We start from the raw sequence: 57,671 nt of genomic DNA, 5'->3' as shown, positions 1-57,671 counted from the left end.
TCGACGATTTTTCAGACGACGACGGCGTCCTGCTCGCGACCTGCGACGCTCCCCTTGTGCCACGGCTATTGCCCGATTTGGCTTGCGTTCTCCAGCAAAGCCCCAGTTCTGCAGGTGTCATACCGACGACGAACGATACCGATCCGTGGCCACAGTACACGCATGGCTTGTACAGGCTCAATGCGTTACGCCAGCTCCCGGCACGAAGAGACGCTTCAATAAAATCTGCATTTGGAACGTTGGAACTTCAAACGCTGATCGACAAACATAACTATTGTTTCGACGTCGACACCCCTGAAAGTGCCACGCAATTACTAGACCGCCTTTCAATCAACGAAAAATAGCGGCGTAGCTCACTGTGACTTAGGACTATTTTCCCAGCATTTCGCACCTTTTGCTCGCTATCTCCACTACAGCGCGCGTAGAATTGTACCTGTAAACAATTGAATAGAGGAGGTGAATGAGGAATGGCAATTTTGAAGAATTTCTTCAAGCGTAACGATTCTGCCACCAGCGGTTATGTTTACGAAGCGAAAGCTCGTGAGCTCGAACTGATGTCGGAGTTCCTTAACATCTGATTAATCTGAGGATGACCCTCACTGAAGACGCGGACAAAGACGTCCGCTTTTTTGTTTTTATGAGGGCAAACCACCTAAAGGGTCAAGTGTCACAAGCGTCAAAAAGGGCGGTATCCAATCAGACTGCTCATTCTTGGTGATGTTTTGGCAACTAGTCGATATATATCGAGATGTTGTCGAATACGCACCAAAATTCGCAGGCATCGCCCGTCCACAGGCCGCGCCCGCCCGCAGCCCTCGCCCGCAAACCGCACAATAACGTGACTTCGGATATACTCTGGAACCAAATGACCCAGCTTTTGCACCACATTACTGTAGAATGGCACTGTTAGCGGTTGCCCGGTCGTCTTGGTAAAGCTAAAAGAAATTCACGATCGGCTGCCTTAGTTGGCGCTATTTTACTGCGCGCCACCAAACGAAAGCACAAGTGAATGACTAATACTTCCGGCATCGTAGATGCCTCAAATGCCTCTGCTCCAAAGATTTCGCAGGTAAAGGCTGATATTGAAGGCTCTGCTGAAGAACTCAATCTCGAGCAGCGCACTTTCGCCGATTTTGGCGTTTCTGAGCCAATCGTCAAAGCCCTAACCGAACGCGGAATCACCCACCCGTTCCCAATCCAAGCACTCACGCTACCGGTAGCTTTGAAACGCGCCGATATTATTGGGCAGGCAAAAACCGGCACTGGCAAAACCCTCGGTTTCGGATTACCGGTACTCGAAAATTCCATCGGTCCAGGTGAATCAGGCTGGGACGACATCGAACATCAAGGTGCCCCGCAAGGCCTGATCATCGTACCAACTCGCGAGCTAGCAAAACAGGTCGCCAACGATTTAAGCAACGCAGCTGCTTATCGCAGCGTCCGGATCGTGGAAGTCTACGGTGGCCGCGCCTACGAGCCACAGGTGGAAGCTCTGAAAAAGGGTGCTGAAATCGTGGTCGGTACACCGGGCCGCCTAATCGATCTGAAGAAGAACCGCACTCTCGATCTCTCTGCAGTGCGCACAGTCGTCCTTGACGAAGCCGATGAGATGCTTGATCTTGGCTTCTTGGAAGACGTCGAAACCCTGCTCAGCGCCACGCCAGCGAACAGGCACACCATGTTGTTCTCGGCCACAATGCCCGGCCCCGTAGTTGCGATGGCACGCAGGTACATGTCAAAGCCAACTCATATTCGTGCTCAAGAGCCCGACGATGATTCGAGCACTGTACAAAGCGTCACCCAGGTAATTTACCGCTGCCACGCAATGAATAAATCGGAAGTAGTTGCCCGTATTCTCCAAGCTCGTGGGCGCGGCCTGACCATTATTTTCACGCGCACCAAGCGCACAGCAGCGCAGCTTGCGGACGAACTTAAAGATCGCGGTTTTGCAACTGGCGCTATCCATGGAGACCTCGGCCAGGGAGCGCGCGAGCAAGCCATGCGCGCGTTCCGCAATGGAAAGATCGACGTCCTGGTTGCCACCGATGTTGCAGCTCGTGGCATCGACGTCGACAACGTTACCCACGTCATTAACTACCAGTGCCCTGAAGATGAGAAAACTTATTTGCACCGCATTGGACGCACAGGACGCGCCGGTCAGTCTGGAACTGCCGTCACTTTTGTGGATTGGGAAGACACTCCGCGTTGGTCAGTGATCAATCATGCCTTGAATCTCAATTTCCCTGAGCCGGTGGAAACTTATCACACCTCAGCACAACTCTTCACCGATCTCGATATTCCAGAAGGTGTCACTGGTCGTCTTCCAAAATCAGAGCGCACTCGTGCGGGACTCGATGCCGAAGAACTCGAAGATCTTGGAGAGACTGGCAAACGTCATTCGCGTTCGCAGGGGCGTACCAGTGAGCGCGCGGGTCGCTCGCGTAGCGGGAGCCAGCGTCGTCAGGATCGCACCAATGGAGGACGCCGGACGCAAAGTAGCGAACGTCGCGGCCAAGTTCGAGGCCAAGACGACGGCGCTACAGAACGTAGCGATCGTAAGGCCGAGCAGTCTCCATCAGCCAAACGCGCTCCGCGCCAGCGACGTCGTATCAAAAAGGATTCGAATACGCCCAATGCCTGATCTTATGATGCCTAAGGTAGAGCATTTAAAGGCATAAAACCTCATATAACGGGCATAAAGCCCGTATATAACGCATGCGCGCACATCTTCATATGTGCGCGCATTTGCGTATAAAGGTAATAAGGTATGTAGGCCTTAGACCGCTACATACACTCGCACAGGCTAGAGAGTCCGAACGATACTCGTCACACCTGCGATAATTAGCTGCGTCGCGATCGCAGCGAGTAACATACCGGAAAGGCGCGTCAAGAGCATTACGCCAGATTTGCCCATAACGCGCATAATCGGAGTGGCAAAGCGCATCGTCACGAAAGAAATCATCAGGACGGAAATAAGCCCCAAGCTCACCGCAAGAATGGAAGAGAACGACTTCCCGGCGTCGTCGACCAAAATCATGAACGCGACGATACTTCCAGGACCAGCTAAAAGTGGCGTTCCCAGTGGTACAACGGCCGCGTTGATCGTGCCCGACTCGCGTCCCGGATCTTCTTCTTCACCTGTGAGCAGCTGTAATGCTACCAGGAGCAGGAGCAGCCCACCCGAAATCTGCAGAGCCTCAGTAGTAATACCTAAAGCTCCGAACACCTGAAAGCCGAAAAAACCGAATATCAAAAGGATGCTGAGCGCAATCGAATTCGATACAAAAGCTGCTTTCCGGCGGTCTTTCTCCGAAATGCGCGAGGTCAGAGACATAAACACCGGCAAATTTCCGAATGGATCAATGATCACAAATAGTGTGGCAAAAGCTGATCCATACAAGGCAAAATCAAAGCTCACGGATGCAATACCTCCAAATACGTTCCCTCAATAGCTGTTTCGAATACTTCCTGGGCGGTGAGTCCCTCACCTAGCGTATTAGGTTTTCCCGTCCCGTGATAGTCGCTGGCGCCAAAACGTGCTAGACCTAATTCTTTTGCGAGCTTTTTTAAGACTGGTCGCTGCGATGGCGGGTTGTCGCGATGATCGATTTCGATACCGAATAGGCCTGCTTGCGCGAACTCTCGGATCGCATCGTCGCTCAGTGAATACCCTCGTTTTACTGCTTTGGGGTGGGCAAGAATAGCTCGTCCACCTGCGCTTTTGATCATATCGATGGCTTGTATAGTTGAGGGAGCAATCTGGGGCACGTAGTAGGGCGACGACGTGTGCAAGAGTCGCGCAAATGCCTCATCTCTGTTTTTTACTATCCCTTTACTTACTAGCGCATCAGCGATGTGTGGCCGGCCGATCGACTTACTTGTAGCTGCCGCCTGGAGCACATCGTCCCAGCTAATCAAAAAATCAGCGCTCAGCAGCTCAACGATTTTCTGAGCGCGGAGCTGGCGCGCATTCTTCATTGTATTTATATGCAACTGGACCGTGGCGTCGTCTGGATTGAAAAGTATGCCGAGCACGTGCACATCGTGCCCATCGTACAAGGAGGAAATCTCCATTCCACGAACCAGCGAAACACCAGATGTTTTTACGAAATTAGCTGCTTCGTTCCACCCATCAATAGTGTCGTGATCCGCAACACCTACCACATCGAGCTTGGCGTGAGCCGCCTTGAGCATTAGTTCGCTTGGGGCGTCAGTACCATCGGAGAATTTTGTATGAGTATGCAGATCTATTCGCATAAATATAGCTTAACCCCGCATACTCTTTTTGTAATAATGGCGTCAGGCTTTTTAATAACGGCATCATGCTTGTAATAACAGCGTCATGCTGTGTAATAACTGCATCGCTTTGTCGTGACGGCATTGCCTGTGCCTAACACGCATTTCACCGTCCGAGAGCAAGTGTGCATTTGCTGCTCATTGAGTGGAATAATAAAAATATGATGAGCGAAAATGTACATGAGACTGCAAACGAAACTTCCGATATGCGCGAAAAGCTCGATAAAGAGATTGAAGAGCGCGCTCATAACCGAACTCAGCGGCCAAGCGGCAGCGCTTTTCGCGAGTTTATCGGCGAGGATTGGGGCGAACGCCCTGCCGGTCCGCAACGCGCTGAGGTGGCCGATTACACTCCAGCTCGCCGCGCTGCTATAGGACGGCTTTTCCCCGGAGAACGTCTCGTTTTCCCTGCTGGAGACCTCAAAGTTCGTTCGAATGACACCGACTACCGTTTCCGCGCTCATTCCGCTTTTGCCCATCTCACTGGATTAGGTGGCGAGGATGAACCAGCAGCGGTGCTGGTCATGAATCCAATCGACCCTGCCGATAGTAGCGCTTCAGCACAGGCAACTCACGAAGCCACTCTGTACTTCCATCCACGGGCTTCGCGCTCTTCGGAGGAGTTCTATGCCGACTCACGCCATGGCGAATTTTGGGTAGGCGCGCGGCTCAGCGCGCAGGAGATGCAGACGATGACCGACATTGCCGTCAAACATATCGATTCTCTCCGCGATGATCTTGCCAAAGACCTTGGCTCTATCCAAATCCGCGTGATTCCTCATTCGGACGCTCAAGTTGAAAGTCTCGTCGAAGAACTGCGTGTTCAGAACGGGATCACCGAAAGCTCAACCTCTACCGACTTCGCTCTCGCTGAAGCTGCATCAGAGCTGCGGCTTATCAAAGACGAATGGGAAATCGAGGAGATGAAAAAAGCCGTTGCCGTAACCGCGCAAGGCTTTGAAGAAATTTTACGCAATCTTCCGCGCGCTGTGGGGCATTGGCGTGGTGAACGCGTGATCGAAGGCGCTTTTGGCGCTAAAGCCCGTGAAGAAGGTAATGGGCTGGGCTACGATACGATTGCCGCCTCAGGTAACCATGCCAACACTTTGCACTGGATTTCTAATGATGGCCCAGTACGCGAGGGTGATCTTGTGTTGGTCGACGCCGGAGCCGAAGTCGATTCGCTTTACACTGCCGATATCACTCGCACCTTGCCTGTGAATGGAAAATTCTCTGATGCTCAGCGCGAAGTGTATGAAGCCGTGCTTGAGGCCTGTGAATACGCTCTTGAAACCGCTTCCAAGCCGGGTGTGCGGTTCCGCGACGTGCACGCAGCAGCTATGGAAGTTATCGCGAAGCACCTTGATAGCTGGGGAATGTTGCCTGTGAGCGCCGAAGATTCTCTCAAACCTGAGGGGCAATATCATCGCCGTTGGATGCCGCACGGCACCTCGCATCACCTCGGCCTTGACGTCCACGACTGCGCACAAGCCAAACGTGAGCTCTACCAAGATGCTGTGCTCGAACCAGGCATGATCTTCACAATTGAACCTGGCTTGTACTTCCGAGCCGACGATCTCAAGGTTCCCGAGCGCTTCCGTGGTATTGGCGTGCGTATTGAAGACGACGTCGTGGTCACAAAGTCCGGTGCGGTGCGCATTTCTGAAGATATTCCGCGTACAGTTGAGGATGTAGAAGCGTGGATTGCCCGAGTGCAGGAAAATTAGATTTAACCACGCAAACAACAATATGAGGCTGTAAAGAAGCTCGATTTGCCGAGCGCTGTTACTAGGTGAGTTGTGCGCGCAGTGTGCAGCTCAAGTCGAAAAACTCTGTGATTTATGGAGGTGAACCATGAGCAAGCAGGCAGCGAATTCCCGAATTTTCGTTGGCAGGTTAGCAGGAACCGACGTTTTCGATCCGATTGGTGATCGAGTGGGCAAAGTAAAAGACGTGGTCGTGGTTTTTCGACTTAAACACGAGCCGCTTGCGGTGGGTTTAGTTGTTGAAGTTGCGGCAAAACGACGCGTTTTTGTGCCTTTGACGCGCGTCATGGCCATTGAAAATGGTCAAGTCATCACCACTGGTCTAGTCAATATTCGTCGTTTTTCGCAACGCCCTGTGGAGACGATGGTAGTTGGCGAAATTCTCGATCGCGAAGTTGTGTTCAAGGACGGCTCAGGGATCGCAGTCGTGGAGGACGTTGCTATCGAGATGACGCGCTCGCGCGAATGGCGGCTCACGCAGCTGTATGTGCGCATGAAGCGTGGATCGAAAGACGCTGGTAACACTCTCATTGTGCCGATTAATGAAGTGACGGGTCTTGCTTCAAAGATTGCCAATCAAGCTGCTAATGCTCTTATTGCGCAGCTTGATGATCTTAAAGCACCCGACGTAGCCGATGTGCTACGCGAGCTTCCAGAAGACCGTGTGCTCGCCGTCGCCAATCAGCTTTCGGACGACCGCCTCGCTGACGTGCTCGAAGAACTTGGTGACGAAGATCGTGTGGCTATCGTTTCTGGTTTGGACGTCGATCGCGCCGCTGAGGTTTTGGAAATCATGCAGCCCGACGACGCCGCCGATCTCGTTGCAGATTTGCCCACTATGCAGGCGGAGATGCTGTTGAGCCGCATGGAACCGGACGAGGCCGACGACGTGCGCCGCCTGATGTCGTATGGCGAACGTACCGCTGGTGGTCTGATGACGACCGAGCCAATCGTTTTGCCGCCAGATGCAACGGTTGCTACCGCCTTAGCGCATGCACGACGAGCCGATATTCCTCCAGCTCTTGCTACGATGGTCTTCGTATGCCGACCACCTCTAGAAACGCCAACGGGTCGTTTCTTAGGGGTTGTGCATTTACAGCGTGCACTGCGAGAACCGCCTTCAACAATGCTCGGTAGTATCGTGGATAACGACGTCGAGCCGCTCGAGCCAGCGGACGGTATTGGCACAGTGACCAGGCTTTTGGCAACATACAACCTCACAGCAATTCCCGTGCTTGATGAGGGGCAACTGATTGGTGCCGTTTCTGTGGACGACGTTCTCGACCATTTGCTTCCTGAGCATTGGCGTGAATACGACGAAACCTTGCTTGATCAAACGGTTAACGAAAGTTACGACTCCGATACCGAGGAACTTGAAGAGCGTGCTGCTGAGGCCGAGATTCGCGAAGCTCAGTTGCCACGCGAGGGCGAACCGTTGCCGAGTGAACCGTTGCCGGCAAGCACGGATGAGATGCGCGGAGAGGTGGGATGATCATGCCACACTCATTTGATCAGCCTTTGGATAAAGGTGCACGTCGTATTAAGAAATCGCGCTGGGATGGCGAAACTACTGGCCGGATTTCTGAACGTATTGCCAGATTTACAGGCACACCAACGTTCCTCATCTATCTCACGATTTTTGTGGTGGTATGGATTGGTTGGAACACTTATGCTCCTAAAGATTGGCAATTTGATTCGGCCGAGATAGGTTTTACGGCTCTGACGCTGATGCTGTCTTTACAGGCCTCATATGCTGCTCCACTCATTTTGTTGGCACAGAATCGGCAAGATGATCGTGACCGCGTTACAGCGCAGCGAGATCGGCAAGTTGCAGCGCAGAATCTAGCGGATACGGAGTATCTCACGCGCGAGATTGCGTCTTTGCGACTTGCAATTGGAGAGGTGGCAACTCGCGATTTTATCCGCTCAGAGTTGCGTGACGTGATGGAAGATCGCGAGTTTAGCAATATCGAAACTGAAATTGCACGACGCGATGCACGCATTGCAGAGCTGGAAGAACGAATCGCAAAATTAGAAGCTGAACATGAGACTAACTGAGCTCACACTATACATGCACCGCTCAGAATAATCATCCACTTTTACATTGCAAACTACTTGTGGGGGCGGGGATCGAAGATCCCCGCCCCCACAAGTTGAGACTGCTAAATGCACATATCAGTGCGAGCTGGCCTTCGCTACATGAGAAGATCCGCTCGCTGCTACGCAGCCCTTAGCTGAGTTTGTATGTACATACCGCATCTTGAGCTTGAGCATGACCAACTGATATCTTCACATCTTTGGTTTGTCCACGTTTTGTGAGCACAATTGGCGTGATGAGGTTATAGCCGGCAGCTTTTACACGAACTGCATCGACTTTAACAATTGGCTCCCCTGCCTGCACCGATTGACCGGACTCGGCGAGCACATTAAAGCCCTCACCTTTCAGTTCAACCGTTTCAAGCCCAATGTGAACTAACACTTCAACGCCTTGATCGGTGCGCATAGCGAAAGCGTGCCCGGTTTTGAAAACTTTCACGATCTCACCCGCAACAGGTGCCAGAACAATAAGTTCCGCACCGTCGTCGGGCTGAACCGCGAAACCTTCACCCAGCATTTTCTGTGAAAATACCGGATCAGGCACCTGCGATACGTCCACCACCGAACCAGCGAATGGAGCGTGAAGCTCAGCTTTCTTGCTCAAACCAAACATTAAATTTCCTGCTCTCCTTGTAAAGCAACTGATTCACCTTGAAGCTGGCGGGCAACTTCGTCGTACACAAACTGTACCTGCGGGCCAATAATAACCTGCACAGATTTCTGCGATGGACGAATCACACCTGCTACACCAGCAGCTTTAATATCGTTCTCCTTAACAAGAAGGTGATCTTTGACTGAAACGCGCAGACGAGTTGCACAGTAATCAACGAGATCAATATTTTCGCTGCCACCTAGACCAGCAATAACTTGGGAAGCAACGCTTGAGTAGGTGCGATCCTCAGCAAGGCTCACACCGGCGTCGGAATCATCGCCACGACCCGGCGTCTTAAGATCGAACTTGCCAATGGCGAAGTAGAAAACGCCGAGGTAGACGAGGAAGTAAACCACACCGAGCAAGAGCAGCATCCACCACTTGTTGGCCAAGGGGTTTTGCGAGGAGAGGAACATATCCACGAATCCGGCCGAGAAACCGAAGCCCGCCGTCCAATGGAAGAAAGCAGCCACTGCCAAGGAAATACCTGTCAAAATGGCATGGATCAAGTAGAGTGCTGGAGCAACAAAGAGGAAGGAGAATTCTACTGGTTCAGTAACACCCGTAAAGAATGCAGCAAGAGCAGCTGCGAGCATAAGCGAACCAACGACCTTGCGCTTGGCCTTATCTGCACGCAAGTAAATCGCGAGCGCAGCTCCTGGCATACCGAACATCATCACTGGGAAGAAGCCAGCTTGGTACTTGCCAATTTCGCCAACAACGGTACAGGTGTTACCAGCCCACACGCCTACGCCAGGGCAGGTTGCGGCAGACGTAGCGGCAGCAGCTGACTTGATGGTTTCGCCACCTTTAAGGAAGTTACCAATATCGTTGATGCCCACAACGTCGAACCAGAAAATCGAGTTCAAAGCGTGATGCAGACCAGTTGGGAGAAGCAGGCGGTTTACCAAACCGTAAATACCGGCACCAACAGCGCCGAGACCCTGGATCGACTGGCCGAACTGGAAGAGGACGTTGTAGACGAACGGCCACACGAGGTAGAGCACGCCTGCTAGAACGATCGACAGACCCATCGTCACGATCGGAACAAGACGGCGTCCAGCAAAGAATGCCAAGAAGTCTGGAAGCTTGGTCTGGTGGAAACGGTTGTAGCACCATGCAGCCAAAATACCAACCAGGATACCGATGAGCACGTTCTTCTCGTTGACAGCGTTCCAGCCTTGGGAAGCCCATTCAAGTGCTGCATCACCCTTGAGGGCTTTATAATCGGCAATACCGCGGTAGCTTGCAATAGCCTCTGGAGCAAGCAGCAACTTCACCGCTGTAAAGCCTAAGAAGCCAGAGAGAGCTGCAGCACCGTTATTGTCTCGTGCAAGACCAAAAGCGAGTGCAATTGCGAATACATAGCCGAGGTTATCAAGGACTGCGAGTCCCGATTTAATGAGAATAGCCGCCGTGACGCTGTTAGCACCCCAACCTGCTGGATCAATCCAGTAACCAATTCCCATAAGAATAGCTGCTACTGGCATCACTGCCACAGCACCCATGATTGCCCGTCCGAACCTTTGCAAGGCTCCTACGATAGTGTCTTTCACTGATTTTCCTTCTGTTTATGTGGATGGATAACGCCGCCACTTTGCCGCCAAGCATGCAAGGTAACCGATAAGAACGCGACCTCTCCAAGCGCAAGCAGTGGAACGGCGTCCACCTGAAGAAGCTGAGCAATAATTCGCTCAGCTACGTCGAATTCTCGCGGTAACTCCCGAGAAATAGCGCGCAGTGCATCATTCTTGCGGAACATACCGCTCTCGATCCGCCGCATCGTTGCGAGAATAGATGCACTCACCTCCTCAGGAACTGCATGTTCAACGCCAAGTGACTGACCGGCGTCGTTGATAATCGTTGCAAGCCGATTCGCCTGTTCTAGCGGCTGCTTCACCGTTACGCCAGTGCGTGCAGCATTGAGATGAAGAGCGATAAATGCTGCTTCGTCGTCTGGAAAGGCCATATCGGCATGCGCATTGATGTAGGTGAGCACAGCTTCGGCCGCTGCAAATTCCTCTGGGAAAACGGCACGAATTTCAGTCCGCAAATTATTGCGAATAACCTGCCCATCACGTAACCGCTGCATAGCAAAAATCAGGTGATCCGAGAGCAAGAGATACACCGAGGGATGTAATTCACCCAGAATATCTGCTGCTAACTCGATACCACCGGCAATTGCTTCAAGGGTCTGTTGAGGAAGATTTTGCGCTTGTTTGAGAAACTGAATGCGCTGCGGACTCACTTCTACATAGTGGCGGTGCGCTTCACCATGCTCAATAGAATCCCCCGGACGGCGACCAAAACCGATGCCCCTGCCCACAATGATGTGTTCAGAGTCATTATTACGCACGAGCACAGCGTTATTGTTGAACACTCGCACTATGTAATGGGCTTGGTCATCCACGGAAAGCTCCTCGTTGAGCGGGCACGAAAGCTAAGCCTTACGCGCCCTCCGGTAATGCCTGCTTGCCAGTAACACCCGCTGGGGTAAAGTCGAGATTAATCCTATGCTTTACTATAACTAAGCGCAACTATTCTCACGCAATGCTGTGCCAAATATTCTTTCCCACACTTCAACGCTAAAATGGAGAACATGACATTACCAAGCGTTGAGAATATTACTGCTGAGCTAGCTAAAGTTATTGATCCTGAAATTCGCCGCCCGATTACCGAACTCGGTATGGTGCGCTCTGTTGAGGTGCACGAAACTGGCAAAGTGACTGTTCATATTGACCTCACCACTGCCGGCTGCCCTTTGCGTGACACCATCACTGCAGACGTGAAGAAAGTTCTCGGTGAGCTCGATGGCGTGATCGGCACGAACGTCGTCATGGGCGTCATGGACGAAGAACAGAAAGCAAAACTGCGCGAGACTCTGCGCGGCGGGGCTCCTGAGCGAGTAATTCCTTTCGCTCAGCCTGGTAATCTAACTCGCGTCTACGCGATTTCCTCCGGTAAGGGCGGCGTTGGTAAATCGTCGATGACCGTTAACCTCGCCACGGCTATGGCCGCCTCGGGACTCAAAGTTGGAATCGTGGACGCAGATATTTACGGTTTCTCGATTCCGCAGATGATGGGCGTGGACACCCCTCCGCAGGTGATCGACAAAATGATCATTCCACCGGTTGCACACGGCGTGAAAGTGATCTCGATTGGGATGTTCTTGCAGGATAATTCGCCAGTGGTTTGGCGTGGCCCGATGCTACACCGTGCACTTGAGCAGTTCTTCGGCGATGTATTCTGGGGCGATCTCGACGCACTTTTGATCGATCTTCCACCAGGTACAGGCGATATTGCTATCTCGGTTGCCCAGCTCATTCCAGGTGCAGAAATCGTTGTTGTGACTACTCCACAGTCCGCTGCGGCAGAAGTAGCTGAGCGTGCAGGTGTGATGGCAAGCCAAACCGAGCAGCGCGTGGTGGGCGTGATCGAGAATATGTCCTACCTTGCAATGCCCGACGGAACTCGCATGGAGATTTTCGGCGCAGGTGGTGGCGACGCCGTCGCCCAGCAGCTCACAAATACGCTGGGTTACGATGTGCCCGTTATCGCTACGGTTCCGTTGGAGCAGCCTTTGCGCGAAGGTGGCGACGCCGGTGTGCCGCTTGCAATTCAAGAGGGCGAGTCCACTGCCCAGACTGCGATTCGGGAAGCTGCTGCTTCACTGGCAAAGCGCGCCCGCGGACTTTCTGGACGCTCCCTTGGAGTTTCTCCCGCGTAATCGCGGCGAGCGGTATGATTTGCTGAGGGTACAGACAATCTTGGAGAGAGCACTATGACGCACGATAAAGCCGCTTCTTGGGCATACAGCGAAGACATCGCCGTTGAACCAGAGCTGATGGCTCAGGCACGGTTAGAAGCTGCTGAATTAGGGATCACTTCCCTATCGCCAGCTACTGGGCAATTTCTTGCCACTCTAGCTTGTATGCCACAAGTGAGCGCAATTGCGGAGATCGGTACGGGCACCGGACTGTGCGGACTGTATATGCTCAGTGCGTCCAAGCAGGCGATATTAACCACTATTGACGTTGATTTGGAAGCGCAGAATCACGCACGCGACTTCTTTACGAAAGCAGGAGTTCGTACGTCGCGCTATCGGATTATTAATGGTCGAAGTGCCGATCTACTACCGCGTTTGGCTAAGGAATCTTATGATTTGGTACTGCTTGATGGAGATCCGCTCGAAGCAGAAGGCGATTTCTACGAAGCTGTACGCATGCTACGCACAGGCGGCATGGTAGTTATTGCTCATGCACTCAACCATGACCGAGTTGCTGATCCGGCTCGACGCGACGAAGCTACAGTAGCATTACGCAATCTGGGACATATTGCGATGGAATCCGAAGAGATTTCTTGTTCCTTGCTGCCACTCGGCGATGGCTTGCTCTTCGGAGTGAAGAAGTAGAGCATAACTGTAATTGTGGGTGTGGGGAGCAGTTCGTGTGATTGAACTTGCTCCCCACACCCGCAACCAGTAACTAACTGCTTAACTACTTTTTGATTGCTTCGAGAACGCTCACCATCTCAGAAACGTCGTCATCGGTGAGAGAGAGCACCAAACGGCCGCCACCCTCAAGCGGAATCTTTAACGTGACGCCGTGGTTGTCCCGCTCAGCTTCGAGAGGACCATCGCCGGTCCGTGGCTTCATTGCAGCCATATCCATCTCCTCTCCTAGTGTGAACGCACACCCTAGCGCACACCTTGACTACCATTCTAAGGGATTTTCAGAATCAATGCGCGAGTAGAACATTATTTCGTTTTGCTGAGCATAGAGTGCATTAGCAAACCTGGTTCTCGCAATATCGCAAACTCAGTGCTGCCCATTCTCGCGAATTTGCGAAGCTAACTTATGAATCCCCTGCTGTAAAGCCTCGACGGCTTCATCAGCCGTATCAACAACAGTGAAAAGTTGCGGATCTACTGCATTCACCATGCCCTCATGGACCATCGTCTGATCGATCCACGTTTTTAGACCGTTCCAATAGTCACGGCCTACCAGTACAACCGGGAAGCCCGAAATCTTGCGTGTTTGCACCAGCGTCAACGCCTCAAACAGCTCATCCATCGTGCCAAAGCCACCTGGCAACACAATGAACCCGAGGGCGTACTTGACGAACATCAACTTTCGCACAAAGAAATAACGGAAGTTGATCCCACGATTCACGTACTCGTTCATGCCCTGCTCAAACGGGAGCTCAATTCCCAATCCAACAGATACGCCGCCATTTTCAACAGCGCCCTTATTGGCTGCCTCCATGATTCCAGGCCCACCGCCGGTGATAACCGCATAATCCAGATCAACGAGCTTCGCAGCGATTTCTTCCGCCAGTTGATAGTGCGGCGTTCCCGGTTTCGTGCGCGCCGAACCAAAAATAGACACCGCTGGCCCAATATCTGCCAAGGCGCCAAAGCCTTCCACGAATTCTGCCTGTATCCTCATGATTCGCCACGGATCTGAGTGTATAAAACTTGTGTCTTGAATGGGAGCGAGTAATCGAGCATCCGTCGTCTGATCAGGAATCTGATCTCCACGCAGCACGATAGGTCCCTTGCGGTATTGCATGTCGTTGTGCTTCACACTCACACCGTATCGTTTCTTGATAGAAATTTCAGCAATATTCCACGCAATATAACTGTCAGTGAACAGGAGCTATACTACAGCTGCGAAGTTGAGTAGCATTAAGCTATGTCTATAGATAACTACAAAGAATTAGCGGCCGTTGCCGCAAAAACTATCGCCGAAAAATCCGGTGTAGACCACCACGATATTGCGCTCACCCTTGGATCAGGATGGGGTGGCGCTGCAAGCCTCATTGGTGAGGTTGTTGCCGAAATCGATGCAGCCGACGTCCCGGGATTCTCCGCACCCGCCGTCGTCGGTCACGGAGGAAAAATCACCTCAATCAAACTCCGTTCCGGCCACTACGCACTCATTTTAGGGGCGCGCACCCACTTCTACGAGGGCAAGGGCGTACGTGCGGTAGCTCATGGTGTACGAACTGCCGCCGCAACAGGAGCGCGCATCTGTATCCTCACCAACGGCTGCGGTTCAACAGTTCCAGAATGGGGTCCTGGCACAACGGTGCTGCTCTCGGATCACATCAATTTAACCGCCACCTCCCCTATCGAGGGCGCCAATTTCGTTGATCTCACCGATCTATACTCGAGCAAACTCCGCCAAATCGCACGCACAGTCGATCCTGATTTGCCAGAAGGCGTATACACCCAGTTCCCTGGGCCTCACTACGAAACCCCTGCTGAAGTGCGTATGGCACGAACGCTCGGTGGCGATCTGGTTGGAATGTCTACTGCGCTTGAAGCAATTGCCGCACGCGAAGCAGGTATGGAAGTACTGGGCATCTCGCTGGTCACCAACCACGCAGCTGGATTTGCCCCAGGTAATTTGAACCATCAAGAAGTTCTCGAGGCTGGTCGCGCTGCTGGCTCGCGCATTTCACGCTTGCTAGCAGATATTATTGGAAAGATTTCCGAAACGGAACTGTCATAAGGCACCGTTCGAAATTATATGAGTGCGAGTTCGGCTCATCGCCGCGCCCACATTTTCAAAGTTCAAAGGGGAAAAATGAACTATTCATCTGAAAAAGTTCACGAGTGGATCAAACATGATCCAGAAGAAGAAACACGTCACGAGCTTGAGGCGATTCTTGCCGCTGCTGAAGCTGGTGATCAAAGCGCTGCAGCTGATTTAGCGGATCGTTTCCAAGGCACACTCCAGTTTGGCACTGCCGGGCTGCGCGGAGCGATGGGTGGCGGCCCGTTCCGCATGAATCGCGCAGTAGTACGCCGAGCTGCCGCCGGTTTGACCGCATGGTTGCGGGCGCGAGTGGGCGACGACGCCGTCGTCGTTATCGGCTACGACGCACGCTATCACTCGGCTGATTTTGCACGCGATACCGCAGCTATCGTGACCGCCGCAGGTGCGCGAGCAATTTTAATGCCGCGCAATCTTCCCACTCCAGTGCTCGCCTTTGCCGTGCGCTACCTAGGAGCAGACGCCGGTGTGATGGTTACCGCCTCGCACAACCCACCACAGGATAACGGCTACAAGGTTTATCTTGGTGGGCGAGCCATCGATACCACTGGCAATGGAGCGCAAATTGTGCCACCAGTTGATGCCGAAATTGCTGCACAGATCGACGCCGCCCCGCACGCGGACGAAATTCCACTCGCGGAATCTGGGTGGGAAATTGTGCCGGAAAGCCTGATTGACGCATACGTTGATACGGTTGCACAGATCGCTAAACCAGGCTCGCGAGATATTAAGATCGTTTACACTGCGATGCATGGCGTTGGCACGGAAACCATGATGAAAGTCTTTGCTAAAGCAGGATTTACGCAAGTCGTAGGAGTGCCAGAGCAGATCGAACCAGATCCATCCTTCCCTACGGTGGCGTTCCCAAATCCGGAAGAGCCCGGTGCTCTCGACCTCGCCATTGCACTGGCGAAAAAGGAAAATGCCGATATCGTGATCGCCTCCGATCCTGACGCTGATCGCTGTTCGGCCGCGATTCCTATGGGCGACGGCGAGTGGCGACAGCTATCGGGCGATGAAATCGGCTCGCTACTGGGTGAATGCGTCGCAATCGGAGCAGAACGCGACGGCGTGCAGGGAAATCTCGCATCGTCGATCGTTTCCTCGCGGTTACTTGAGAAAATCGCTCATTCGCACGGCCTTGGCTATGAGGCCACGTTGACGGGCTTCAAGTGGATTTCTCGCGCTCCAGAAATCATCTTCGGCTATGAAGAAGCAATTGGTTTTTGCGTTAAGCCTGAAGCGGTTAAAGATAAAGACGGCATCTCGGCCGCTGTGCTTTTGGCCTGGCTAGCTGCTCATCTGCGCGAAAATGGCACTGATCTGCAAGGTGATCTTGACCGGATCGCCATTCGCGAAGGACTCTACCTATCTGGACCAGTGACTATCCGCGTTGAGGATCTCTCGATTATTCCTGCGACGATGGCTAAAGTGCGCCAGTTCCCACCAACTGAGCTGGTTGGATCACCAGTAACCTCTATTGTGGATCTTTCGCAGGGAACTGATTCCTTGCCACCAACAGATGCGGTTATGATTCACACGCAGGCTAATGATCGAGTGATTATTCGACCGTCCGGCACTGAACCAAAGGTCAAGTGTTACCTTGAGGTGATTGAGCCGGTCGCTGATGAGGCTGCGCTACCTGCCGCAAAGGAACGCGCTGCCGCACGCCTTGCTCAATTCAAGCTAGACATGGCTCAGGTGCTCAAACTCGACTAGTTTTGGCTCAAGCTAACTATAAGGGTGGGGGCTTCCAGATCAACCGATCTGGAAGCCCCCACCCGCTATAACCAGCAGCAATTCAAACCAGCGCTCATTTTTGAACTAACTCAAATCAAAGCCGATAGCCAGTTCATCAACTGCTCATTGCTAGCTAGCTTAGCTTTCGTTCAGTCTAGCGAAACGATTCACTCATTCGAGCGTATCAAGCACTGCCTGCGAAGCTGAGAGGCCAAGGCGGGTTGCACCTGCCGCAATAAGTTCTGCAGCGAACTTGCCGTCACGAATACCGCCCGAAGCTTTCACCTCAAGATCATCGCCCACAGTCTGCTTCATAAGCTCAACGGCGTGAACCGAAGCTCCACCTGCAGGATGGAAACCTGTTGAGGTCTTAACGAAATCTGCATCGAGTTCACGCGCAATCTCGCACACCTTGATGATTTCCTCATCAGTGAGAGCAGCAGACTCAATAATGACCTTGAGAACTGCAAAAGGAATAGCATCGCGAACCGATGCAATATCGAGTGCCACGCCATCCCAATCGTGTTCTTTCACAAGGCCAATGTTCACTACCATATCGACCTCATCTGCACCTGCTGCCACGGCCAATGCAGCTTCCGCAGCCTTGATTGACGGTGCAACAGCTCCCGATGGGAAACCAGCGACCACTGCGAGATGTACATCGCCAAGATCGATATCATCAGGAAGCGGGAGCATCGACGGCGAAATGCACACCGAATAGGTACCAATTCGCTTCGCGTCCTCAACCAGTGCCCGAACGTCGTCGAACGTCGCCTCTGGCTTCAGCAGGGTGTGATCAATCATCTGGGCGACTTCTTCACGTGTTGCCACAGTATTCTCCTTGTTTGTTTCGTGGGTGCCAATGAGTCAATCATTGGCACATAATTCCTGCTCATGCGTGAATGCCAGAAGCACCCACGCACCTTATTCTACTAGTATCTCTTGCCTTGATCAGCTGGATCTGCAAACTCCTCAAGTTCATTTCACCAGCTTCACTGAATCACGAACGAGTGATGCGATCCAGCACTACGGAGCCTCGCACCGGCGCCACTTTACCAATCACTACGCCGCCCTCAAGCGATTCAAGAGCTCGTTCAAAACGCGCTTCTTCATCGGTGAATAGAGTCATGAGCTTTTGCCCCTTCTTCACCTCATCGCCAGGCTTAGCAAAAAGCTCAATGCCCGCACCTGCCTGTACTGGCTCGCCTTGGAATGCACGGCCAGCACCGAGACGCCACGATGCTATACCGACGCTGAGCGCGTCGAGAGTCTCAAGCACACCGTCGTCTTCGGCAATCACATCGTGTGAATGCTTTGCGACTGGAAGTGGAGCGTCGACGTCGCCGCCTTGCGCTGTGATCATCTGTCGCCACACGTCCATTGCGCGGCCGTCCTTGAGTGCAGCCTCCACATCGGCATCTGGCTGACCTGCTGCGCTGAGCATTTCGCGAGCGAGTGCCAAGGTGAGTTCGACGACGTCGGCCGGTCCCCCACCTGCGAGAACCTCCACAGACTCTTCCACTTCAAGCGCATTTCCAACTTTGAGGCCAAGCGGGGTACTCATATCGGTCAAAAGCGCAACGGTATGTACGCCAGCGTCAGTACCCAAGTCCACCATGGTCTGTGCAAGCTCGCGAGCGTGGTCGAGTTCTTTCATGAAAGCACCCGAGCCAACTTTGACGTCGAGTACCAACGATCCAGTACCTTCGGCAATCTTCTTCGACATAATCGATGAGGAAATGAGCGGAATACAGTCCACGGTGGACGTCACATCGCGCAGTGCGTAAAGCTTTTTATCGGCTGGAGCCAGGCCAGAACCAGCTGCGCAAATCACCGCGCCGCACCCCTCAAGCCCAAGCTGATGCATAATCTCATCATTAGACAGATTCGCGCGCCAGCCTGGAATGGCCTCGAGTTTATCGAGGGTTCCACCAGTGTGCCCGAGTCCACGCCCTGAAAGCTGTGGCACAGCCACTCCAAATGCTGCCACAAGCGGAGCAAGTGGGAGTGTAATTTTGTCTCCCACACCGCCCGTTGAGTGTTTATCTGCAGTCACGCGGCCAAGGCCTGAGAAATCCATACGTTCGCCAGATTCAATCATAGCGTTCGTCCACTCAACGATTTCTTGGCGGTCCATGCCGTTCAAGAAAATCGCCATGGCCAGTGCAGCCATTTGCTCATCGCCCACTACTGCGCGCGTATATGCGTCGATCGTCCAAGCGATCTCATCTGAGCTCAGCTTCTGCCCATCGCGCTTGTGCCGAATGACGTCAACAACATCAAATTTTTCAGCCATTACATCCCCTTTACTACTTCTTGTTCTACTCTTTGTGTTCTTGGAGCGCATACGGCATATCTACTGACACCGCAGTCTCCACCTCATTAAGTTCGGCTGGTCCAAATCCATAGGGCAGTACTTCGTCCATGGTCATGACGCCGTGTGGCATCAGAACTTTGAGCGTTTTCCCGCCGTGCTCAAAGAGCAACTGGCGGCAACGGCCACACGGCACGATCACCTCACGGTTTCCATTCACTGCCACGAATGCGAGGAGGCGTCCTCCCCCGCCTTTCGTCAGTTCAGATACCATTCCACACTCTGCACACAGGCCGACGCCGTATGCCGCGTTCTCGACGTTGCATCCGCTTACGATCCGCCCGTCGTCTACGATGGCTGCTGCACCTACGGGATACCCTGAATAGGGCGCGTATGCATATTGCATAGCCTCACAAGCTACATCTTTGAGATTTTCCCAATCAATACTTTCCATATCAAAACTTTCTCGATAGAAAGAAGTTAGTGTCGTGGCGGCATATGCCGCCACGACACTAGGTCACTTCACGTATGGAACATTTTCAGCTGCAGGAGCTCGAGATTTACCAACGAATCCAGCAACCGCAATGATCGTTACAACGTACGGAATCATATTCACCATCTGCGACGGGATAGCGTTAGTCAGGTTTGGCACGAGCAGTGCGAAAGCCTTCGCAAAACCAAACATGACCGAAGCCGCTACCGCGCCAAGCGGATGCCACTTGCCCAGGATCATTGCCGCCAAAGCGATATATCCGTTACCAGCGGACATATTATCCGTAAATGCCAGCCCAGAACCGATGGTAAAGAATGCTCCACCAAGACCAGCCAGCGAAGAGCCAAATACGGTATTGCGGAAGCGCGTGCGGTTCACATTAATACCCACGGTATCGGCAGCACGTGGATGCTCTCCACAAGCCCGCAGACGCAATCCCCACCGCGAACGGAACAGGAAGATCGTCAGCAAAGTTACCGCAATGTACATGCAGTACACGAGCACCGACTGGTTGAACAGAGCAGGGCCAATCACTGGGATATCTGCAAGCAGCGGTATCCGAACTGGCGTGAGTGAATACTGGTTTGTGTTGAGCATCTTCGCATTGTGCGAAAGCAACGTGCCAGCAAAGAAAGTGGTCAACCCGAGCACCAGCACATTGAGCACGACGCCCACAATAATCTGATCAACGCCGTACTTCACCGAGAACAGCGCCAATAGACATCCTACGAATGCACCAGCGAGCGGAGCTGCCAACAAACCGACATACGCATTCTTAAAGAATGACGCTGCAACTACTCCCGCAAATGCACCGAAGAGCAGCTGACCTTCAATCGCAATATTAACCACGCCCACTCGTTCACAAACCACGCCAGACAACGCGCCGAAGATCAGCGGCGTCGAAATAGCGATAGTCGAAACGAGAGTCGAGGTTACGGTGACGGCGGATTCGGAACCTGCGCCAGCGAAAATCATGAATCCAAGGATCGTCATCAGAGCAATAGCAACCATTGCCGTAACATCGAGGATTCTTCCTGCTTTGGCGTATTTACCACGCGAAAGCACTGAAAGTACCGACCATACTGTGCCAAGTAAGGCGATCGCGAAAAATGCCCACAGCACTGCGGATGCATTAAACGAGAAATCGCCAATATTGAATGCTTGGCTCTTGTCGTTCAAACGAATTCTGGTTTGACCCTGTGCTTCCATCGCAAAGAACAGCAAGAGAAGTGAGGCAAAACCGAATGTGATTGGAATCTTCCAGTTGAGTTTTCCCAGCACATTTGCGTCTGGGGACGTTGTTTCTACTGCTACAGCACTCATGCCTGTGCCCCCTTACTTGATGCCTGTGCCTTTTGCGATAGCGTTGCCATATATTCTCGAACTGACTTTCCGTCCGGCTTTGGCAAGCGGAACATCCAGCGAATCAGTGCAGGAGCCGCAATGAACAAAACGATCATGGACTGCAAGATCAGGATCATGTCGATTGGCACACCCTGGGTCTGCATCACGTATCCACCAGCTTTGAATCCGCCGAACAGGAGACCTGCGAAGAAAATACCAAGTGGAGTATTGCGTCCAAGCAAGGCAACTGTGATCGCATCAAAACCAATCGATCCTGCAATGCCTTCGGTGACGTATCCCATCGTGCCAAGCGCTTCATTCGCACCGGCCAAACCACAGAAAGCACCTGAGATAACTAGCGTCAAAATCGTCACTTTTGCAGTGGACATACCGGCAGTCTGTGCAGCGTGCGGGTTAGCGCCGACTGCACGAAGCTCAAATCCGAAAGTCGATCGCTTGAGCAACCACCAGTAAACGAAAGTTGCCAAAAGCGCAATTACAAGGCCAATATGTAGCTTAAATGGCGGTGGGAGCAAAGGCATGTACAACGCCGTCTGCGCAGCGTGTGGCGTTTGTGGGTTATTCGATCCAGGCGCTTTCCATGACGGCAGCGAAAGCAGATAACCCAAGACGAGCGCGGACATCGAGTTGAGCATGATGGTCACGATAACTTCGTTTGCACCAGTCTTTGCTTTGAGCACACCGGCAATACCAGCGTATAAACCGCCAGCAATCATAGCTGCAGCGATAGCCACAAGCATATGAATACCGGCAGGTAGATGCAGGTTAATTCCAACCCAAATGGCTGCAATTGCACCAAAGACGATTTGTCCGGTACCACCGATGTTGAAAAGCCCGGCACGGAAACCAAGACCAAGTCCAAGACCAGCCAAAATCAACGGAATCGCATTGAATGCCGACTTCGTAATCGGCATGATCTGCCGTTGGAATGTTGATGCCTGAGGATCAAAAATCGCTCCGCGGAACATCGCATAATATGCGTGTCCAACGTTGGCACCACTGATCGCAATGAGGATCGCTCCCACGACGAATGCCAAAATCACAGCAAGAATTGCCACTACCCAACCAGAACGCAAAGCAGCATGAAGCACCGCTCGCAATTTCACAGAAAAGGATGGCTGAACTTCATTTTTAGTAGTCACGTCAGACATCAGTGAATATCCCCTAACATTTCTGGCTGCGAATGCGCCGCCTGTGCAAACGCCTCGTCTTCAGGAACACCAGCCATCATTAGACCGAGCACATCACGGGAAGTATCAGCTGGCACCACACCAATAATGCGCCCACGATACATCACCGCAATACGATCAGCTAATGCCACGACTTCGTCCAGTTCGGAGGAGACCAATAAAATTGGAGTACCCGAATCACGTTCTTCAATGATGCGCTTGTGAATGAATTCGATTGAACCCACGTCAACGCCACGCGTAGGTTGATTGACGACAAGCAAACGCAAGTCGCGAGAAAGTTCGCGTGCCACCACAACTTTCTGCTGATTTCCACCAGACAGAGTTGAAATTGCATCATGAATGGACGTCAAGCGAACGTCGTATTCCTCAACTTTTTCTTTCGCGTTTTGTACGACGGCGTTGCCCTTCATGAGCGGCCCTGATGCGAAAGGTGCATTGCGGTACTGATCCAAAATCAGATTATCCGCAATGGAGAACGACGCAATGATGCCGTCCTTAGAGCGATCTTCTGGAACGAATCCAATACCAGACTCAATATTGGCACGAACTTTCCGTCCGCTAATATCTGTGCCATCGAGCAGAATCGATCCCTCAGCAATCGGCTCAAGTCCGAGAATCGCTTCGGCGAGTTCGGTCTGTCCATTGCCTTGCACGCCGGCGATAGCGAGTACTTCACCGCGGTAAACTTGCAAATCTACATGCGATAACACTGGGTTTTCGGCGTCGTTCAACACTGAGACGTCGCGCAATTCCAAACCGATTTCGCCTGGTTGCGCCGGTTGTTTGTCCACACGCATCATGACTGGTCGTCCAACCATGAGGGTCGCAAGCTCGGCTTCTGTTGCCGTTGGGCTTGCTTCACCGACGACGGCGCCACGGCGAATCACCGTGATGTCATCAGATACTGCACGCACTTCCCGCAATTTGTGGGTAATAAACACAATTGAAGTGCCCGAAGCAGCGAGCTGCTTCATGATTGCCATAAGTTCATCAGTTTCTTGCGGTGTGAGCACTGCAGTCGGTTCGTCAAGAATGAGCACCTTTGCATCACGTGATAATGCCTTGACGATTTCAACTCGCTGCTGCGCACCAACAGGAAGATCCTCGATAAGCGCGTCTGGATCAAGATCGAAACCGAATTTTTGTGAAACTTCGCGCACGATTTCGCGCGCTTTCTTAATATCGAGCAGTCCTGCTTTTTTGGTTGGTTCATATCCCAAAGCAATAGACTCTGCCACGGTAAATACCGGAACCAGCATAAAGTGCTGGTGAACCATGCCAATGCCGGCGGCAACGGCGTCTCCTGGTCCATTAAATTTTACAGGTTTACCATCGAGAAGGATCTCTCCTTCGTCAGGATCGTAAAGCCCGTAAAGGACGTTCATAAGTGTAGATTTACCTGCGCCGTTTTCTCCAAGAAGAGCATGAATATGTCCCTCTTCAACGACGAGGTCAATGTGGTCATTTGCCACGAGGGGGCCGAATCGTTTTGTGATCCCCTTAAGCTCCAGCTTCACGCCAGACCCCTTTCGCGATTTATTTTATGCGTCAGCATTAAGAATAGTTGAGGTCCGGCCTCGAATGAAACCGGACCTCAACACTATAATTTACCAATCACTTGGTCTTTGGAGAGCTCTTGCTCTCAACCTTGAGGTCACCCGACTTGATCTTGTCAGACAGCTTCTTGACGTCGTCCTTCAGATCAGCAGGAACCTTCGAATCGAAATCGTGGAATGGTGCGAGCGATACGCCACCGTTCTCCAAGGTACCGATGTATGGTTCTGCGGTGAACTTGCCCTCTGAACCGATCTTCACGGTGTCGATCACAGACTTGTCGATCTGCTTCATAACTGAGGTCAGAACGATTGCCTTGTAATCTGGGGTTGACTCATACCAATCGGAATCAACACCGATGATGAGGGTCTTGCCATCAGCCTTTGCAGCAGCTGCTGCACCGAGACCAACTGGACCAGCAACAGGCATAACGATGTCCGCACCCTGGTCAATGAACTGCTGGGTCTGGGTCTTACCTAGGTTCTGATCTTCGAAGGAGTTGGTGAAAGAACCAGTCTGTGCAGCCTTGTCCCAACCGAGCAGCTTAACACTCTTGCCTTTTGCTTCGTTGTAAGCCATAACACCGTCAGCAAAACCGTCCATGAACACGGTTACCGATGGGATTGGCATACCACCGAATGTTGCAACGGTGCCGGTCTTGGTCATTCCTGCTGCTACGTAACCAGCGAGGTATGCTGCCTCAGCGGTGTTGAACACGAGCGGACGGCCGTTCTTGACGTTAACAATCTTGTTGTCTTTATCAGTGAACGCCGAATCGATGAGCGCAAAGTTAATATCTGGGTTGTTCTGTGCTGCTGCAAGCGTAGCTGGAGCAAGCATGAATCCAACGCCGATGATCAGGTTACAGCCGTCTGCAACTTGAGCGTCAACGTTTGGTCCAAAATCAGCGACGTCCTTCGACTCACCAGTACCGGTCTTAACCTTTAGATCTTTCTCTGCAGCCTTGAGGCCATTGAAAGCAGACTCGTTGAAGGACTTATCGTCCCAGCCACCTTGGTCAGAAACCAAGCAGGCCTTGTAGTTCGAGTCGCTACCAGCACTCTTGCTATCTCCGCCTGAGCATGCGCTCAATGCAAGTGCAGATGCCGCAACAATTGCAGCCAATGAAGTAAATTTCTTCACGTGAATCTCCTGAGTGTAAATTGTGTGTCCGGATCATTTTCGACTTCGAAAATAGGACCACGATTAAACTTAGTCTATTTCAAATAAAATTCCAGTCGAAATTGCATGTGACGATCACAATCCCCTTAATCGCCACCAAAAATACAATCTCGTTAGTTTCGTAATAGACCCCGTTCTCGCATTTTACAACTTGATGTAGGTGTCTGTCACATATTCTAACGAAGTTCTTCTGGTAGTTTCCCGACTACGTCTTTTACTCGCTGGGATTGTTCTTTCGTCGTAACGAATATGACGTCCGCTGTTTCAACTACGATCGCATCCGGAACACCCACGATGACCACTGGTTTTGAGTGCGTATAGACTATCGCTCCACTCGCCTCGTGCGTAATAATCGGTTGAGCCGCGCCTCCCGGAGCAATCTGTCCGACGGCGTCGCCATCCTTATCGTAAAGACCAGAAGGTTCGTTCGCAATCGCCTCAGCGTCGCAATGAGCGTTCGAATCGCATGTTCTATTCGTTTCGGCGAGAACCTCGCCAAGCGAACGGTAATCGCCCACATCAGACCACCCCATTCGGGCTGGTACTACCGCAACTCCCCCACGCTGTGCTAAGGGTTCAGCGATAGCGTGATCAATGGCGATCTTCTTGAGGTTTGCCCACAGATCGCCCATCACTGAGTCTCGCTGCGGAGTATCCCAAGAACGGGCAATATTCAGGATTGCCTCATACAATTGCGGTTCGAAGGCTTGCAAGGCTTCGAGCAACACATCAGTGCGGAATACGAACATTCCGGCGTTCCACATAAACTGCCCACTTGCCACAAACTCCCGCGCCCGATCTTGGTTCGGTTTTTCCATAAATTCCGAAACGTCGTATACCGCGAGCGGTGATCGATAATCACACTCTTGAGCCAGGTGGATGTAGCCAAAACCTGTTGCAGCATATTCAGGTTCGATGCCGATAGTGGCAATTTTACTTTCGCGAGCTGCAATAATTGCCGAACGTACAGCTGCTGTAAACACATCCTCGTGCTTTATCACGTGGTCGGCTGCGAAGGAACCTGCAACTACAGAGCCATGCCGCTCCTGTAAGACGGCGGCTGCCAAACCGATCGCTGCCATGGAGTCACGTCCGCATGGCTCAGCGATGAACTGTGTTGATGGTAAGTGCGTGAGCTGGGATTGTACAGCGTCCAGATGGGCTTCACCAGTCACCACTAATACGCGATCCTCAGCAAGCGGCTTGAGCCTTTGCACGGTTGATTGCAACATACTTTGCCCGCAGGACGTGAGATCAGCCAAGAATTTTGGCGATCGTGCCCGTGAAAGCGGCCAAAGGCGAGTGCCCGCCCCACCTGCTGGAATGATGGCGTAAAAATCTTGAATCGGCTCGTTCAGCTCGCAGGAAGGTGCTTGGTCGCAAGAGTGGGTCTCGCTGAGATTGGAATAAAGCGCATGCGCGCCGCCAATAGCTTCGGGCATTAAAAGTTCTTCGGCATGGGTATCTTGGCTCGCCACTACTTTTCCTCTTTCGCCTGTGTAGATTCACGTTCCGACTCTTTAGCCTCTTTTTCAGCAGCTTTCGCAATTTCTTTTGCTTTTCCAGCAGCTTTCACATTGAGTTTATCGATCAATCCACGCCGCAAATCAGGCAAAACGATTCCTGAGATCGGGTCATGCTCCCAATCAAGCGTGTACAAATCGGACTTCGTTACATAATTCGGAGTTTCATCAATATGTGGATAGTAGGCTTTCGTAATCGCCAACTGCTCAGGTGGATTCGCTATGAAAGCCGCAGCCTGTAGCGTAATACGCGCAATCAAATTGACCCACAAGAGGATCGTTGCAATCGCCGCGAACGGCGCAAGCAACGCGTTATTCGAAACCGACGACACCGCCGTCGTACCCACAACACGCAACACCGACGACGCAACGCCAGCTAGCGCCGACCCCAACAGCAGATCGCGGCGTGGGGCGCGCGCACCGGCCATATAGCGGAAAATGAACATGAACACGAGAGTGTCGATAATGAAGCCGATGAGGAACGTGCCACCATTGAGAATCACATCTCCCCAGCTATCTGGCAGGCCGATAAATTCAAAAATCTGCTCGGAGAAGAACGTAACTACCGCGCTCAAACCAACTGACGTGAGCACACCCAGCCCAATTACCAAGAATCCAGACAAGTCGAGTAACTTTGCCACTACAAAATTCGTTGGAATCCGCGCTAAACCGAACATGGCCTGAATGGCCGTGCGCAATCCTGCCATCAACGACAGTGCCGACCACAGCAGCACAAATATTGACACCAACGTGACGATATTCAGTGGATTTTCAACGATGAGCGACTGGGGATCAATCAGTCCTTTCGGCGCCGATTCAGACTTCAAAATCCCTGGCAACGAGGTGTTGACGGCCTCCACAATTTTATTAAAGAGTTCCTTATTCCCGCCCACAATTACTGAAAAAGCGGTAAAAGCAATGGTGAGAGCTCCAGCGATGGCAAAAAGCGCTGAATAGGCCAATCCGCCAGCGAGCAATGCGCCACGCACTGCCCCGTAGCGCTGCAGTGCCCGCATAATCCGCAGGCCATTAAGATAAGCCATCATCTTATTTATTTTCGACGCGAATGAGTCATCTTCCAGATGTTTTGCCTGCTCATTCTCCCACGTCGCGGTGGCATCGAGCGCTCCTTCAAGATCGCGATTCACTGCCTCGAAATCGTGCACATCAGCACCCTCCTGCGCTGAATGGTGCTTCTCTTTTCCTGCTAAAGTGCCCACGATCGCCCCTTAGTTTTCGCCGTACTCAATAACCAGCGGCGCATGATCAGACCAGCGCGAATCATGCCCCTGTGCTCGATCAACTCGCTGCCACTGCGCGCGGCTAGCAAGTTGTGGATTGGTCATTTGATAGTCAATGCGCCAGCCCACGTTATTATCAAAAGCTCGACCCCGCTGCGACCACCACGTGTAAGGGCCTTGTTCCTCGCCAACCAACGCGCGCTGCGTATCCACGAAGCCCAAATCTCCAAACCAGCGGTCAAGATAAGCAATTTCAGGGTCTAAAACACCCGCTGTTTTGTTGTGGTTCGGTTTCCAATTCTTAATATCACGTTCAGTGTGCACAATATTGAAATCGCCAGCTACCAGCACATGCGCTTGCGGGCGCGATTGTTGAAGCTGCTCCAGTCGAAGAGTAACGCGATCCAAATGGGCGTACTTCGCTTCCATCTTCTCAGGCTTGTCAGCCACCCCAGAATGAAGATATGCACTGATAAAAGTGGTATCGAACTGCGGAATATCGACCTCAATCCAACGCCCGGTGTCTACGGGAAGTTCCGTTGCGCCGTCGTCTAGACCCTCAGCAATCCCCAAACGTACCGCTGAAACCTCCACACCGCGTTTCACAGCAATGGCGACGCCGGCGCGTCCAGCGAGCAAGGAAGCTTGCTGATATATCTCATACGGCTCACCAATGAGTTCGGGTACCAGATCTTCTGGAGCACGCACCTCTTGCAGTAGCAAAACATCAGGTTGGACATCAGAAATCCACTGTTGCATACCTTTGCGGACTGCGGCTCGTAAACCGTTCACATTGCACGTTGCAATTAGCATAAAGACTCCAGACGTGTGAGAAAGAGATCATGCCAATTCTATCGAAAGCACATTAAAGTGCTGGGTGGTTTTCGCCCTCAGCGGGGAAAACCACCCAGCACAATTTGCCAAAAGTACACACATCGGATCAACATTGGCGCATTAATCCGCTGTGTGTGCTCTCAAATATTCACAGCAGTTCAGCTGCTTCTACCACGTTCACCAGTAGCATCGCACGAGTCATCGGACCAACTCCACCAGGATTAGGCGAGAGCCAACCAGCTACTTTCGCCACCTCCGGATCGACGTCCCCGAGGATCTTAGACTTCCCGGTTGACTCGTTGCGTTCGCGCGTCACTCCCACATCGAACACTGCCGCTCCAGGTCGGATCATATCTGGCTGAAGCAAATGAGCGACGCCGGTCGCAACCACCACAATATCGGCTCGTTTCGTGTGTTCGGCAAGCTCACGAGTCCCAATATGGCACCCATCAACTGTTGCATTAATCGAGTTATGCGATAGCAACACCGACAGCGGACGCCCAACGGTACTGCCCAACCCAACAGCGCACACATTCGCGCCATCCCAGTTCACACCGCCGCGGCGCCCAAGCTCCACGATTCCACGCGGTGTACACGGTATCGGACTCGTGAACGGTTTATCGTTGTTCAATAAGAGTTTTCCGAGGTTATACGGATGTAAGCCGTCGGCATCTTTCGCTGGATCGATAGCCGCAAGAACGTCGTCGGCATCAATACCGTGCGGCAAAGGAAGCTGCACAATATAACCTGTGCATTCCCTGGCCTCATTCAGATCACGAACAGCAGCAAGAATATCAGCTTTAGTAGCAGATTGCGGCAAATCAATACGGATAGAAGCTATCCCTACATCGGCACAATCCTGATGCTTTCCTCCCACGTAAATCTTTGAAGCAGGATCACTGCCAACCAGAATCGTGCCCAGACCAGGATACACACCCTTGTTTTTTAAGGCATCTACCCGAATTCGGAGCTCATCCTTGATTTGCGAAGCTACAGCTTTTCCATCAAGTCTGATTGCGTTCATGCGATATGCGTCTGATCTAGGCCAGGATACAGTGGGAACTTCTCTGTGAGCTTCGCTGTGCGTGCGCGCAGAGCAGGAATATCAGCTGATGCTCCGTCACGCAAAGCAGTGGCGATAATATCGGCAACTTCAGTGAACTCAGCAGCGCCAAAACCGCGGGTCGCGAGCGCTGGAGTGCCGATACGCAAACCGGACGTAACAGCTGGTGGACGCGGATCAAATGGCACCGAGTTTCGATTCACCGTAATGCCCACCGCATCGAGCAGATCTTCAGCTTCTTGCCCATTCATCTGGGCATTGCGCAGGTCAACAAGCACAAGGTGCACATCCGTGCCGCCCGATACCACAGAAATATTCTTGTCTACGACGTCGGCCTGCATCAGTCGGTTTGCGAGGATCTTTGCGCCTTCGAGCGTGCGAACTTGGCGATCCTTAAACTCGGGCGTGGCCGCGATCTTCATAGCAATAGCTTTTGCCGCTACCACGTGCATGAGTGGCCCACCCTGCTGACCAGGGAATACTGCCGAATTGAGTTTCTTGCCGAGCGGCTCGAATTCTTTGGCCAGAATCATTCCCGACCGCGGGCCGCCTATGGTCTTGTGGATAGTCGTGGTCACGACGTCGGCGTAGTCCACGGGATTCGGGTGCAAACCTGCCGCAACCAATCCGGCAAAGTGTGCCATATCCACCCACAGATATGCACCGACTTCATCAGCGATCTGCCGGAATGCAGCAAAATCAAGGTGACGTGGATAGGCCGACCATCCAGCAATAATAAGCTTTGGCTTTGTTTCGAGTGCTTTGGTGCGCACCTCGTCCATATCGATGAGGTAGTCCTTTTCCGAGACGCCGTATGCCACCATATTGAAGTTCTTGCCCGAGAAGTTGAGCTTCATGCCGTGGGTGAGGTGCCCACCATGTGCCAGCTCGAGACCCATCACGGTATCTCCAGGGCTAACCAAGGCGTGATAGATAGCCGCATTGGCCTGCGCCCCTGAATGTGGCTGCACATTGACGTATCCCGCACCAAAAACTTCTTTAGCACGATCACGTGCAAGGTTTTCCACGATATCAACGTGCTCGCAGCCGCCGTAGTAGCGGCGCCCTGGGTAGCCCTCGGCGTATTTATTCGTCAATACTGAGCCCTGTGCTTGCAGCACTGCTCGTGGCACAAAATTCTCCGAAGCAATCATTTCCAGGGTATTGCGCTGGCGCTCTAATTCAAGATCAAGTACGCGAGCTACATCTGGATCAAGTTCTGCGAGCGATTGATTGAGCAAATCGTTCGATGCCATTCTGGCTGTCCTCCTGCAGTGTTTCTAGTGGCAGTGCGCGTGCACGCTGCACTGTTCGATCACTTGCCCAGGCGAGCGACTAGCGATCCTCTGTTTGTCCGCTCCCCGGTGGTGACCACCTCAGGCGCCAGTTGCGGATAGGTCTATATTATCCCACATCAACCTGCCCCACCGCTAGAATCCATTATTCGGAAACTCCAGTACGTTTGATCACCAATATTCTGAGACGTGCTTACGCCTCAATTTATGCCTCATTGAGCGCACATTTTCGCACTCTTCGTCGCACGTTTTCACACTCTGGGCACACCAGCAATCGATTTTTGAGTCCTTTATGCTGGAAGAATGAATTCAGAGAAACTTGTTTTAACGATGTCGTGTCCAGACAAACCTGGGATCGTGTACGCCGTCACTGGTTTGCTCGCTTCAGTTGGCGGCAATATTCTCGAATCACAACAGTATAATGACGACGCCGAAGGGCGATTTTTCATTCGGATCGAGGCTTTTGTTCCAGGCGGCAAAAGCACCATTGAAGCGGCAATGACGCAGCTTGCCCAGAATTACTCAATGGATTTTGACATAGCTGAAATCGATAAACCGCTCCGCACTCTCATCATGGTCACAAAAGAGAGCCACTGCCTGTCTGATCTGCTTGCAAAGCACCACGATGGCCGGCTGCCAATCGACGTCGTGGCGGTGGTGGGAAATCACGAAGATTTGCGCTCTATCGCCGAGTTTTACGAGCAGGAATTCATCTATATTCCTATCACTGCCGAATCTAAGCGAGAAGCTGAGCAACAACTCCTTAATATCGTGCGCGAACGAGAGGTTGAACTCGTCGTTTTAGCTCGTTATATGCAGATTCTTTCGCCCGAATTGTGCGAAATCCTCGCGGGTAATGTGATCAATATTCACCATTCGTTCCTGCCCTCGTTCAAAGGGGCACGCCCTTATGCCCAAGCTCATCAGCGCGGCGTGAAGCTCATTGGCGCTACCGCGCATTACGTCACTATGGATCTTGACGAAGGCCCAATCATCGAACAAGACGTAGTTCGTGTGGCACATAACGACGCCCTCACCGATCTTGTTGCTAAAGGAGCCGAAGTCGAACGGCAGGTTCTTTCCCGTGCCGTGCGCTGGCATGCTGAGCACCGCATTCTTATGAATGGTAGCCGCACCGTAATATTCAGTTAGCTGATTCCGCGCGCGGCTGCCCAGCGAGAGAGTTCACGCCTATTCGAAAGCTGTAACTTGCGCAGTACTGCCGATACGTGCGTTTCAACTGTCTTGATCGAAATATAAAGTTCCGTGGCAACTTCTCGATAAGTGTAGCCGCGCGCAATCAAGCGCATGACTTCTTTTTCACGCGTCGATAGCGCATCGAGATCAGGATCGGACGAACCGTGCGTCGGACCTGCGCCACCGAATGCGTCAAGAACGAAGCCGGCCAAGCGAGGCGAGAACGCGGCGTCGCCAGCGGCTACTCGTTTGACGGCTTCCACCAGCTCATCGGTATTAATTGACTTTGTAACATACCCGCGAGCGCCGGCGCGAATAACCGACACGACGTCGTCGGCAGCATCGGAAACCGAAAGCGCAAGAAAACGCGGGGTGCGTTCGAGACCCAGCGCCATGATACGCTGCACAACCTCGGCGCCTCCCCCGCCGTTACCACCGGGCAAATGCACGTCCAAGAGCACCACATCGCAAGGAACGCTGCGGATCACTTCCACAGCGGAGGCGACGTCGGCAGCTTCACCTACGATCGTAAAATCAGGCTCAGCATTCTTGAGCTGCATAGACACCCCGGTTCGCACGAGGTCGTGATCATCGACAATGATAATATCCACTCTATTTCTCACCTTCATTAGTTATTAAACTTATGTGCACTTCGGTACCGCCGTTGGGAAGCGGGGTGCGAATTTTCACGTGTCCGCCCACGCGTTCCATGCGGCCGATCAGCGATTCGCGAATACCAGCGCGATCTTCGCCAATATTATCCAAATCAAATCCTTCGCCGCGATCGCGTACCCACACTGCCGATTCCGCTTCGTTCAACTCGGCGTATACCGAAACCGGATGGCTGCCGCCATGCTTGCACGCATTGGTAATGGCTTCTCCGGTAGCCGCGATGAGCGCGTGGAGTGCGGGCGAGGGTGAGATGTCGCCGGTGACGACGACGTCGACCTCGTGCTGATAACGCCGCTCTAATTCCTGCACGAGATCGCGCAATTCGGCGGCGAGTGAAGTGCCCGTTTCAGGTCGATCTTCATACAAATACCTGCGTAAATCTTGTTCTTGAGAACGCGCCAACATGCTCACCACCTCCGGCTCATGCGCGCGCGACCGAATCAACGACAGCGTTTGCAATACAGAATCATGCAGATGAGCTGCAATATCAGCGCGTTCGGATTCCCGGATTTTCTCTTCGTTAGTGTGGATCAGATTGGTGCGCAGTTGCGCCATGATCGGTGAGATCACCAGCAGGATCGCAGCTAAGGCCGCAATTCCCGTGAGCAAACCGGACATGATTGCCGAAAGACCGCCACTATATGTCACTAGGAATATTGCGCCGACCGTGGCAATAGTGGTGCCAATCAACACTTTTGAATAAGAAATCGTGCCATCTGTGAGTGGCGCAGCCCAGGCGGTCATTCCTCCACCTACGATGATCAGCATAAACAGCACTGGGAAGAACCAATCACTTAAAGCGCTAATACCGCTTAAAGCAATCATCGCTGCAGTTGCCAGAAGTAAAAAAATCAATACGACGTGAGACGAGAGCGTGCTCGACTGCGCTTCCCTGCTTTCATTTACCTGCTCAAGCTGGGGTGCGATTCTCCTCTGCTCGGCGGGAATCTCCATCGACGGCGTGAACCGAGGTAGGTGCACTGCCAGCACCAGGTAGAGGATCGGGCCGATGAGGAATGGGATTGATACGAAAAACAGCACTCTCCACTTCGCCACCGTGCCGCCCAAATGCACAGAAAGGCCTCGGCATACGCCCGCGATGACCGCAGGTCTGCGCCGCGCTAGTACCGGGCGCTGGCGAGCACGCGGGTCCCGCAATTGGGAAAAATCGTATTTGTCGGGCATCGAATACCGATTGGAGTTGTGCAAATCGTTCACATTCACGATACTCCCACGAAACGGCATGAATGGAAAGGTGATCGCGATAAATCAGGGTTTTACTGCGAAATAAATCAGGGTTCTTTCAGGGGGTTTCCTGATACAAATATGTGTGCCAATGCGGGCAGAATTCAAGCATGGACAAATTCTTTAATTCAGTTCGCAGTTATCCACTGCGCCGCACACATGACGGTATGCTCGGTGGCGTATGCGCTGGCATCGGCCACCGCTGGGGCATTAGCCCCCTCCTGATCAGAATCCTCTTCGTACTCGGACTCGTGTTCGGAGGAATTTCTTTCTTCATCTACGGCTTGCTATGGCTCCTTGTGCCGACCTACCCCGACAATCAGATTTCGCTTGAGCAGACGATTCGCGGCAATCCGCAAGGGAGCACGCTCGCAGCTGGACTCATGACCCTTATCGGACTCGTCGGCGTATCCTCACTCGGACACTTCATCAAAGCGGTAACAGTAGCAGCGATTGTGCTTTTTATTCCGTTTATCGTGCTTGGATTCCTCGTGTGGGCGATCATCGCGTCGTCGCGCAAAAAGCGCAACAACAATTCACAAGGTTTCGCCCAGGCACCATACTCAGCCACGCCATATACAGCCGCGCCCAATGTGCAGACGACGCATGAACACGCTTCGTACAACGCCGATATGCCGGGCACTGGCGCACCCAGCGCCGACACACCCTGGCCTGCTTCGAACGAAAGCGCAGAAGCAAACAATAAAAAATCGTATTTTGCCAGCTTACGATCACCGAATGCGCAGGCATACGAGCAGGCTCCACCCGCTCCGGTGAAAGCGAAGACGCCGGCCGCTTCAGGTATGTTCATCGCCTGCAGTTTGGCAGTGGCCTTAGCAACAACAGCAGTTGTGTTGCTCGCCGGTGGTGGAACTATGGGCGGAGCAATTGCCGCTGTTGGCGCGGGCTTCACCATTCTCGGAATCGGAATTCTCATTGCTGGTGCTCGTGGACTTCGCGCAACCTGGCTCACCGTGCTCGCATGGCTGGTATCGCCAATAGTACTGACGGCACTGCTGGTAGGAATTGCAACTCCAAGCAGTGTGCTTAAAGATCCTCACTACCGAAACTTCACCGTTGTATCTTCGCTGGCAGATAGCAACACGACGTCGGTAATGAACAACAGTACGATCACTATCTCTAAAGACACTAAAGAACGCACGGCCGAAATATCTACCGTGATCTCCAATATGAAGTTCATTATTTCCAATAATGAGCCGATCGTCTTCCATGTTGATGGACTAGGCGAGCTAATCATTCAAAATTCTCAGGGTTGGCAAGTGCTTGACGACGATAATGCCGTCATTCGAATGAACGATATTCGGGCGCTGAAAGACGCTAAAAAGGCAGGCAAAGATTCTGCTAAACAAGCCACCCAGCAAGACCGCATACGATTTGAACTCTCTGGGCCAGTGACCGTCGCCAATGCTGCAGCTGTTAAAGAACCAGAAAAGGCTCGCCATATCCACCTTGACTTCACTGTAGGAAAAGTCGAGATCCGCGACCTAGACAATATCGACCCAGCGCTCGGTTCTGCGCCTGACGCAGCTCCCGGCTCCACGCCGGCTCTTCCTGAGGGCGCGCCAGCAGCACCAATGCAGCATGGCGAGCGAACGCACGATGGCGAGTCGATAAAACCAGGCGAACCAATGGGATCGAATCAACCGACAGCACCTAACGCACCTCAAGGCACTAATGAAGGAGTCAACAAATGAGACTTTCCACCAGCATTTTCGGTCTACTTGTTACAACAACAGGAGTCCTCACGATACTGTTCAGCTTGGGATACAAGTTTGACACGCGAATTAGCCTTGTGGTGATTCTACTGGCATTTGCACTGCTCATCGCTATCAGCGCCGTTGTTAAACACCATCGCGATAGCAAAGTGGAATCAGTAGCCCAAGATCCTGAGCTTGAGCACGATCAAGCCGCTCAACAAACCGCTCACGATGTGCCAGCCACAGCTGCAATGCCAGCTACAACAGCGACGCCGGTCGCGCAAGATTCCGCAGGCGATCATGGCTTTGCCCATACCGACGTTCTTGGCACAACCGATGTAGTCGGCTCCACCGATGTTCGTGACTCAACGGATGTCGTTGACTCCACCGGCGAGCAAAACACCGAAAAGCTCAACTAGGCAAAACCTCCCCTATTGAGCGTTAGTAAATGCCACTGGCGCATAGCACTGGCATTTACTAAGGGTAGACAGGTGGTGGGTGGCAGATACCGAAAGGTATCTGCCACCCACCACCTTAAGTTAGCAACTATAAAGATTCGTTCACTTGATCAAGCCAAGAGCGCGAACAGCCTCAAGCTCCTCCTGAGCAGCCTTGATATTGCGCTCAATGCCGGCACGGGTTGCATCAGAAATCTCAAGACCCTCAACGATCTTCCACTCGCCAGCCTCAGAAACAGCCGGGAAACCGAAGATCAAGCCCTCTGGTACGCCGTAGTGCGAACCATCAGACCAGATACCTGGCGTGGTCCAGTTGCCAGCTTCGGTTCCATTGACCCAGTCGTAGACGTGATCGATAGCAGCCGAAGCAGCCGAAGCGGCCGATGAAGCCCCACGAGCCTCAATAATTGCCGCACCGCGCTTAGCAACTGTTGGCACGAAGTAATCGTTGAGCCAAGCCTCATCAACGAGCTCAGTTGCAGACTTACCAGCAACAGTTGCCCAGCTAATATCAGGATGCTGGTCAGCGGAGTGGTTGCCCCACACCGTCATACGCTTGATGTCTGCCACGCGCGCACCCGTCTTTTCAGCAAGCTGCGAGATCGCACGGTTGTGATCGAGACGCATCATCGCAGTAAAGCGTGACTTTGGCACATCTGGAGCCGAGTGAGCAGCAATAACAGCATTGGTGTTTGCTGGGTTACCAACGACCAAAACGCGCACGTCGTCGGCCGCATTATCGTTGATCGCCTTGCCTTGTGGACCGAAAATACCACCATTAGCAGCAAGAAGATCAGCGCGTTCCATGCCAGCAGTACGTGGACGAGCACCGACAAGCAATGCGACGTTCGTGCCGGAGAAAGCTGCGTTAGCGTCGTCGTAAACGTTTACAGATTCGAGAAGCGGGAATGCAGAATCATTCAATTCCATTGCCGTGCCCTCAGCCGCAGCAACTGCCTGAGGAATCTCAAGCAAGTTAAGGCGAACTGGAACATCAGCTCCCAATAACGCGCCAGATGCGATACGGAAAAGCAATGCGTATCCAATATTTCCAGCAGCACCGGTTACTGTAACTGTAACTGGCTTCTTGAGTTCTGCCATGTGTTTCAACTCCTATGTATTTGGTGAAATGTGGTGATCCACGAAACACTCCTACCCTACTATTTATTGGAATCCTTCACCTATGACTTAAGTGCTTTAAGCTCACCGATAAAAAGGTTTCCAAGCAGACTAGAAACGAGTATCGCGGTAGAAATTAATCAACGCACGCGTTGATGGATCTTGTTTTGCAATTTCTGCTTCGTCACCAGCAACAGCGGCAGTGAGCTGATTTGCCATCTGCTTACCGAGCTCAACGCCCCACTGGTCAAATGAATCAATGCCCCATACGATGCCTTGCACAAAAGTAATATGCTCGTACAACGCGATGAGCTGGCCCAACACTGCAGGAGTGAGCGCTGGCGCCATGATCGACGTCGTCGGCTTATTACCAGGGAAAACGCGCGCCGAAACGATTTCTTCGCGCGTACCCTCCGCCCGTACTTCCTCTTCGGTTTTACCGAAAGCGAGCGCTTTCGTCTGTCCAAAGAAGTTACCAAGGAACAGCTCATGCTGATCAAACTCGCCGTCTTTCAGCGCGTATGTTGGATTGGAGAATGCGATGAAATCTGCCGGAATCAGCTGGGTGCCCTGATGAATCAACTGGTAGAACGCGTGCTGGCCGTTGGTGCCTGGCTCTCCCCAGAACACCTCGCCGGTCGTCGTCGTCACGTCCGTGCCGTCCCAACGCACTCGCTTACCATTCGATTCCATCGTAAGTTGTTGCAAATATGCTGGGAAACGGTGCAAGTACTGCGCATATGGGAGCACCGCATGCGTAGCAGCACCCAAGAAATTGCAGTAGAAAATATTGAGCAGGCCCATAAGAAGTGGCACGTTATCTTCAGGCGCCGCATTCTTAAAATGCTCATCCATCGTATTGAAACCGCCCAAGAAATCCGCGAAACCTTGCGAACCAATCGCGATTGCAAGCGAGGTGCCGACGGCGGAATCCACCGAGTAGCGGCCGCCAACCCAGTCCCAGAATCCAAAGGCATTGAGTGGATCAATGCCAAACTCAGCGACTTTCTCCAGATTGGTAGACACCGCCACAAAGTGCTTCGCTACCGCCCCCTCGGAGTCTATTCCCGCAGCTTGTAGCTCTTCGAGGAGCCATGCGCGGGCTTGACGCGCGTTGGTGAGCGTCTCGAGCGTGGTGAACGTCTTGGATGCCACGATGAAGAGCACCGTTTCTGGATCAACACCGCGCAGTTTTTCACCCAAGTCAGTTGGATCAATATTGGAAATGAATCGGCATTCAAGGCCATCTTGCACATATGGCTTGAGCGCTTCATATGCCATCACTGGGCCTAGATCGGAGCCGCCAATGCCAATATTCACAACTGTTGTGATGCGCTTTCCGCTAATGCCACGCCATTGCCCAGAACGCACCCGATCAGCAAAATCAAAGATGCGGGCAAGCACCTCATGCACGCCCGGAACTACATCTACGCCGTCTACGAATACCGAATTGCCCTCTGGTTGACGCAAAGCCGTGTGAAGAACCGAGCGCCCCTCTGTGACGTTGATTTTTTCACCAGCAAACATCGCATCGCGACGCTCGCTCAGCTGCACGTCGCGTGCCAGCTCAAGCAAGGCTTCTTTGATCTCATCGGTGATATACGACTTCGAAAGGTCAACAAAAAGCTCACCGGCCTGGTGAGAATGGCGCTGCGCCCGCTCAGGATCAGTCTCGAACCACGTACGAAAATCTACTCGTAGCTCATCGCGAAGCTTGGCAAGCTTCGCCCAAGCAGGTGTTTGTGTGGCATCAATTGGCATTGCCATAGACGTAACTCCTCAAAATGGAATATGCGGCACGAGATATTTCAATGGGTTGTAGCCGCACAAAATATGTTACCCGCCACTATTGCCGCTTAACCATTCCAACGTCCCGGCGAACACATCGTTCACAGCTACTGCACGCTTTCCAATTTTTAGGGATTTACACTGAGGAGATCAGATTAATTTGATCTAAATCACGTATCATATTGTGGGGTGTGTGCCAACGGCGCTGTAACCGGCGGCTTCACACCGTCGCGTATTCATTACCGCGTAAGTACTACCGCACAAGAAACCGTACAAGAACGCACAAGAAGAGGAGCAGGCAGATGAGCGAAGTTGATCATTCTGTGCAGCATTCTGATTTTCCATTTAATGCCACCACCACTGAGTCACAAACTCGAACAGAGGCGGTGCGAATCGGAGTGCTCACGTCTGGTGGCGACGCTCAAGGAATGAATGCAGTTGTGCGCGCCGTTGTGCGCACCGCTCTTCATGAAGGAGCAATTCCGTTTGCCATTCGCGAGGGATGGAAAGGAGCGGTATTCGGCGAAGATCTTATCCAAGAAATGACGTGGAATGACGTTTCTGGAATCCTCGCTGCTGGTGGCACCCATATTGGCACTGCCCGCTGCGCCGAATTCCGGGAACGAGCCGGCATCAAGCAGGCCGTGAAAAATCTGGTCGAGCATGGGATTGACCGTTTGGTCATCATTGGCGGTGACGGCACGCTCTCCGGCGCTGATGAACTGCGCGAGCTTTGGCCAGAACTCATTAACGAACTCGCAGCTGAAGGAGCAATTTCTTCCGATCTGGCTGCGAAACATCAAAAACTACACATCGCTGGCGTCGTGGGGTCAATCGACAACGACCTCGTAGGCACCGATATGACCGTGGGCGCTGATTCAGCACTTCACCGGATCGTCGAAGCTCTCGATGCGCTTTCCTCGACGGCCGCTTCGCATCAGCGCACCTTTGTGATTGAAGTGATGGGACGCCGCTGTGGTTACCTCGCCTTAATGAGCGCCATCGCCGGTGGCTGCGATTACGTGTTTGTTCCTGAGCTTCCACCAGCCGACGGCTGGGAGGATGCGATGTGCGAGAAATTGCGTATCGGGCGTGCTCATGGCCGCCGCGACTCGATGGTGATTGTGGCCGAGGGTGCAACAGACCGCGCCGGGAATCCGATCACCGCCACCATGGTTAAAGAAATTCTGGAACAAAAACTCGGCGAGGACGCGCGCGTCACCTCCCTTGGCCATGTGCAACGTGGCGGAACGCCGTCGGCCTACGACCGCTGGATGCCAACCCTGCTCGGCTATACTGCAGCACACGACGTCATCCATGCTACCGACTCAAACGAACCTGTCATCATTGGAACGCGACGCAACCGACTCGTGCGCCTGCCAATGATGGAGACGATCCAGAACACGCGTGCCGTCAAAGACTATCTAGCTGCAGGTAACTGGGATGCGGCCATCTCGTCGCGCGGAAAAGGCTACCGCGAGATGATCGATATTTTCGAAACGATCTCTTCGCCCGTTCCGACACCGAAATACTCGCTTCCCACCTCACCGCGCGTCGCCATCGTGCACGCGGGAGGCCTCGCACCAGGCATGAATGCTGCTGCTCGTGCTGCCGTCAAGCTCGGACTTGACCGAGGTTTTACTATGCTGGGAGTCGACGGCGGTATGCTCGGTCTGCTTGAGAGCAAAGTGCGCGAGCTCAACTGGGGAGACGTTGAAGGGTGGGTCGAAGACGGCGGTGCAGAACTTGGCACCCGACGCACGATTCCGTCTGTGGATCAGTTTTACCAGCTCTCACGCGGGATCGAGAATGCACAAATTGATGCACTGATTATCATCGGTGGATTCAAAGGTTACAAAGCAGCTTACGAGATGGTACGCGAACGTGACCGCTACCCAGCTTTCCGTATTCCGATCATCTGCGTTCCAGCCAGCATCGACAATAATCTCCCTGGTTCTGAGCTTGCAATCGGTGCCGATACTGCCTTAAACAACAATGCGCAGGTGCTTGACCGAATTAAGCAGTCGGCCTCAGCATCGCAACGTTGCTTTGTTGCTGAAACGATGGGTCGGCGTTGCGGTTACCTAGCCTTGATGAGTGCTATCACCACCGGAGCTGAGCAGGTCTATCTTTCCGAAACCGGAATTACGTTGCCACAGCTTGCCGAAGATACGGCGCGAATGATTAACGCTTTTAAGGGCGGACGCAATCTCTACCTGGTAATTCGCAATGAGGACGCTTCGGAGTATTACACCACTGATTTCATTTCCCGCATTTTCGAAGAAGAGGGCGGCGGACTCTTTGACGTGCGCTCCTCTATTCTTGGCCATATGCAACAAGGTGGTAACCCCACTCCGTTTGATCGAACTCTCGCTGTGCGCATGATGCACAAAGCTATTGACGTATTGTACAAGCAGTTTGAACAGGGCAAAGACGGTGCTATCCACGTTGGCCAGCATGACGGAGTGATCGACGAGTTCCCGATCTCGCATATGAGCGACCTTATCGATATGGAAACTCGTCTCCCGTACGACGCGTGGTGGCACGATCTTAAAGATGTGCTTTATGTGGTAGCCGATCAACATTTTGAGAAGAAAATCGGCACGCTGCCACTCGTGATTGAAGATTAACAATTCACGGCAAGCAATCGGGTTTAAGGGCCAGAGCTTTGTGCTCTGGCCCTTAAACCGTCCTTTACCCCGGGAGTACAACCCCGACGCACCAACCCAAACACACAATCCGGCCTTGAATCCTCACCTTTTGGGGCGATTTCGCAAACATCTCCACATATATCGAGATCATGCAAAATCCACACCAAAACTCGGCGACCACACCGCGGCAAGACCTCAATATGCATTCGGCGATGCACTCATAGGTGGAGGGGCAAGCTAGTTTCTAGCTTGCCCCTCCACCTGCCGTTACGCGATCATTTAGGATTCTGCTTGTGTGGCAGGATCGTCCTTAATAATTTCGGCATAAACTCGATCAATTCGGCGTTGATCCATCGCACGAACCGTGAACCGCACGCCATCAAGCTCCACTTGATCGCCCACTTCTGGCATTCTTCCCAGCTCATTGACGATAAAGCCACCTAGAGTGTCAAAAGGACCATCTGGCAATTCGAGATTGATGTATTTACTTACTTCCGCACGTCCCAACAGACCAGAGACTTCCCCACCAGCGGTTATTTCAACCATTGCGGGAGCGTCGGCATCGTATTCGTCTTGGATCTCTCCCACGAACTCTTCCACCACGTCCTCAATGGTCACCAGCCCGTCCGTGCCACCGTACTCGTCAACGATGATCGCCAAATGCGCGTTCTGGTTCCGCATTTCAGTTAGCGCAGCAAGCACTGGCTTTCCCTCGGGGAAGAAAATCACTGGTCGCACAATATCACGCACAGTTTTAAGCTTCGGATCAGGAGCGATGAGATCGCGGATATGGATAAAGCCGATCACTTCGTCGTCGTTGGAATTGTCTCGCACCGGATAACGCGAATGCTCCAATTCGTTGACCTTGGCGCGAACCTCAGTCAATGGCGTACTCGCATCGAGAAAATCAACTTCGGTGCGCGGCGTCATCACTTCTTCAACGGAACGCGTTCCCACCGAGAGCAAATCAACAACCATCGAGCGCTCAGTTTCCGGAATCGCCTCGTAGCCAGCAACGTAAGTGCGCAGCTCCTCGGCGTCCATCTCCTCACGTTTCTCGTTTGGATCACGCCCCAAAATGCGCAAAACGATATTCGTGGAAAGTCCCAAAAACCAGATCACTGGCCGCAGTAAAGCAGTAATAATGCTTAAAGGATATGCCACTACCAGCGCGAACGTCTCTGCGCTCTGCATCGCCAAACGCTTTGGAACCAACTCACCAAAAACGATCGACAGATACGAAATAAACACTGTGGTCACAATAAAAGCCGTGTTGATAGCAGCGCTCGATCCCATGTAGTTCTCGAGCCAAGGCACCATTAACGGAGCGATCTCCGCAGCACCGAACGACGCCGAAAAGAAGCCCGCGAGAGTCACGCCGACTTGCACTGCCGACAAAAACCGATTCGAATCTGCGGTGAGCTCTTGAATCTTTTTTCCTGACCGCGAGCGGAAAGCCATCGATTCAATCTGTGTATCACGCAGCGAAACCAGCGCCATTTCAGAAGCGGCAAAGAAAGCGCCGATCAGCGTGAAGAGGAGAACAAAAAGAATATTCGTAAGCAGCGGACTCACATGACCCCCGAATTTTGAACAATATTAGGCGTATCGCCCCACATGCCAAAATATGCCAACGCGGTTGCAAGGACGCACAAAGTGATGACGTCAATCGACGTTGAGCGAATCCGTGGCACAAGATGGCGAAAACGACTCCAGCGCACGCCTGCCAAGATCACCAGTGCACCAGACAGCGTCAACGCCGCAGCACGCACGCCAAACGTCATGCCAACGACGAGCACCAGCACGAGCGTTCCAAGCATCGCTATATAATAACCAACCGGGGGTAAGCCTTTCACAACTCCACTTTATCGGTTTACAGCTCAGTGTGCGAAGTGCCGAGCTCCAGTGAAATACATTGTGACGCCAGCCGCTTTGGCGGCCTCGATCACTTCGTCATCACGAATTGAGCCTCCTGGCTGCACAACCGCACGCACACCGGCGTCGGCAAGAACTTGGAAACCATCGGCAAACGGGAAGAACGCATCCGAAGCAGCCACTGAACCACGCGCGCGTTCCGGAGTGCCGCCAGCCTGACCAGCGGCGTCGTGATCGGCAGCAGCGCCACCGGCAGTTTCAACGTCGCTCGCAACACTTATCCCGAGCGTATTGGCGCGCTCTACCGAGAGTCGGCACGAATCGACTCGGTTGACCTGCCCCATTCCAATACCGACTGTAGCGCCGTCGTTGGCAAGCAAGATAGCATTCGAGCGAACAGAACGAATCGCGCGCCAAGCGAATTCAAGATCACGCATCGTGGCTGAATCGGCCGGCTCTCCTGCGACGAGCGTCCAGTTTTGCGGGTCGTCACCTGCAGCGTTGAGCGTGTCGCGCTCTTGCACGAGGAGACCACCTGAGATTTCTTTAGTTTCAGTAGTCGCCTGCTCCGGCTCAACCACTAAAATGCGCAGATTCTTCTTCGTTTGCAGAAGCTCTAAGGCGGCTGGCTCATAGCTAGGAGCGGCGATAACTTCAGTGAAGATCGGTTTAACTTGCTGTGCCATCGCGAGGTTCACTTCGCGGTTAGCTGCAATAACGCCCCCGTAGGCGGATTGCGGATCGCAGGCGTGGGCACGTTCATAGGCAAGCTCAATGCGATCGGCGATGGCAACTCCACATGGGTTGGCGTGCTTGACCACGGCCACCGCAGGCTCGCTATGGTCGTAAGCTGCTCGGATGGCTGCATCGACGTCTTGATAGTTGTTGTACGACATCTCTTTCCCGCCAAGCTGCGTTGCATGGGCAAGACCCGTAGCCGAGCCAGCACGCACATAAAGCGCCGCCTGCTGATGTGGATTTTCACCGTAGCGCAGATCAGCCTGCTTGAGCCAAGCGCCTCCGCGGTACTCAGGCACGTGCGCGCCAATGAGGGTTTGGGACGTCCATTGTGCCACCGCAGCGTCGTATTGCGCGGTGTGTGCGAAAGCTTCAGCTGCCAGACAACGGCGGGCTGCGGCGTCGAAGCCTCCGTCATGAGCTGCGTCGATGGCATCTTGGTAGCGCGATGGATCGACGATCACCGCCACTGAGGCGTGGTTTTTTGCAGCGGCACGAATCATGGTTGGGCCGCCGATATCGATCTGTTCCACGCACTCTGGGATCGCGGCGCCCGAAGCAACTGTTTCTTGGAAAGGATAAAGATTGACGACGACCAAATCGATAGGCTGAATGCCCAGCTCAACAAGCTGATCTTGGTGGGTTTTTAGCTCGCGATTGGCGAGGATCCCACCATGAATCAGGGGATGGAGCGTTTTCACGCGTCCGTCAAAGCACTCTGGGAACTTAGTAATATCACTGACCGAAGTTACGGGCAGGCCCGCAGCGCGGATCGTCGCAGCTGTTGAGCCGGTAGAAATAATTTCGCATCCTGATTCAACGAGAGCTTTTGCGAGGTCGATAATCCCATCTTTGTAGTAAACCGAAAGAATTGCGCGTTTGAATGGGATTTTCATAAACCTTACTCCTCGTTTGCTGGGGTTTTGTGACGGCTGCAGGCGTTTTGACGCTTCTCGCCTCTCCCAGTTTAGGAGCAATTATGAGTTCTCGCTGAACTTCTCAGGTTTTGTATCAGCATTTGCGCTTTTTTCTTCCGAATTTTGAGACGACGGGGCGGAGTGGGACGCTGTGAGCTTCTGCTTGGTTTCCTGCACGGTTTCCTGTTCGATATCCCGCGCAAGCATGTCGGTTGCCGGCGTGCCTGTTGTGGGAGCGTTTGTTACGGGCGCACTTGTTGTAGGCACTGTTGCTGGCTGCGTTTCTGTCGGGGGTGCTACAGCCGGCGAATCCGTTTCAGATTCTGTTGCAGGTTGCACATCCGTTACAGGCGCTATGGACGACGAGTTCGTTTCTTTTTTCGCAGCGGAACTCGGACTACGCCGGCTCGCCTTTGCTAATGACTGCAGCTCCTTGATCGTATCTGGATGCGCAAGCATTGCTGCGAAAACAAACGGCAGCACTCCCACCAGCAGCGCATATGCAGCAACGAGAGCAGGTCGAGAGCCAATCACTGCCATCCGGCCTGGCCCGAGGCTTCCCGAGGCTATCAATGCAGACAACGAGCACAAGAATACGAATATACTGCCGGCAATGAGGGCATTAACAAGCAAATTTCCACGGTCACTCGCGAAAAATCCAAACGGAACTCGCTTCGGATTTTGCGCTGCTGGAACGCCGTCGTCTGACGAAAGCTCAGACGTACAAACGGAAGAAGTGTCAGTAACTGCCGGAGCCAGAGATTGCTTATTGAGCCAACCAACGCGCATACACACCGCGCCAAGCAGGCAATATCCAAGGATAGGCAGGGCGATTAACCACGCAAAACCAGTTCCATAACTAGGCAGTGCACCAAAAACTGGAATAGCCGGCAATGGCCCGAGCGTATTACCCATGATGGCAAAACTCGTATCAGCCCCTATCGAAAAACCAGCACCGAACACCCAAGCAAGCGCCCACAAAAGATACGTTGGCAAGTACATGAGCTGCACCAACACCATACTTGCTGTACCAATTGCATTTTGGAAATAGGAGTCGTTAATTTGGCGCACATTGCTGATTCCAGCTACGAAACCGATAAGAAATACTATTAACGCTGCTAAACAGGTAGCTAGGAGCAGGACGCGCAAAATTGGCCAAGCTCGCGTCAGATACGGCCACCATGGCAAATTCATGAGCAACTCTTCACGACCAGCCCATATTGCCACCACAGCAAAACTCAAAGCAGCGCCGATAATAGCAATCCACCATGAGCCTTGAGCAGCGGAGGCAAGACCAATGATCGCAATAGTGACCGCAGCAAAAACGGCAGAAAAAGCCACATCAGCCCATGCAAAAATGCCAATCCTGCGCAGCGCAAAATATGCAGAAAATACAATCAATGCTGTATAGAGGCTCGGAATAAGCGAGAGCGTGCCCTGCCCTACCTCCAGCTGCGCGCCAAATGACGTGAGCCACCACTGAGTGCCAAAACGCGCAGCATCGCTCCAGGCAATATTGCCAAGTAATGGCGACGACGCTGTGATTGCGTAGAAAAAGACAGCACACAGCATTGCGCCAAGCCAAGTGAATACAAGTGGCTGATTCACCGCGCGAAACACTGGAAATACAGATCTGAGGTCAATTGTTTTTTCTTGCATCACTTCAATAGTTTCGCAAATGCGCATTTTTACGAAGAAGTGCTGGCGGCGTGTTGCTCTCAATACGCCGCCAGCACAGTTCAACCAAGCATCAGATGAGCGCCTATTAGCCGCCCGAAGCTTGTTAGTCGATTTTGAAAACTTTTTTTGGCTGGTCAACAGTCAGGTGCTTAATCCAGTGCTGCGCAGCCGCCAAGGAGATGCGCCCTTGGGCCACATAACGCGCCAAGAATGCCGAATCCACTCGGCGCGACATATCATGGCGCGCCGGGATAGATAGGAAAGCACGAGTGTCATCAATGAACCCAGATGCACGAGAGAACCCGGCTGTTTCCGTTGTAGCAGCTCGGAATCGCGCAATAGCATCCGGCGCATCGATAAACCACCACGGCGCCCCAATAAATACGCTGGGATAAAAACCAGCAAGCGGAGCGATTTCACGCGAATACACCGTCTCATCGAGCGTAAAGAGCACCACGTGCAAATCGCGATTACTCCCATATTTGTTGAGCATAGGGCGGAGTGCCTTGGTGAACTCTGTTGCCACTGGAATATCGTGGCCGGTGTCCGCTCCAAAGCTCTCAAAAGATTGCTCGTGATGATTACGCAGCACACCGGGGTGAATCGTCATAACCAAACCGTCATCGACGCTCATACCAGCAAAGCGCAACAGCATCGCACCCTCGAAAGCATCAGCTTCCTCAGCGGTCAAACTGCCGATCACGGCTTTCCGATACAGCGTCTCAAGTTCTGCATCATCAAGATCAACCGTGAGCGGATGTGCAACACCAAAATCGGCAGAGACAGCTCCGTGTTCGATAAAGCGAGCGCGGGAAGCACGCAATGCCTCGAGGTAGCCAGCCAAGCTATCTACCGGCGCATTTACCGATGCCGTGAGAGCTTCCACTCGCGATATAAACTCCGGTTTACGCGCATTCACATATGCGTCTGGACGCCACGTGGGCACCACTCGACCCGAGAAACTCGGATCGTTCGCAAGCACCGCATGGTATTCCAGAGAGTCAAGCGGGTCATCCGTCGTCGCCAAAAAAGAAATCGGGAACGAATCGAATAATGCACGCGGGCGGAACTCGGGCTGAGCCAATTTCTCCTGAATCGCGTCAAAAATCTCGTCCGCTGTCTCTTCACTGGGTTCGCAGTCGATCCCAAACAGCGTCACGAGTTCGTGCGTGAGCCAATACCCCGAAGAAGTACCGTCAAAAAGCCGCCAATGCCGGCAGAAAATCCGCCAAGCAGCGCGCGGATCTACCGGATCCGACTTCCCCACTCCCAACTCATGCAAATCAACTCCGGCCGAGTTGAGCAGCCGAAACACATAATGATCATAAGTCAAGAAGAGGTTCGCAGCATCAGAAAATGGCTTGTTATCAAGCAAAAGCCGCGGATCAACATGCCCGTGGGGCGAAATAATCGGCTCATGCGCAACACTCTCGTAAAGGTCACGCGCAATCGCCCGCGCATTAGGCTCAACCGGAAAAAGCCGATCGTCATCCAACACCAGTGGCATTTTCACGATATTTCTCCCACTCTTATCGCTGCACGCGAGCGCTACCGCCGCCCACAAGTCGCTCAACTTCTGCCAGTGAAGCCATCGACGTATCCCCCGGTGTCGTCATGGCAAGGGCACCATGCGCAGCACCATATTCCACCGCTTTGGCGACGTCTCCAAACTCCATCAAGCCATAGATCAATCCTGAAGCGAAAGAATCTCCTCCGCCCACGCGATCGAGGATTTCCAAACCGTCGCGCTGCGTAGCCTGAGCAAATCCTTGCTCGCGCTCCCAGGCTATCGCACCCCAATCGTTGACGGTAGCGGTGCGAACCTGACGCATCGTCGTCGCCACCACCTGGAAATTCGGGTAAGCGGCTGCGGCCATTTCAATCATCTTTTTGAATGACTCAACTTCGAGATTGTCAAGATTCTCGTTTGCGCCTTCAACGTGGAATCCGAGCGAAGCCGTGAAGTCTTCTTCGTTACCGATCATCACATCGACGTATTGTGCCAGCTCACGGTTTACTTCTTGGCATTTTTCCTGACCGCCAATAGACTTCCATAGCGACGGACGATAATTGAGATCGTAGGAGACGATCGTGCCGTATTTCTTCGCGGTCGCCATCGCCTGCTTGGCCACCTCAGCAGCGCTTTCAGACAGTGCCGTAAAAATTCCACCCGTGTGGAACCAACGCACGCCGAGCTCACCAAATAGGTGCTCCCAGTCCACGTCGTCGGCATTCATTTGGGAGACGGCGGTGTTGCCGCGATCGTTGTTCCCTACCGCTCCACGCAGGCCAAAGCCGCGCTCGGTGAAGTTCAAACCATTGCGCACGGTGCGCCCAACGCCGTCGGATTCCACCCACTTGATGAACGACGTATCGACGCCGCCTTGAAGAATACAATCTTCAACAAGCTTTCCGATCTCGTCTGCTACCAGGGCAGTGACGACGCCGGCTCGCTTTCCGAAGCAGCGTCGCATACCGCGTGCCACATTGTATTCACCGCCACCTTCGGAGGCTTTGAATGATCGAGCAGTGCGAATACGCCCTTCACCTGGATCAAGGCGCAACATTACCTCGCCCAAAGAGAGGATGTCGTAGCGGCACTCATTTGCTGGCCGAAGTTGCAAAGCGCTCATGACCGCACCTGCCCAACAATCTCCATCGCCTCAGCTGAAAGGCGCGTGATCTCGTCGAATTGCCCCTCGGCAACCATCTGCCGAGTCACCATCCAAGAGCCACCCACTGAAGCAATCACGTCAATTGCGAGCCATTCACGGATGTTGTCTGGACCAATGCCGCCCGTAGGCATGAATTTGAGCTGAGGGAACGGCGCTGCCATTGCTTTGACCAACGGCAGTCCCCCGAGCGGCACCGCCGGGAAGAATTTCATTACGTCAAGGTCAAATGCCAAAGCAGCCATAATATCGGTTGGATTGGCGATGCCAGGCAAGAATGCAACCTCGCGCTCACTAGCTACATTCGCTACCTCAGTAGAAAAGCCTGGTGAAACCAAGAATTGTGCGCCGGCATCAATCGCACGATTCGCCTGATCTGCAGTTACAACAGTTCCAGCGCCAACCGTGATTCCCTCCACTTGTGCCATCTGCGCAATTGCTTGCGCAGCTACTGGCGTACGAAAGGTGACTTCAGCCGATGTAATACCGCCTGCCACCAGCGCTTTTGCAGTTGGTAGCGCATCTTCTTCTCGATCCAGCACCACAACTGGCACAATCGGGTTCTTTTCCAAGAACGGACGAGCAGATGGGATAGCCATTTCCTTCTTCTTTCCTAGTCGTAGATTTCCTAGTTACGAGTCTTCATCTTGTGAATTGATTCCCACAAGCCGTTCAAGTACACCGCACCGAGGGCGCGATCGTAGAGCGGATAGCCGGGGCGTCCAGTCTCGCCCCAAATCATACGGCCGTGATCTGGGCGAATATAAACATCCGGATTGGTATCGTAAATCGCTTCCATGATGGCGAACATGTCGAGATCGCCGGTAGACGACGGGTGCGGAGCCTCGTGGAATTTCTTCGGCCCTAAGTACTTCACGTTGCGCACATGCGCTGCGTTCATCAAGCCACGCTCACCAAATTCACGGAAAATAGCTGGCACATCGTTATCTGGGTTCGAACCGAGCGAACCGGAACAGATGCAGAAGCCGTTGTACTGCGAATCGTAAAGCTTCGCGATCTTGTCCATATCATCGCGATTGCGATAAATACGTGGCAGGCCGAAAAGATCCCAAGCTGGGTCGTCAGGATGGCAGGCCATCTTGATGCCAACTTTTTCAGCGGTGGGGATAATGCCCTCTAGGAAGTAACGGTAGTTGTCGCGCATCTTGTTGTGATCGACGTCTTCATACAAACGCATGACTTCATCGAGGCGTTCCAAACGCTCAGGCTCCCAACCCGGCAGCGTGAGTCCACCTGATTCTTTTGCGGTAATTTCCACAATATCGCGCGGGGTCATGCCCTCGATCTGTGCGTGATCGTAGTAAAGACAATTCGAGCCATCGTCAGTGACGTGCGCAAGCTCGGTGCGCAGCCAGTCAAATACCGGCATAAAGTTGTAAACCACAACTTTCACACCAAACTTCGCAAGATTCTCAAGGCTCTTATTGTAGTTTTCGATGTACTCATCGCGCGTGCTCAGACCAAGCTTAATGTCCTCATGCACATTCACCGACTCGATAACTTCACATTCGAGACCAGCTTCGTTCACACCACCAATAAGCTCACCGATTTCGGCTTCTTCCCAAACTTCCCCTGCTTGCTTACCAGATAGCACACCCATGATTCCGGTCATTTCTGGAATCTGCTTGATGTACTGAAGCGGAATTGGATCGTATCCTTCGCCGTACCAGCGGAATGTCATTTTCATTTGGTGTTCATCTCCTTGTCGAGCGTAGCGCGCACCGCGCCAGGGGCTGAAATTAGTTCGGCGAAGAGCTTCTCCACCTTAGTTGCGAGTGGTGTGTCATACAGATCGACACCGAAAATTTGTTTATTGGAAAGAATAGGCTCAAGAGCTGCATGAACGTCAGTTTCTTCGCCCAAGCGGATATGTGCTACATGCGCTTGCAACTCCTCAAGCAAAGGATCTGGCGAAAGCGTAAGTTCTTCGCCGTCGTCTGCAACTGCCATAAGATAACGGCACCATAACGCGAAAACTAGTGGCATCGCGTGCAGCGAATCCAAATCCATACCGCGCTCGATGTACTTCTTGATCGTCTCACCAAAACGGATCGGAATCTTCTGGGAGGTGTCCATCGCAATACGCGCCGGATCGTCTGGTAGATAGCGGTTCGGGAAGCGCACCTCGAGCACTTCGCGCAGGAAGTCTTCCGGTTTCACAATACCGGGATCGACGACGACGGGCAGGCCTTCGTTCCAGCCCAGCTGGTTGACGAGCGCCGCGAGAGCCTCATCGCGCATTTCCGAATCAATCGTTGGGAATCGCAACAGGCACCCTGCTACGGCAAGCGCTGTGTGCAATGGATTAAGGCAGGTCGTGACTTTCATATTCTCAAAGTCATCACAGACTTTTCGATCCACGATACTCACACCAAAATCTTCAAAAGGCGGGCGTTCACCAGCGAATTTGTCCTCAATAATGAGGTATTCGGTAGGCTCGGCGTTCACAAAACCGGCATATGGTGCGCGGTTGGGAGTCTCCACGGCCATATCAGTGAATCCTATTTGTGCCAGCTCAGCCGCGATCGAGTCATTCGGACGCGGAGTGATCTTGTCGATCACTGAAATTGGGAACGCAACATTCGCTTCATCGCCAAGCCAGGTGATGAATTGCTCTGGAACTGTGCCAGCTTGTGCCCACCCACGCGCAATCGTGAGAACCGATTCGCGCAACTTATCGCCGTTATGGGAGAAGTTATCGGTCGAGAGCAAAGTAATTGGCGCGCCACCAGCATTAAAGCGATGCCACAACAATCCAGCCACGAGAGCCATCGTGTGGGCATGGTATCCGAATGGATCGGAAGCGATCTCTTCTTCCACAGCAGTTTGCAACAGACCTTGCGCATCGTGAATGGCATAGCCTTTTTCGGTAATAGTAAAGCTCATCAGTGAGACAGACTCGCTTCGAATGATCTCAACTAAGCGTTCAAAATCTTCACGACGACGCGTAGCTAAGCCCTCACACATGCCGGCGATAACTTTGATATCGCGTTCACCGTCCGGATTGAGTGTTACGCCCAAGGTCATAAGATCGTGTTTTGCGAGCTGCACGTCGAGTTCCACCGGATCCATTGGGATGACGGCGGTCACTGGCCACTCGTGACCAGCCGCAATGAGATCGTGTGCGATCCTCGCGATAAAAATGCGGAAAATATTTCCCGGACCAATGTGAATCCACCGCGGATTTTCTTTACCTTGTGCTTGCATCTGCTCCACATCGAACTGGGGTGCGAGCTGTGCCAAGGAATCAAGATTTTCTAAATTGAGTTGCATCTTTCCTCGATTACGAATTGGTTCGAAGATTGAGCATTTTCTTGCGCCCTCGCCTCTAGAAAACACCTACAACCTTGTCTGTTATCTAAATTCTAATGCTGGCAACTTTGGCTTCCGTTTAGTTGCCTAAAGTTGCCAACATCAGCTTCATTGTGATGCGTTATGACAGCTTCAACATCACTTTCGAGGATCCGCTCGATCTATCAGCGGCGACGTCAAATGCCTCGCAAGCTTGCAAAATGTCAAATTCATGGGTTTGAAGCGGCGAAATATCAACAACCCCATCGAGGAGCCGGATCGCCTCATCCATTTCATCGGCGAAGCGATATGAGCCACGGTACTCAATCTCACGAGTGACGATATTTCCAAGGGTTGCACTTACGTCTCCACCTGGAAGATTACCGACCTGCACCACCACTCCGCCGCGACGAGTTGCGCTGATGACGCCACCAATCGCCGCTGGCGCACCGGAGGCTTCAATAGCGATATCGACGTCTTGTGGCAGCTCCTGTCCCTGCAAAATATTAATTGTGCAGTCAGCGCCCATAGCGCGGGCGATATCGAGCGCCTGCTCGCTGAGGTCAGCTACAGTAACGTGACGGGCACCGTAAGCTTTGGCAGCTGCGACAGCCAGGGAACCGATCGGACCAGCACCGTTCACTAACACCGTTTTATCTGCGACGTCGCCCGCGCGTCGTACCGCATGGATAGCGACGGCGAAAGGTTCGGCTAATGCTCCAGCTTTCGTCGTCACTCCCTGCGGCAAGAAACGCAATTGATCAGGGCGAACAATGCGGAATTTTGAAAATCCCCCTTGCTCGTGTGGCAAAAAAGCAGCTGAACCGAAATATCGTACTTCGGGCCACAAGTTAGTCCGCGCCCGCATATCCTCAGCAACTTGATAGTCACCCACCAAACTCGCAGGATAGAGCGCTACTTTTGCACCGACCTCGACTCCGTCTACCTCTGATCCGACTTCCGCCACATAACCAGCAACTTCATGCCCGAGAATCAGCGGATCACGCAAAACGGCTGTGCCTGAGATTCCTGAGCGCCAATATGCCACATCAGAACCGCAGATCCCTCCCCACTCCATGCGCACCAGCACATCTACAGGTCCACATACCGGATCAGCCACCTCATCAATGCGCAGATCCTTAGGTCCGTGCACAACTACTGCTTTCATTGTTCGCCTCTTATCATTTTCGTTCGTTGTCTGTGTTTTTATCGTTTGCGGTGATCACATAAGGCTGCTCAGCTGACCCCAGAGTGAGTAAAGACCCAGGGCAAAGATCGCGAATGCCGAGATGATGAGCAGAACTTGGAAAAGAACTCCGTCTTTTACCTTGTCGTCGGTTTGCACGCGCTGTAATTGCAGCGTTGATACCGCCACGCCCATAAGGAAGATCGCATTCAAAACGCCTGCCAACACGAGCAGTGCAAGCGGGGATTTGGCAACCGTACCCAAGATGGCCCAGGTGATAGGCAAAATCACCATTGTGACGCGCATCCAACGGTCACGTCGCGCGGCGTCGTTCCAGTTAAACGCACCTAAAACGGAAAGCGTATTGGTGGTCAAACGCGCGAATCCAGGCACATTGGCGAGAATCGTCTTAAACAGTGCCACTCCACCGCCAATCATGAATAGCGCACCTCCCCACGATCCAACTACAGTTTCGAAAATCGAGGAGATGGTGGTCATCACTTCGTTTCCTTGTGGCACGAGTCCTTGTGGGTTGAGCACTGCTGCACCGAGGACGTAGAAAGCTGCGGTCGAGATTGTGTAAATGAACCACGAAACCCACGCATCGACTTTCATCACTTTGATCCAGCCGCGAGCGCGATTGACCCACTGCATAGAGCCATCGTTTGGTCCGGCCCACGCGGCGTAGCCTTTTTCGACAATCCAATAGGTGTAGGTGGTCACTTCACCAGCGCCGACGCCTGTAAGGCCGAACATTGCCAAGGCGATTCCGAAAGAACCTACGCCGATTTTAAAGCGCATTCCCTGTGATATTTCAGCCAGTCCCCAGCTGTATTCGGTTCCAAACAGCGCAAAGACGACGGCGACGGCGAAGACCGTCACGAGCACTACGAGCACAGTCGAGATTTTCTCCAACATGTCGTACCGGTTGAACCAGTGCACTGCGATGGCGATAGAAGCGAGAATTGCGACCCATATTCCAATCGAGAGCAGCGAGAACGGATCCCCACCGATCGGCATGAGAGCCGAGAACGCGAAAGCTGCTGCGGAGAGCACGCCTGCCTGCCCGATTGCAAACTGTATGAACATCGACAGTACGAGCCATACCATCCAGCCGTGGCCTTTGACTTTTGGCCCCATCTCATTAAATCCAGTGATGGCTGGCTTACCAGTTGAAATCGACCAACGCGCGAGTTCAATCTGCACGAACACCTTGACGAAAGTGGAAACAAACACGAGCCAGAACAGAATAAACCCAGCTTTGGCGCCGAGAGTTGTGGCTGTGAGTAGTTCTCCTGAGCCCACCACGGCTGCGGATGTGATCATTCCTGGTCCGAGGAATTTTAGCGACCCCTTAAAGGTGCGTGGTGGTTCTTGTATATTTTTAGGATCGAGAGTGTACGGATCGTCCGTAATGGTAGTTTCCGTTACGGTTTCGTTGACTTCCGATGCTGCCATGTTCGCTCCTTTGCAAACTACAGATGTTTACTGTGAACTCAAGCAAAAGTACTGAGCCCGTCTTGCATACAACTCTTGTATACATTGCTTGTATACTATGGAATTGTGTTCTTATTGTCAATCGCGATGGCATATTTCGATCATTGGCAATATTCTTCATAGAGAAGGTTCTTCAACCCATAGAGAATTGCGTTCAATTAACTTGAGCCACCTTAGGAAGCAGATTTGGTGAAAAACACAACGTCTACCCGCGAATCGGTCTATCAAGAGATTCGAACACGAATCATCAATCTCACTTTCCTACCAGGGATGGCACTGTCTGAAACCGAACTCGCAACGCAGCTCAACGTATCGCGAACCCCGGTACGCGAAGCACTAGTATTGCTCGATAAAGACGGGCTAATCGAAGTGTTTCCCCGAAAAGGAACTTTCGTCACCAAGATCAACCTCGAACTCGTTCGCGAAACCCAGTTCCTCCGTGAAGCTATCGAAATCGCCTCCTTGCGATCTATTCCAGCTCAACTCGACCCTGCACTAGTTCAAGAGATCACCAACAACCTCGCGCAGCAAAAGAATGCAGCTGAGTCCCACGATGCCCGAGCTTTCTTCATACTTGATGAAATTTTCCATGCCTCGTTGATGAAGCTCGCCAATCATTGGCGCTCATGGGACGTCGTGGCAACGACCAAGCCACATCTTGACCGAGCACGCTACCTCGGATATCAAGAATCCACGCCACCCATCATTTTTTATGAACAGCACTGCGAAATCTTCGATCGAATTCGCGCGCACGACCTAGACGGCGCTGAGCAACTATTATCGCATCATCTGCGCACAGTATTTGACGATATTAAAACCGCGCAAAAAATACTTCCAGAGTTCTTCACCACTGAGCAAGACTCATCCAACGACCTCAACGGCCGTTTTCCCGCAGCGATGTCGCTATCGCAGCAATCGGTTCAAGAGCTGCTTACCTTGCGTATGAAGCACCAGCCGCCACAGTGAGCACCTACCTAAGTGAGCGCCTACCTACTTCGCCGATACAGTAGGCCACGGCGGCGTCGCTGGCAATAAGGCTTCGTATTCCGCAACCAAGGAGTCCATATAAGCTCCGCGGTAAGTGCCAGAGATGAATTTCTTCAAAGCTTCATCTTTGAATCGATGCCACGATTGGGCTTCCCCACCAGGATTGATCGGATACCACAGCACACCTTGGCTGAAAGCGGCGTCTCGATCACCAGGAGCGTCACCGATCAACAAAATATGATCATCGGCGTACTTTCCTTTGGCGGCGTATTCAAGGTGTTGAGCTTTCGTGCCCATCTCCTGCCCAGCCAGCACTTTCATATAGTCATCAAGCCCGTGCTCGCCCCATTCTCGCTCAAGAAATTGCATTGAAGCAGCCGAGACAGTCATGCAATCTGCCACCGCCGTCATCTCCTCAAATGCCTCACGCACACCAGGGAACGGCGCGCAGCCATGAACCATCCACGCCACCAGTTCGTTGACGCCATTTCCCCAGGCAATGCACCGATCGATTTCCTCTGACGGGTTCTCAGCGGCAAATTTTTCGATACCATCAGCCGAAAGCGGCAGACCCGATGCGAGGAATTTCTTCAACTCACCGCCGTCGGGAAGCTCCACACCTCGCTCGATAACTTCGGGGCGTTCCTTGAGCCGATCAAAAATCAAATCTAAAGTCACCCATCGGTTTTTCCCGCGCGTCGTCGAATGCAAATTCACGAAGATCGCGGTCTCGCGCACGAGCGTCGAGATAGGTTGCAGATCAAAATACTTGATGTAGCAAGGGGTAAAGCACT

The 57,671-nt window shown here is 52.7% G+C and carries 49 protein-coding genes and 1 riboswitch (2 of these 50 cut by a window edge); of the genes, 14 read left to right on the top strand and 35 right to left on the bottom strand.

Annotated elements, in window-relative coordinates:
* Both mobA and JOD55_RS04620 read left to right on the top strand, forming a co-directional pair.
* Window positions 1-344: the 3' portion of a molybdenum cofactor guanylyltransferase gene (gene mobA, locus JOD55_RS04625; RefSeq protein ID WP_204398910.1), read on the top strand. Its footprint begins 319 nt before the window's first position; the window shows 344 of its 663 coding nt (coding positions 320-663); its start codon lies off the left edge, out of view; it ends in the stop codon at window positions 342-344.
* 665 nt (window positions 345-1,009) lie between these two features.
* Window positions 1,010-2,641: a DEAD/DEAH box helicase gene (locus JOD55_RS04620; RefSeq protein ID WP_204398909.1), complete on the top strand. Its 1,632-nt coding sequence runs from the start codon at window positions 1,010-1,012 to the stop codon at window positions 2,639-2,641.
* Window positions 2,642-2,803: 162 nt separating this feature from the next.
* On the opposite strand, the gene JOD55_RS04615 is transcribed toward JOD55_RS04620, so the two are convergent.
* Window positions 2,804-3,418: a MarC family protein gene (locus JOD55_RS04615; protein ID WP_204398908.1), complete on the bottom strand. Its 615-nt coding sequence runs from the start codon at window positions 3,416-3,418 to the stop codon at window positions 2,804-2,806.
* Window positions 3,415-4,257: a PHP domain-containing protein gene (locus JOD55_RS04610; protein ID WP_204398907.1), complete on the bottom strand. Its 843-nt coding sequence runs from the start codon at window positions 4,255-4,257 to the stop codon at window positions 3,415-3,417. Before JOD55_RS04610 ends, JOD55_RS04615 begins: the two co-directional genes overlap by 4 nt.
* A gap of 200 nt (window positions 4,258-4,457) precedes the next feature.
* Between JOD55_RS04610 and JOD55_RS04605 the strand changes: the two genes are divergently transcribed.
* From JOD55_RS04605 to JOD55_RS04595, 3 genes are all read left to right on the top strand, one after another.
* The gene (locus JOD55_RS04605; RefSeq protein WP_420827021.1) at window positions 4,458-6,023 is read left to right on the top strand and encodes an aminopeptidase P family protein; all 1,566 of its coding nucleotides are present in this window, start codon (window positions 4,458-4,460) and stop codon (window positions 6,021-6,023) included.
* A gap of 127 nt (window positions 6,024-6,150) precedes the next feature.
* Window positions 6,151-7,554, top strand: coding sequence for a magnesium transporter MgtE N-terminal domain-containing protein (locus JOD55_RS04600; RefSeq protein ID WP_204398906.1), 1,404 nt, complete (start codon window positions 6,151-6,153; stop codon window positions 7,552-7,554).
* A gap of 2 nt (window positions 7,555-7,556) precedes the next feature.
* Complete coding sequence (locus tag JOD55_RS04595; RefSeq protein ID WP_204398905.1) at window positions 7,557-8,120, top strand: DUF1003 domain-containing protein; 564 nt, start codon at window positions 7,557-7,559, stop codon at window positions 8,118-8,120.
* A 172-nt stretch (window positions 8,121-8,292) separates the two neighbouring features.
* On the opposite strand, the gene JOD55_RS04590 is transcribed toward JOD55_RS04595, so the two are convergent.
* Genes JOD55_RS04590 through JOD55_RS09110 form a run of 3 tightly spaced genes read right to left on the bottom strand, consistent with a single transcriptional unit; the run spans window position 8,293 to window position 11,221 of the window.
* The gene (locus JOD55_RS04590; protein WP_204398904.1) at window positions 8,293-8,772 is read right to left on the bottom strand and encodes a PTS sugar transporter subunit IIA; all 480 of its coding nucleotides are present in this window, start codon (window positions 8,770-8,772) and stop codon (window positions 8,293-8,295) included.
* Window positions 8,772-10,367 (bottom strand): N-acetylglucosamine-specific PTS transporter subunit IIBC, encoded by a 1,596-nt coding sequence (nagE, locus tag JOD55_RS04585; RefSeq protein ID WP_204398903.1) that lies wholly within the window; start codon window positions 10,365-10,367, stop codon window positions 8,772-8,774. Before nagE ends, JOD55_RS04590 begins: the two co-directional genes overlap by 1 nt.
* The gene (locus tag JOD55_RS09110; protein ID WP_204398902.1) at window positions 10,364-11,221 is read right to left on the bottom strand and encodes a PRD domain-containing protein; all 858 of its coding nucleotides are present in this window, start codon (window positions 11,219-11,221) and stop codon (window positions 10,364-10,366) included. Before JOD55_RS09110 ends, nagE begins: the two co-directional genes overlap by 4 nt.
* 189 nt (window positions 11,222-11,410) lie before the next feature.
* Here JOD55_RS09110 and JOD55_RS04575 point away from each other — a divergent pair, with 189 nt between their 5' ends.
* Together JOD55_RS04575 and JOD55_RS04570 are read left to right on the top strand one after the other, a co-directional pair.
* Window positions 11,411-12,538, top strand: coding sequence for an Mrp/NBP35 family ATP-binding protein (locus tag JOD55_RS04575; RefSeq protein WP_204398901.1), 1,128 nt, complete (start codon window positions 11,411-11,413; stop codon window positions 12,536-12,538).
* A 54-nt stretch (window positions 12,539-12,592) separates the two neighbouring features.
* Window positions 12,593-13,222 carry an O-methyltransferase gene (locus tag JOD55_RS04570; protein WP_204398900.1) on the top strand — a complete coding sequence of 210 codons (630 nt, stop codon included), beginning with the start codon at window positions 12,593-12,595 and terminating at the stop codon, window positions 13,220-13,222.
* Window positions 13,223-13,307: 85 nt separating this feature from the next.
* Here JOD55_RS04570 and JOD55_RS04565 read toward each other — a convergent pair whose 3' ends face one another.
* Both JOD55_RS04565 and JOD55_RS04560 read right to left on the bottom strand, forming a co-directional pair.
* The gene (locus JOD55_RS04565; RefSeq protein WP_131280752.1) at window positions 13,308-13,475 is read right to left on the bottom strand and encodes a DUF3117 domain-containing protein; all 168 of its coding nucleotides are present in this window, start codon (window positions 13,473-13,475) and stop codon (window positions 13,308-13,310) included.
* Between the two features lie 153 nt (window positions 13,476-13,628).
* Window positions 13,629-14,381 (bottom strand): LOG family protein, encoded by a 753-nt coding sequence (locus tag JOD55_RS04560; RefSeq protein WP_204399708.1) that lies wholly within the window; start codon window positions 14,379-14,381, stop codon window positions 13,629-13,631.
* Between the two features lie 123 nt (window positions 14,382-14,504).
* Between JOD55_RS04560 and JOD55_RS04555 the strand changes: the two genes are divergently transcribed.
* Together JOD55_RS04555 and JOD55_RS04550 are read left to right on the top strand one after the other, a co-directional pair.
* On the top strand, window positions 14,505-15,326 hold the full coding sequence (locus tag JOD55_RS04555; protein WP_204398899.1) for a purine-nucleoside phosphorylase: 822 nt from the start codon (window positions 14,505-14,507) through the stop codon (window positions 15,324-15,326).
* Window positions 15,327-15,401: 75 nt separating this feature from the next.
* Window positions 15,402-17,090 (top strand): phospho-sugar mutase, encoded by a 1,689-nt coding sequence (locus JOD55_RS04550; protein ID WP_204398898.1) that lies wholly within the window; start codon window positions 15,402-15,404, stop codon window positions 17,088-17,090.
* A 192-nt stretch (window positions 17,091-17,282) separates the two neighbouring features.
* Here JOD55_RS04550 and deoC read toward each other — a convergent pair whose 3' ends face one another.
* The 12 genes from deoC to glyA all read right to left on the bottom strand — a co-directional run bounded on the left by deoC (window position 17,283) and on the right by glyA (window position 31,126).
* Window positions 17,283-17,942: a deoxyribose-phosphate aldolase gene (deoC, locus tag JOD55_RS04545; protein WP_204398897.1), complete on the bottom strand. Its 660-nt coding sequence runs from the start codon at window positions 17,940-17,942 to the stop codon at window positions 17,283-17,285.
* 169 nt (window positions 17,943-18,111) lie between these two features.
* A complete protein-coding gene (locus JOD55_RS04540; protein WP_204398896.1) occupies window positions 18,112-19,407 on the bottom strand; it encodes a thymidine phosphorylase in 1,296 nt (431 codons plus the stop codon).
* A 25-nt stretch (window positions 19,408-19,432) separates the two neighbouring features.
* On the bottom strand, window positions 19,433-19,879 hold the full coding sequence (locus JOD55_RS04535) for a cytidine deaminase (protein ID WP_204398895.1): 447 nt from the start codon (window positions 19,877-19,879) through the stop codon (window positions 19,433-19,435).
* A 63-nt stretch (window positions 19,880-19,942) separates the two neighbouring features.
* The gene (locus JOD55_RS04530; protein ID WP_204398894.1) at window positions 19,943-21,241 is read right to left on the bottom strand and encodes an ABC transporter permease; all 1,299 of its coding nucleotides are present in this window, start codon (window positions 21,239-21,241) and stop codon (window positions 19,943-19,945) included.
* Window positions 21,238-22,434 (bottom strand): ABC transporter permease, encoded by a 1,197-nt coding sequence (locus JOD55_RS04525; RefSeq protein WP_204398893.1) that lies wholly within the window; start codon window positions 22,432-22,434, stop codon window positions 21,238-21,240. Before JOD55_RS04525 ends, JOD55_RS04530 begins: the two co-directional genes overlap by 4 nt.
* Window positions 22,434-23,990, bottom strand: coding sequence for an ATP-binding cassette domain-containing protein (locus JOD55_RS04520; protein WP_204398892.1), 1,557 nt, complete (start codon window positions 23,988-23,990; stop codon window positions 22,434-22,436). The genes JOD55_RS04525 and JOD55_RS04520 overlap by 1 nt, the downstream gene beginning before the upstream one ends.
* A 97-nt stretch (window positions 23,991-24,087) precedes the next feature.
* Window positions 24,088-25,170, bottom strand: a complete 1,083-nt coding sequence (locus JOD55_RS04515; RefSeq protein ID WP_204398891.1) for a BMP family ABC transporter substrate-binding protein — start codon at window positions 25,168-25,170, stop codon at window positions 24,088-24,090.
* A 215-nt stretch (window positions 25,171-25,385) separates the two neighbouring features.
* A complete protein-coding gene (locus JOD55_RS04510) occupies window positions 25,386-26,687 on the bottom strand; it encodes a mannose-1-phosphate guanylyltransferase (RefSeq protein WP_338022196.1) in 1,302 nt (433 codons plus the stop codon).
* Window positions 26,687-27,952 carry a YhjD/YihY/BrkB family envelope integrity protein gene (locus JOD55_RS04505; RefSeq protein WP_204398890.1) on the bottom strand — a complete coding sequence of 422 codons (1,266 nt, stop codon included), beginning with the start codon at window positions 27,950-27,952 and terminating at the stop codon, window positions 26,687-26,689. The genes JOD55_RS04510 and JOD55_RS04505 overlap by 1 nt, the downstream gene beginning before the upstream one ends.
* A 9-nt stretch (window positions 27,953-27,961) precedes the next feature.
* Entirely contained in the window at window positions 27,962-28,786 is an 825-nt protein-coding gene (locus JOD55_RS04500; protein WP_204398889.1) for an exodeoxyribonuclease III, read from the bottom strand.
* A 169-nt stretch (window positions 28,787-28,955) separates the two neighbouring features.
* Entirely contained in the window at window positions 28,956-29,831 is an 876-nt protein-coding gene (locus JOD55_RS04495; RefSeq protein WP_204398888.1) for a bifunctional methylenetetrahydrofolate dehydrogenase/methenyltetrahydrofolate cyclohydrolase, read from the bottom strand.
* Window positions 29,828-31,126, bottom strand: a complete 1,299-nt coding sequence (gene glyA, locus JOD55_RS04490; protein WP_204398887.1) for a serine hydroxymethyltransferase — start codon at window positions 31,124-31,126, stop codon at window positions 29,828-29,830. The genes JOD55_RS04495 and glyA overlap by 4 nt, the downstream gene beginning before the upstream one ends.
* 58 nt (window positions 31,127-31,184) lie before the next feature.
* A riboswitch (ZMP/ZTP riboswitch) is annotated at window positions 31,185-31,271 on the bottom strand.
* Between the two features lie 197 nt (window positions 31,272-31,468).
* On the opposite strand from glyA, the gene purU reads away from it, so the two are divergent.
* Window positions 31,469-32,317 (top strand): formyltetrahydrofolate deformylase, encoded by an 849-nt coding sequence (purU, locus tag JOD55_RS04485; RefSeq protein WP_204398886.1) that lies wholly within the window; start codon window positions 31,469-31,471, stop codon window positions 32,315-32,317.
* Here the strand turns inward: purU and JOD55_RS04480 are convergent.
* On the bottom strand, window positions 32,314-32,991 hold the full coding sequence (locus tag JOD55_RS04480; protein WP_204398885.1) for a response regulator: 678 nt from the start codon (window positions 32,989-32,991) through the stop codon (window positions 32,314-32,316). The genes purU and JOD55_RS04480 overlap by 4 nt on opposite strands.
* Window positions 32,975-34,258, bottom strand: coding sequence for a PspC domain-containing protein (locus JOD55_RS04475; protein ID WP_204398884.1), 1,284 nt, complete (start codon window positions 34,256-34,258; stop codon window positions 32,975-32,977). The genes JOD55_RS04480 and JOD55_RS04475 overlap by 17 nt, the downstream gene beginning before the upstream one ends.
* Before the next feature lie 131 nt (window positions 34,259-34,389).
* Here JOD55_RS04475 and JOD55_RS04470 point away from each other — a divergent pair, with 131 nt between their 5' ends.
* Together JOD55_RS04470 and JOD55_RS04465 are read left to right on the top strand one after the other, a co-directional pair.
* The gene (locus JOD55_RS04470; RefSeq protein WP_204398883.1) at window positions 34,390-35,994 is read left to right on the top strand and encodes a PspC domain-containing protein; all 1,605 of its coding nucleotides are present in this window, start codon (window positions 34,390-34,392) and stop codon (window positions 35,992-35,994) included.
* The gene (locus JOD55_RS04465; protein ID WP_204398882.1) at window positions 35,991-36,416 is read left to right on the top strand and encodes a hypothetical protein; all 426 of its coding nucleotides are present in this window, start codon (window positions 35,991-35,993) and stop codon (window positions 36,414-36,416) included. Before JOD55_RS04470 ends, JOD55_RS04465 begins: the two co-directional genes overlap by 4 nt.
* A gap of 141 nt (window positions 36,417-36,557) precedes the next feature.
* Here the strand turns inward: JOD55_RS04465 and JOD55_RS04460 are convergent, their stop codons facing one another.
* Window positions 36,558-37,556: a malate dehydrogenase gene (locus JOD55_RS04460; protein ID WP_204398881.1), complete on the bottom strand. Its 999-nt coding sequence runs from the start codon at window positions 37,554-37,556 to the stop codon at window positions 36,558-36,560.
* 129 nt (window positions 37,557-37,685) lie between these two features.
* The gene (pgi, locus tag JOD55_RS04455) at window positions 37,686-39,341 is read right to left on the bottom strand and encodes a glucose-6-phosphate isomerase (protein WP_204398880.1); all 1,656 of its coding nucleotides are present in this window, start codon (window positions 39,339-39,341) and stop codon (window positions 37,686-37,688) included.
* A gap of 323 nt (window positions 39,342-39,664) precedes the next feature.
* Here pgi and JOD55_RS04450 point away from each other — a divergent pair, with 323 nt between their 5' ends.
* The gene (locus JOD55_RS04450) at window positions 39,665-41,992 is read left to right on the top strand and encodes a 6-phosphofructokinase (RefSeq protein WP_204398879.1); all 2,328 of its coding nucleotides are present in this window, start codon (window positions 39,665-39,667) and stop codon (window positions 41,990-41,992) included.
* Between the two features lie 300 nt (window positions 41,993-42,292).
* Here JOD55_RS04450 and JOD55_RS04445 read toward each other — a convergent pair whose 3' ends face one another.
* From JOD55_RS04445 to JOD55_RS04395, 11 genes are all read right to left on the bottom strand, one after another.
* Window positions 42,293-43,588 carry a CNNM domain-containing protein gene (locus JOD55_RS04445; protein ID WP_204398878.1) on the bottom strand — a complete coding sequence of 432 codons (1,296 nt, stop codon included), beginning with the start codon at window positions 43,586-43,588 and terminating at the stop codon, window positions 42,293-42,295.
* A complete protein-coding gene (locus JOD55_RS04440; protein ID WP_204398877.1) occupies window positions 43,585-43,833 on the bottom strand; it encodes a hypothetical protein in 249 nt (82 codons plus the stop codon). Before JOD55_RS04440 ends, JOD55_RS04445 begins: the two co-directional genes overlap by 4 nt.
* 60 nt (window positions 43,834-43,893) lie before the next feature.
* On the bottom strand, window positions 43,894-45,522 hold the full coding sequence (gene purH, locus JOD55_RS04435; RefSeq protein WP_204398876.1) for a bifunctional phosphoribosylaminoimidazolecarboxamide formyltransferase/IMP cyclohydrolase: 1,629 nt from the start codon (window positions 45,520-45,522) through the stop codon (window positions 43,894-43,896).
* An 81-nt stretch (window positions 45,523-45,603) separates the two neighbouring features.
* Window positions 45,604-47,202 carry a cell division protein PerM gene (locus JOD55_RS04430; protein ID WP_204398875.1) on the bottom strand — a complete coding sequence of 533 codons (1,599 nt, stop codon included), beginning with the start codon at window positions 47,200-47,202 and terminating at the stop codon, window positions 45,604-45,606.
* Between the two features lie 124 nt (window positions 47,203-47,326).
* The gene (gene uxaC / locus JOD55_RS04425; protein WP_204399706.1) at window positions 47,327-48,730 is read right to left on the bottom strand and encodes a glucuronate isomerase; all 1,404 of its coding nucleotides are present in this window, start codon (window positions 48,728-48,730) and stop codon (window positions 47,327-47,329) included.
* A gap of 22 nt (window positions 48,731-48,752) precedes the next feature.
* Window positions 48,753-49,856, bottom strand: coding sequence for a sugar kinase (locus JOD55_RS04420; protein WP_204398874.1), 1,104 nt, complete (start codon window positions 49,854-49,856; stop codon window positions 48,753-48,755).
* Complete coding sequence (locus JOD55_RS04415) at window positions 49,853-50,494, bottom strand: bifunctional 4-hydroxy-2-oxoglutarate aldolase/2-dehydro-3-deoxy-phosphogluconate aldolase (protein ID WP_204398873.1); 642 nt, start codon at window positions 50,492-50,494, stop codon at window positions 49,853-49,855. The genes JOD55_RS04420 and JOD55_RS04415 overlap by 4 nt, the downstream gene beginning before the upstream one ends.
* 29 nt (window positions 50,495-50,523) lie before the next feature.
* Window positions 50,524-51,603, bottom strand: a complete 1,080-nt coding sequence (locus JOD55_RS04410; protein ID WP_204398872.1) for a mannonate dehydratase — start codon at window positions 51,601-51,603, stop codon at window positions 50,524-50,526.
* On the bottom strand, window positions 51,600-53,189 hold the full coding sequence (locus JOD55_RS04405; protein WP_204398871.1) for a mannitol dehydrogenase family protein: 1,590 nt from the start codon (window positions 53,187-53,189) through the stop codon (window positions 51,600-51,602). Before JOD55_RS04405 ends, JOD55_RS04410 begins: the two co-directional genes overlap by 4 nt.
* A gap of 160 nt (window positions 53,190-53,349) precedes the next feature.
* Complete coding sequence (locus tag JOD55_RS04400) at window positions 53,350-54,375, bottom strand: L-idonate 5-dehydrogenase (protein ID WP_204398870.1); 1,026 nt, start codon at window positions 54,373-54,375, stop codon at window positions 53,350-53,352.
* A 54-nt stretch (window positions 54,376-54,429) separates the two neighbouring features.
* A complete protein-coding gene (locus tag JOD55_RS04395) occupies window positions 54,430-55,851 on the bottom strand; it encodes an Nramp family divalent metal transporter (protein WP_204398869.1) in 1,422 nt (473 codons plus the stop codon).
* Window positions 55,852-56,079: 228 nt separating this feature from the next.
* Between JOD55_RS04395 and JOD55_RS04390 the strand changes: the two genes are divergently transcribed.
* Window positions 56,080-56,856: a GntR family transcriptional regulator gene (locus JOD55_RS04390; protein ID WP_338022250.1), complete on the top strand. Its 777-nt coding sequence runs from the start codon at window positions 56,080-56,082 to the stop codon at window positions 56,854-56,856.
* A 24-nt stretch (window positions 56,857-56,880) separates the two neighbouring features.
* Here JOD55_RS04390 and JOD55_RS04385 read toward each other — a convergent pair whose 3' ends face one another.
* Window positions 56,881-57,671, bottom strand: partial view of an HAD family hydrolase gene (locus JOD55_RS04385; RefSeq protein WP_204398867.1) — the 3' portion only. The gene runs 115 nt beyond the window's last position; only the last 791 of its 906 coding nucleotides appear in the window; its start codon lies beyond the right edge, outside the window; the stop codon is at window positions 56,881-56,883.

It is taken from the genome of Arcanobacterium pluranimalium (assembly GCF_016907845.1).
Taxonomy (GTDB): Bacteria; Actinomycetota; Actinomycetes; order Actinomycetales; family Actinomycetaceae; genus Arcanobacterium_A; species Arcanobacterium_A pluranimalium.
Note: the sequence above shows the minus strand (reverse complement) of the source record. Positions and strands in the feature narration are given on the sequence as shown.

Bases quoted from the DNA above. Each gene is read 5' to 3' on its own strand.
- glyA (WP_204398887.1), bottom strand. From the start codon at position 31,126: ATGGCATCGAACGATTTGCTCAATCAATCGCTCGCAGAACTTGATCCA.
- JOD55_RS04560 (WP_204399708.1), bottom strand. From the start codon at position 14,381: ATGCAATACCGCAAGGGACCTATCGTGCTGCGTGGAGATCAGATTCCT.
- purH (WP_204398876.1), bottom strand. From the start codon at position 45,522: ATGAAAATCCCATTCAAACGCGCAATTCTTTCGGTTTACTACAAAGAT.
- JOD55_RS04620 (WP_204398909.1), top strand. From the start codon at position 1,010: ATGACTAATACTTCCGGCATCGTAGATGCCTCAAATGCCTCTGCTCCA.
- JOD55_RS04590 (WP_204398904.1), bottom strand. From the start codon at position 8,772: ATGTTTGGTTTGAGCAAGAAAGCTGAGCTTCACGCTCCATTCGCTGGT.
- JOD55_RS04530 (WP_204398894.1), bottom strand. From the start codon at position 21,241: ATGAGTGCTGTAGCAGTAGAAACAACGTCCCCAGACGCAAATGTGCTG.
- JOD55_RS04410 (WP_204398872.1), bottom strand. From the start codon at position 51,603: ATGAAAATGACATTCCGCTGGTACGGCGAAGGATACGATCCAATTCCG.
- JOD55_RS04470 (WP_204398883.1), top strand. From the start codon at position 34,390: ATGGACAAATTCTTTAATTCAGTTCGCAGTTATCCACTGCGCCGCACA.
- JOD55_RS04595 (WP_204398905.1), top strand. From the start codon at position 7,557: ATGCCACACTCATTTGATCAGCCTTTGGATAAAGGTGCACGTCGTATT.
- JOD55_RS04405 (WP_204398871.1), bottom strand. From the start codon at position 53,189: ATGCAACTCAATTTAGAAAATCTTGATTCCTTGGCACAGCTCGCACCC.
- JOD55_RS04460 (WP_204398881.1), bottom strand. From the start codon at position 37,556: ATGGCAGAACTCAAGAAGCCAGTTACAGTTACAGTAACCGGTGCTGCT.
- purU (WP_204398886.1), top strand. From the start codon at position 31,469: ATGAATTCAGAGAAACTTGTTTTAACGATGTCGTGTCCAGACAAACCT.
- JOD55_RS04550 (WP_204398898.1), top strand. From the start codon at position 15,402: ATGAACTATTCATCTGAAAAAGTTCACGAGTGGATCAAACATGATCCA.
- JOD55_RS04575 (WP_204398901.1), top strand. From the start codon at position 11,411: ATGACATTACCAAGCGTTGAGAATATTACTGCTGAGCTAGCTAAAGTT.
- JOD55_RS04440 (WP_204398877.1), bottom strand. From the start codon at position 43,833: ATGCTTGGAACGCTCGTGCTGGTGCTCGTCGTTGGCATGACGTTTGGC.
- JOD55_RS04400 (WP_204398870.1), bottom strand. From the start codon at position 54,375: ATGAAAGCAGTAGTTGTGCACGGACCTAAGGATCTGCGCATTGATGAG.
- JOD55_RS04535 (WP_204398895.1), bottom strand. From the start codon at position 19,879: ATGGAAAGTATTGATTGGGAAAATCTCAAAGATGTAGCTTGTGAGGCT.
- JOD55_RS04415 (WP_204398873.1), bottom strand. From the start codon at position 50,494: ATGGCTATCCCATCTGCTCGTCCGTTCTTGGAAAAGAACCCGATTGTG.
- JOD55_RS04495 (WP_204398888.1), bottom strand. From the start codon at position 29,831: ATGAACGCAATCAGACTTGATGGAAAAGCTGTAGCTTCGCAAATCAAG.
- JOD55_RS04600 (WP_204398906.1), top strand. From the start codon at position 6,151: ATGAGCAAGCAGGCAGCGAATTCCCGAATTTTCGTTGGCAGGTTAGCA.
- JOD55_RS04465 (WP_204398882.1), top strand. From the start codon at position 35,991: ATGAGACTTTCCACCAGCATTTTCGGTCTACTTGTTACAACAACAGGA.
- JOD55_RS04450 (WP_204398879.1), top strand. From the start codon at position 39,665: ATGAGCGAAGTTGATCATTCTGTGCAGCATTCTGATTTTCCATTTAAT.
- JOD55_RS04605 (WP_420827021.1), top strand. From the start codon at position 4,458: ATGATGAGCGAAAATGTACATGAGACTGCAAACGAAACTTCCGATATG.
- uxaC (WP_204399706.1), bottom strand. From the start codon at position 48,730: ATGCCACTGGTGTTGGATGACGATCGGCTTTTTCCGGTTGAGCCTAAT.
- JOD55_RS04565 (WP_131280752.1), bottom strand. From the start codon at position 13,475: ATGGCTGCAATGAAGCCACGGACCGGCGATGGTCCTCTCGAAGCTGAG.
- JOD55_RS04420 (WP_204398874.1), bottom strand. From the start codon at position 49,856: ATGAGCGCTTTGCAACTTCGGCCAGCAAATGAGTGCCGCTACGACATC.
- JOD55_RS04395 (WP_204398869.1), bottom strand. From the start codon at position 55,851: ATGGCAGCATCGGAAGTCAACGAAACCGTAACGGAAACTACCATTACG.
- JOD55_RS04480 (WP_204398885.1), bottom strand. From the start codon at position 32,991: ATGAAGGTGAGAAATAGAGTGGATATTATCATTGTCGATGATCACGAC.
- JOD55_RS04525 (WP_204398893.1), bottom strand. From the start codon at position 22,434: ATGTCTGACGTGACTACTAAAAATGAAGTTCAGCCATCCTTTTCTGTG.
- JOD55_RS04430 (WP_204398875.1), bottom strand. From the start codon at position 47,202: ATGCAAGAAAAAACAATTGACCTCAGATCTGTATTTCCAGTGTTTCGC.
- JOD55_RS04555 (WP_204398899.1), top strand. From the start codon at position 14,505: ATGTCTATAGATAACTACAAAGAATTAGCGGCCGTTGCCGCAAAAACT.
- JOD55_RS04610 (WP_204398907.1), bottom strand. From the start codon at position 4,257: ATGCGAATAGATCTGCATACTCATACAAAATTCTCCGATGGTACTGAC.
- pgi (WP_204398880.1), bottom strand. From the start codon at position 39,341: ATGGCAATGCCAATTGATGCCACACAAACACCTGCTTGGGCGAAGCTT.
- JOD55_RS04540 (WP_204398896.1), bottom strand. From the start codon at position 19,407: ATGGCTGAAAAATTTGATGTTGTTGACGTCATTCGGCACAAGCGCGAT.
- JOD55_RS04570 (WP_204398900.1), top strand. From the start codon at position 12,593: ATGACGCACGATAAAGCCGCTTCTTGGGCATACAGCGAAGACATCGCC.
- JOD55_RS04500 (WP_204398889.1), bottom strand. From the start codon at position 28,786: ATGCTAATTGCAACGTGCAATGTGAACGGTTTACGAGCCGCAGTCCGC.